This window comes from Pseudomonas sp. Q11 (assembly GCF_024494355.1).
GTDB lineage: Bacteria > Pseudomonadota > Gammaproteobacteria > Pseudomonadales > Pseudomonadaceae > Aquipseudomonas > Aquipseudomonas hefeiensis.
In genome coordinates this window covers 56932-114094 of sequence record NZ_JAKNQY010000018.1, presented here as the reverse complement: position 1 = coordinate 114094, position 57163 = coordinate 56932, and the positions used below count along the sequence as shown (strand labels likewise).

Sequence of the window (57163 nt, the reverse complement as noted above, 5' to 3'; positions counted from 1 at the left end):
TTTTGTGTGCGGTCGAAAAATAAAAGTGCGCTTCGCCTTGTTTTGCTCTGCCAACAGGCGTCATTAGATAATGACTATCGATATCCATGATTTAATGAATTTGGATACTGTCACTATCATGATCAATACTCCTTTTCAGCCGATTAGCCGGCAGTTCGAAGACCGACCTAGGAAGATTGAGCATGAGCCAGACCAAAACGCTTACGACCGCCAGCGGCGCTCCTGTCGCCGATAACCAGAACTCTCGCTCCGCCGGCCCACGTGGCCCGCTGTTGCTTGACGACTTCCACCTTATCGAGAAGCTCGCTCACTTCAATCGCGAGAACATTCCCGAGCGCCGTGTTCACGCCAAGGGATCGGGCGCTTATGGCACATTTACCGTAACCCGGGATATCACCCAGTACACCAGCGCCAAGCTGTTTGAGTCGGTCGGCAAGCAGACCCCAACGTTCCTGCGCTTTTCCACCGTGGGCGGTGAGCGTGGCTCTGCTGATACTGAGCGCGATCCACGTGGTTTCGCCCTGAAGTTCTACACCGAGGAAGGTAACTGGGACATCGTGGGTAACAACACCCCAGTGTTCTTCATCCGCGATCCGCTGAAATTCCCCGACTTCATCCACACCCAGAAACGTCTGCCCCAAAGCAATCTGAAAAGCGCCCAAATGATGTGGGATTTCTGGTCGCATTCGCCGGAAGCGTTGCACCAGGTCACCATCCTGTTCTCTGATCGTGGCATCCCCGATGGCTACCGTCACATGCACGGCTTTGGCAGTCACACCTACAGCCTGATCAGCGCCCAAGGTGAGCGTCACTGGGTGAAATGGCACTACAAGACCAAGCAAGGGATCAAGAACCTGGCGCCGGCTGAAGCTGCACGCCTGGCGGGTACCGACCCGGATTACGCTCAGCGTGATCTGTTCAATGCGATCGAGCGTGGTGACTTCCCTAAATGGAGCGTCTGCATCCAGATCATGACCGAGGCCCAAGCGGCGGCCCATTACGAGAACCCGTTCGACGTGACCAAGACCTGGTCGCAGAAGGAGTTTCCGTTGATCGAGGTCGGCGAGCTGGAACTCAACCGTAACCCGCTGAACTACTTCGCTGAGGTTGAGCAGGCGGCGTTCGGGCCGAGCAATATGGTTCCAGGGGTTGGCCTTTCGCCAGACCGCATGCTGCAAGGTCGTGTATTCGCCTACGCTGATGCGCACCGCTACCGTGTGGGCACCAATCACCAGCAATTGCCAGTCAACGCGCCGCGCAACCCGGTCAACACTTACCAGCGCGACGGTGCGATGGCGTTCGGCAGCAATGGTGGTGCCGCACCAAACTACGAGCCAAACAGCTACGCCGAGGCCCCCAAGCAGGCTCCGCGTTATGCAGAGCCGGCCCTGGCGCTCGGTGGTTCGGCAGACCGTTACGATCACCGCGAAGATACCGACTACTACAGTCACGCCGGTGCGCTGTTCCGCTTGATGAATGATGCGCAGAAAGCCCTGCTGATCAGCAACATCGCGGGTGCAATGGCCGGCGTATCGGCGGATGTCGTCGATCGTCAGTTGCGGCACTTCTTCAAGGCGGATGTCGCTTATGGTGAAGGCATTGCGAAAGCGTTGGGCGTACAGCTTAACTAAGTCTAAACGAGAAGCAGAACCGCCCTCAATTGGGCGGTTTTTGCGTTATTTAACCGGTTTTTCTCGGATTTTCTTCGCTTTTATTGCGATAGGCGAGTGACCTTGCGGTCAGCTTGGGTCAAACTAGAGCCTTCAAAGCTTGTGGAGATGTAGGGCGATGCAAGGTCACCCAGACGTAATCGATTACCTCAACACGCTGCTGACAGGTGAACTGGCAGCCCGTGATCAATATTTCATCCACTCGCGGATGTACGAGGACTGGGGTTTTACCGAGCTCTACGAACGTATCAACCATGAGATGGAAGAAGAGGCGCAGCACGCCGATGCGTTGATGCGTCGGATCCTGATGCTCGAAGGCACGCCACGCATGCGCCCGGATGATCTGGACATCGGCACCACGGTTCCAGACATGCTCGCTGCCGACCTGCGCCTGGAATACAAAGTCCGTGCCGCGCTGTGCAAGGGCATCGAGCTCTGCGAGCAGCACAACGATTACGTGTCCCGCGAGATCCTGCGCATCCAACTCGCCGACACCGAAGAAGACCATACCTACTGGCTCGAGAAGCAGTTGGGTTTGATCAAGTTGATCGGGTTGGAGAATTACCTGCAGTCGCAGTTCTGATGAGGTCATTGTGGGAGCAAGCTCGCTCCCACAGAAAAACAAAAAGCCCCTGTCATCAAACAAATGACAGGGGCTTTTTCGTGTCCGGTTACATCAATCCCGGTCACGCTCCAGCAACGGCTTGAGGTAGTAGCCAGTGTGCGACTGCTTCATCTCGGCCACTTCCTCTGGCGTACCCACCGCGATGATTTGACCGCCCTTGGAACCGCCTTCCGGCCCCAGGTCTACCAGCCAGTCCGCCGTCTTGATTACATCCAGGTTGTGCTCGATCACCACCACGGTGTTGCCGTGGTCGCGAAGACGATGCAGGACGTCGAGCAATTGCTGGATATCGGCGAAGTGCAGGCCCGTGGTCGGCTCGTCGAGGATGTACAGGGTCTTGCCGGTATCGCGCTTGGACAGCTCGCGAGACAGTTTGACCCGCTGGGCCTCACCGCCGGACAACGTCGTCGCCGATTGGCCAAGCTTGATGTACGACAGCCCCACATCCATCAGCGTCTGGAGCTTGCGCGCCAGCGCCGGCACTGCATCAAAGAACACCCGGGCCTCTTCGATGGTCATCTCGAGGGTTTCGTGGATATTCTTGCCCTTGTACTTGATCTCCAGGGTTTCGCGGTTGTAGCGCTTGCTCTTGCACACGTCGCACGGCACATAGATGTCCGGCAAGAAGTGCATTTCGACCTTGATCAGACCGTCGCCCTGGCAGGCTTCGCACCGTCCGCCCTTGACGTTGAACGAGAAGCGCCCCGGGCCATAGCCGCGTGAACGGGACTCCGGCACGCCGGCAAACAGTTCGCGGATCGGCGTGAACAGCCCGGTATAAGTCGCCGGGTTGGAACGCGGTGTGCGGCCGATGGGGCTCTGGTCGATGTCGACGACCTTGTCCAGATGCTCCAGGCCCTTGATGCTGTCGTGGGCAGCGGCTTCCAGGGTAGTGGCGCCGTTCAGGGCCGTGGCGCTGAGGGGGAACAGGGTGTTGTTGATCAGCGTCGATTTGCCGGAGCCGGACACGCCGGTCACGCAAGTCAGCAGGCCAATCGGGATGTCCAGGTCGACGTTGCGCAAGTTGTTGCCACGGGCGCCCTTGAGGCTCAGCGACAGCTTCTTGTTGCGCGGCGTACGTTTGGCTGGGACCTTGATCTTTACCCGGCCCGACAGGTATTTGCCGGTCAGGGAGTCGGGGTGTGCCATGACTTCGGCGGCCGTGCCCTGGGCGACGATATGTCCACCATGCACGCCTGCGCCGGGGCCGATGTCCACGACGTAATCCGCCAGGCGGATCGCGTCTTCGTCGTGCTCGACCACGATCACCGTGTTACCAATGTCCCGCAGGTGCTTCAGCGTCCCGAGCAGTCGGTCGTTGTCCCGCTGGTGCAGGCCAATGGACGGTTCATCGAGGATGTACATCACCCCGACCAGGCCGGCACCGATTTGGCTGGCCAGGCGAATACGCTGGGCTTCGCCACCAGAGAGGGTATCTGCGCTGCGATCGAGGGTCAGGTAGTCCAGTCCGACGTTCACCAGGAATTGCAGGCGTTCGCGGATTTCCTTGAGGATCTTGTCGGCAATTTCGCCCCGGCGCCCGGTGAGTTTCAAGCCGCCGAAGTAGTCGGTAGCGTCGCCAATCGGCAGATTGGTCACCGCTGGCAGGGTTTTCTCACCCACCCACACATGTCGCGCCTCTCGACGCAAACGGGTACCACGGCAGTCTGGGCAGGGCTGGGTGCTGAGGAACTTGGCCAGTTCTTCGCGCACGCTGGCCGATTCGGTCTCGCGATAGCGCCGCTCCAGGTTCGGCACGATGCCTTCGAACGGGTGGGAGCGTTTGACGATATCGCCACGGTCGTTCAGGTATTTGAAGTCGACACTTTGCGAACCGCTGCCGTGCAGGATGAATTTCTGCTTGTCGGCGGGCAGTTCGTTGAAGGGTTTGTCCAGGCTGAACTTGTAATGGGCCGCCAGCGACCCGAGCATCTGGAAGTAATAGACGTTGCGCCGATCCCAGCCGCGAATCGCGCCTTCGGCCAGGGTCAGTTCGCCATTGACCAGACGTTTGGTGTCGAAGAACTGCTTGACCCCCAGGCCATCGCAGGTCGGGCACGCGCCGGCCGGGTTGTTGAAGGAGAACAGCTTGGGTTCCAGCTCGCTGATGGCGTGGCCGCAGATCGGGCAGGCGAAGCGCGCCGAGAAGATGATTTCTTCGCCGGGCTCGTCGTCCATCGGCGCTACCAGGGCGATGCCGTCGGCCAGTTTCAGCGCCGTCTCGAAGGACTCGGCCAGCCGCTGCTGCAGGTCGGCCCGGACCTTGAAACGGTCGACCACTACATCGATCGAATGCTTTTTCTGTTTATCCAGCTTCGGCAGTTCGTCCAGCTCGCACAGCTTGCCGTTGACCCGTGCCCGAACAAAGCCTTGGGCGCGCAATTCTTCGAAGACCATCAGGTGTTCGCCCTTACGCTCGCGGATGACCGGCGCCAGCAGCATCAACTTGCTGCCTTCGGGCTGGGCCAGCACCAGATCGACCATCTGGCTGACGGTCTGCGCCTCCAGCGGGATGTCGTGGTCGGGGCACCGGGGAATACCGACTCGCGCATACAGCAGGCGCAGGTAATCGTAGATCTCGGTGATGGTGCCTACGGTTGAGCGCGGGTTGTGGGAGGTCGACTTCTGTTCGATGGAAATCGCCGGCGACAGGCCTTCGATGGTGTCGACGTCGGGTTTTTCCATCATCGACAGGAACTGCCGGGCGTAGGCCGACAGCGATTCGACATAGCGCCGCTGGCCTTCGGCGTACAGGGTGTCGAAGGCCAGGGATGATTTGCCGGATCCGGACAGGCCGGTGATGACGATCAGCTTGTCCCGTGGCAGGGTCAGGTCGATGTTCTTCAGGTTGTGGGTACGGGCCCCACGAATCAGGATCTTGTCCAAAGTGGCCTCGCTCGGCGGGCGTCGAAAACGTAGGAGTATACGGGCAAATACTGGATGGATGCACACTATTGAAAGTGAGTTTACAGTCATACATGAAGACTGCGCGGCAAACGGTCGCGATATACCCCCTCAATCGATGGGACTGGTAGAATCGCCGCCGGTTCACACGAGGTTTTTCCATGCACGATCCCCACAGCGAACGCATGAGCAGCGGCGAGACCCGCGCGGCAAGCGGTCTGGCTCTTGTGTTCGCCTTTCGTATGCTGGGCATGTTCATGGTGTTGCCGGTGCTGGCGACCTATGGGATGGATCTGGCAGGCGCGACCCCGGCCCTCATCGGGTTGGCGATTGGCGCGTACGGCCTGACCCAGGCGATTTTCCAGATCCCGTTCGGGGTCATTTCCGACCGCATCGGCCGGCGTCCCGTCATCTACCTGGGCTTGATTGTCTTCGCCCTGGGCAGTGTGCTGGCGGCCAATGCCGATTCGATCTGGGGCGTGATCGCCGGACGTATCCTGCAAGGCGCCGGGGCGATTTCCGCTGCCGTCATGGCTTTGCTGTCGGACCTGACCCGCGAACAACATCGGACCAAGGCCATGGCCATGATCGGCATGACGATCGGGCTGTCATTCGCCGTTGCCATGGTCGTCGGGCCGTTGCTGACCCGGGCTTTTGGCTTGTCGGGCCTGTTCCTGGTCACGGGGGCCATGGCGCTGGTGGGCATCCTGATCGTGGCGTTCATGGTGCCGCGCTCCACCGGGCCGTTGCAGCACCGCGAATCAGGGGTGGCCCGTCAGGCACTGATCCCGACGCTCAAGCACCCGGACCTGTTGCGCCTGGACCTGGGCATCTTCGTGCTCCATGCCATGTTGATGTCCAGCTTCGTTGCCTTGCCGCTGGCGCTGGTGGAGAAGGCCGGCTTGCCCAAGGAGCAGCACTGGTGGGTTTACCTGACTGCGCTGCTGATTTCGTTTTTCGCCATGATCCCGTTCATCATCTATGGCGAGAAGCGACGCAAAATGAAACGAGTTTTGCTCGGCGCCGTCGTGACGCTGATGCTCACTGAGCTATTCTTCTGGCAGTTCGGCGACAGCCTGCGGGCCCTGGTGATCGGCACAGTGGTGTTCTTCACCGCATTCAATCTGCTGGAGGCGTCGCTGCCGTCGCTGATCAGCAAGGTTTCACCGGCGGGCGGCAAGGGCACGGCGATGGGGGTTTACTCCACCAGCCAGTTCCTCGGCTCGGCGTTGGGCGGGATCCTCGGCGGCTGGCTGTTCCAGCATGGCGGTTTGTCGGTTGTGTTCCTGGGATGCGCCGCGCTGGCTGCACTTTGGCTAGCCTTTGCTGTTACCATGCGCGAACCTCCGTATGTGACGAGCCTGCGCTTGCCGTTGTCGCCCGAAGCCATCCGCGAAGCAGGCCTGACCGAGCGCCTTAAGGCCGTCGTTGGAGTAACCGATGCAGTGGTGGTCGCCGACGAAGCGGCCGTTTATATCAAACTGGACACCGAATTATTGGATCGCGCGACGCTCGAGCGCCTGGTGAACAACCCGGCCCCGACCACGTGCGAAGCCTAGGAGAACGTTATGGCCCGTGGGGTTAACAAAGTCATATTGGTCGGTACTTGCGGCCAGGATCCCGAAGTTCGCTACCTGCCCAATGGCAACGCTGTGACCAACCTGAGTCTGGCGACCAGCGAACAGTGGACCGACAAGCAGACTGGCCAGAAGGTCGAGAAGACCGAATGGCACCGCGTGTCGATGTTCGGCAAGGTGGCTGAAATCGCCGGTGAATACCTGCGCAAAGGTTCGCAGGTGTACATCGAAGGCAAGCTGCAGACCCGCGAGTGGGAAAAAGACGGCATCAAGCGCTACACCACCGAAATCGTGGTCGACATGCAAGGCACCATGCAACTGCTGGGCGGTCGTCCACAGGGTGACCAGCAGCAAGGTGGCAACAACTACCAGCAGTCGGCTCCGGCCCCGCGTCAGCAGGCGCCGCGTCCGCAGTCGGCGCCACAGCCACAACGTGAGCGCCCAGCGGCTCCGCAACAGGCCGCGCCGCAACCGGCTCCGGATTTCGACAGCTTTGATGACGATATTCCGTTCTAAAGCATCTGAAAGCTTCCAGCAGCGAGCTTCAAGCTAAAGACAAAACCGCGCTTCGATTTACGAAGCGCGGTTTTTTTTAGCCTGGAATTTGCCGCTTGCGGCATGACTCAGTGGCTGGCAGCCAAAAATTGTTCAGTGCTCACCACATTCGCATAGGCAAACCCCAGTGCCGACATGAAAGCTGCATGTACTTGAGCCGCCGGGACGACGAGCCCATTGAACTCCAGATCGCGGCTGGCACAAGCATCGTGAATCACCGTGACCTCGTAGCCCATGTCCGCCGCCGCCCGGGCGATCCCGTCGATGCACATGTGGCTCATGCTGCCGACGATCACCAAATGTTTAATGCCGTTGCGGTCAAGGATGGTTTGCAGTTCGGTTTCGCGAAACGAGTTGACGAAGTGTTTGAGCACCACCGGCTCGTCGGCGCGGTTAAGCACCTTGGGGTGCAATTGTGCGCCTTCGGAGCCTGGGGTGAAGAAGGGCGCGTCGTCGGAGGTGAATTCGTGGCGGATGTGCACCACGCTGTTCCCTGCCTGGCGAAAGGCATCGATCAACCGTGCGGCGTTATCGGCGGCGGCGTCGGCACCGACCAGCGGCCATTTGCCTTGGGGGAAGTAGTCGTTTTGGATATCGACTACGATGAGCGCTTGCTTGGACATGAGGGCTTCCTTGATCAGGTTGGGTAGGGCGCCAGTATTGGCTTTTACCGCCGGTTCGAGGATTGGCCGCAACGACAATAAGCGGGGGAAAACTGACAATGGCGCAGCAAAGGGCAATCGCCGAGCTTGGGGTGCTTATCTACCCCGGCGCGCAACTGGCGGCGGTGCATGGCTTGACCGATCTGTTCGCCGTGGCCCAGCGGATCGCGGCCGAGCACGCCAGCGCGCCGTTGCCGCGGCTGCGGGTCAGTCATTGGCAGACCGACAACGACGAGGCGCCACAGCGGGTCTTCGACAGCGAAACCGGCCCGTCGGGCCCTTTGCTGGCATTGCTGATTCCGCCGTCCATCGCCGGCTTCGATGAAGACCTGGCATCGCCAACGCTGATGGATTGGCTGCGTGCGCAGCATGCGAGCGGCACCGTGCTCGGCGGGGTGTGTGTTGGTTCGATTCTGTTGGCCGAAAGCGGCCTGCTCGATGGGCGCAGTGCCACGACCCACTGGACCTCGGCCAAGACCTTTGCCGCGCGTTATCCGAAGATCAAGCTCAACGCTGACAAGCCCATCGTCGACGATGGCGACTTGATTACCACGGCTGGGCTGATGGCCTGGTCGGAGCTGGGGCTACGGCTGGTGGACCGCCTGCTCGGACCCAGCATCGCCACGCGCACGGCGCAGTTTCTGGTAATCGAACACAGCGACAGCGCTAGCCAATGCGGCAGTAACTTTGCGCCCATCCTCGGACACGGCGACTCGGCCATACTCAAGGTCCAGCACTGGTTGCAAGGCAGCGGCGCGGTGGACGTTTCCCTCGGCGCCATGGCCGAACGGGCCGGGCTGGAGGAACGCACATTCCTGCGCAGGTTTCGCGCCGCCACCGGGCTCAAACCCACCGAATACTGCCAGCACCTGCGCGTCGGCAAGGCCCGGGAAATGCTGGAGTTCACCAATGGCACCATCGATCACATTGCCTGGACGGTGGGTTATCAGGACCCGGGGGCTTTTCGCGCGACGTTCAAGAAGATTACCGGGTTGGCGCCCAGTGATTATCGGGCGAGGTTTGGGGTAAGCCCGATGAATATTCCAAAGTAGTCATCAATCCCCTCGTCACACAGGCTGAGACCGGTGCAGTCGTCGTGCAATTTGCCGGATGTCCTCATGGTGTCGTGCAGAATGAAACAGGCCCGGTGCTATCAATTCTCCCCGAGACGCCCGTTTCGTTGCTCGTCCTGGCTCGCAACACCGTTGGCCTGATCTCTGCACCCCTTTACCTAAAGCCATCGAGCGCAGTTAAAAGGGCACCGCATGACGACGGTCAATCGCAACAAACTGGTAGTGGACCATTCGACCAACCCCCACGCACCGCTTCATGAAGTTGAAACCAATCGGGCGTTGGCCCGTTGGCTGGCGCAGATTCTGGGGCTTGAATACGGCGGCAGTTATGACGAACAGCACCATGGTGGGCATGATCTGTACGTGTTGCCCACGCAAACCGTAATAGGTGCCGAGGCAGCGCTGCGCCTGGGCGTCAAAGGACCGGAGGATTTATGGGGTGGTTACGTCGAGCATGATTTTATCTGCACCAAGGCAATCACCCACGGTCTGCTGAACAGGCATGCGGTGACGCCCGTGGGCTGGTCACCGCTGTTTGCCAAGTTGACCCGGGGTGCGGTACTCGATGGCGTGACGGTGTTTGCGCTTCAGGATGCGCGCCAGGCCGCCGAGCATCTGCTGTACACCGGAGCGATCCGCTTCAAGCCTATCCATGCCTGTGCCGGACGCGATCAGCGGGTGATCAAGAGTCTGGCGCAGTTCGATGAAATCGCCGCCGGCCCCGAGGCCCAAGCGGTGTTTCGCGACGGTGTGGTGCTTGAGCAGAATCTCGAACAGGTCAAGACCCAGAGCGTCGGCCAGAGCTTCATCAATGGCAAGATCTTGAGTTACTGCGGTGTGCAACATCTGACGCGGGACAGTGAAGGGCTGGAAGTTTACGGCGGCTCGGACCTGTTGGCGGTGCAGGGCGGCTATATTGAGTTGCTCAAACTTGAGTTGCCCGACGATGTGCGTGAGGCGGTGCGGTTGGCGCAGGTGTTTGACGATGCCGCCAATCAGGCATTTCCAAGATTTTTTGCCTCGCGACGCAATTACGACATAGCCCAGGGCATCGACGTCGGTGGTCAGCCTCGTGGCGGAGTGCTGGAGCAGTCATGGCGCATGGGCGGGGCCAGCAGTGCTGAGCTCGCAGCGTTACAGGCGTTCATTGAGGATCCTTCGTCCAGCGCGGTCCGTGTGTCCTCGGTGGAGACCTACACGGACCAGCCGCTGCCTCCCGGAGCCAAGGAGGTGTATCGCGGCCCGGCGCACAATGGAGACTTTCTTCTTAAATACGTAACGGTTCATTCCTATGACGGCTAGAAGCGAAACCATTCAGATCGAGATCGACGACGAACTCATGAACGGGACCTTCCTGAGTCCCAAGTCGAAGGTCCCGGGGGTGTTGTTCGTCCACGGTTGGGGCGGTAGCCAGGAACGGGACCTGGAGCGAGCCAAAGGCATCGCCGGCCTGGGCTGCGTCTGCCTGACCTTCGACTTGCGCGGGCATACCGGCGGAGCGGGCATTCCGTTATCCCGGGTAACTCGGGAAGATAACCTGCGGGATTTGCTCACCGCCTATGATCGGCTGCTCGCCCATCCAGCCTTGGATACCTCGGCGATCGCCGTGGTGGGCACCAGCTACGGCGGTTACCTGGCCGCGATCCTGACGTTGCTGCGGCCGGTGCGCTGGCTGGCACTGCGGGTGCCGGCGCTGTACCGCGACGAGCAATGGCACACGCCCAAGCGTGACCTGGACAAGACGGACCTGCTGGATTACCGCAGTACCCTGGTGCACGCCGACACCAACCGCGCCTTGCACGCATGTTCGCAGTTCACGGGTGATGTATTGCTGGTGGAGTCGGAGACTGACGACCATGTGCCCCATGCGACGATCATGAGCTACCGAGCGGCGTGCCAGCAGACCCATTCGCTGACGCACCGGATCATCGACGGCGCCGACCATGCCTTGAGCGACCCGGTATCCCAACAGGCTTACACCTCGATCCTGGTGGACTGGATCACCGAGATGGTGGTGGGCGAGCGGTTGAGCATTATTCAGTCGCGTTGATTGCGTTGGGTTCATGCGGGCCTTATCGCGAGCAGGCTCGCTCCCACAATTGATCTGCGGCGAACACAGACTTCCTGTCCACCAAAGACCTCCTGTGGGAGCGAGCCTGCTCGCGATGGGGCCCGCTCAGCCAACCTAGAACTCCGAACCCGTCACTTAGGCCCCGGCTTGACCCGCAACGCCTTGGCCTTCGCCTCGATCACCAGGTACATCACCACCGTGATCAACAACGGCAAGATGAAATAGATCGCCCGATAGGCAATCAGCCCCGCCAGCAGGCTGCCGCGAGAAACCTCGTGCTGCAGCAGCGCGATAAACACCGCCTCCAACACCCCCAACCCCGCCGGAATGTGCGTGATGACTCCGGCAATGCTGCTGATCATCAGCACCCCGAGCACCACCGGATAATCCAGCTTGCCCGGCAGCAGGGTGAAGATCACCGCCGCCATCAACGACCAGTTCAACGCCCCCAGCGCCAGTTGCAGCCCCGCCATGCGCAGCGACGGCAGGTTGATTTCCATGCCGCGGATCGTCCAGGCCCGACGCTTGGAGAACCTGCAGGCCACCAGGTAACCGGCACTGATGCACAACAGCAGCACGCCCACGCCTTGCAGCGCAGTGCTGCTCAGTTTCCAGCCCGGCGGCATCGTGACCAGGCCGCTGCTGAACACCACCCCCGCCAACGTCATATAGCCGAACCAGTTCGTGGCCAGGCTCAGGCCGAGAATTTTGGCGATGTTCCCGTTACTCACCCCCAGCCGCGAATACAGCCGGTAGCGCATGGCGATGCCGCCGACCCAGGCACTGAGGTTCAGATTGAAGGCGTAACTGATCACCCCCACCGGCAATATCTGCCGCCAGCCCAGTTTCTGCCGTATGTAGGTGCGGCCGATCAGGTCGAAGCAGGCGTAAGTGATGAAGCTGGTAACGGTCAGCGCAGCGGCGATGAGCAATGTGCGCAGTTTGAAGTCCGCCAGGGTGGCGAACACTTCGGCCCAGTCGATGCGCCGGGCCAGGGCCGTGAACAATACGATCAGCAGCAGGAAGAAGGCCAGGGTCAGTGGGCGTTTCCAGCGGCTCCAGCGTGATTTGGCTTTGCTGTGTTCGGCCGCGTGGGCATCACTGGGCGCCGTGTGCGCGTCAGAGTGGTTCATGGGGTTCGCTCCGAACCGCCGTGGGCGGCGAAAAAGGTTTCAGGCGCGGTTTATGGGCCGGCAGCCAGCCGGCCCAAGCCGGAAAGTGGCGCAGGAAGTGAAACACCATGAAACCGATGGTCATGCGCCACAGCAAGCCCCGAGGAGCCGGATTGGCCGGCATGGCAGTGCAATGGTTGCGGCTCAGATGATCGAGGCGCTCGAACAATTCACGGTTGAAGGCCCGGTCGCGGATCAGCACATTGGCTTCCAGGTTCAGGGACAGGCTCAGCGGGTCGAGGTTGCTTGAGCCCACAGTGCTCCAATCCTCATCCACCAGCGCGACTTTTCCGTGCAACGGCCGTTCGCAATACTCGTAGATCACCACGCCGGCCTTGAGCAGATAGTTGTAAAGCATCCGCGCCGCGAGCTTGGCGATCATCATGTCCGGCTGGCCCTGCAGGATCAGTCGTACTTCCACGCCGCGCCGCGCCGCATTGCGGATTTCGCGCAGCAGGCGGTAACCGGGAAAGAAATAAGCATTGGCAATGACCACGCGCCGCTGGGCACTGCGTAACACTTGCAGGTACACCTCTTCGATGTCGGTCTGATGCTCATGGTTGTCGCGATAGACCAGCCGCACCTGACCGTCATGATCGTTGAAGGCCAGCGCGTCGCGGCGGCTTCGGCGGCGTTGCCACCAAAATTTGGCCCGGCTGGGCCGACCGCTCTGCAACAGCGCAAAGTGATGGATATCCACCACCGCCGGGCCTTTGACCTCCACGGAGTAATCCTGCTTGGCCTCGGGACCGAAGTCGCCCAGATGGTCCGCGGAAAAATTGATCCCGCCGATAAACGCGATCACACCGTCCACCACCACGATCTTGCGATGCAGGCGCCGGAACCAATTGGTGCGGATCCCCAGGTGCCGGGGCGCGGGATCGAATATCTGCAAACGCACCCCGGCATCGCTCAACGTGGCCAGAAATTCCGGGGTCAGCTCACCGCAGCCAAAACCGTCCAGATTAACGGTGATACGCACGCCGCGCCTGGCCGCGTCCACCAACAGGTCCCGTAGCTCGATACCGACTTTGTCCTCGAACAGAATGAAGGTCTCAAGGAGGATTTCCTTTTCGGCCCGGCGTATGGCCTCGAAGACCCTGGGGAAATATTCCTCGCCGTTCTCCAAGAGAGTGACCCGGTTGTTGCCGTGCCAACCGTATTCGATGTCCACCAGCGCCGGATTGCGCTCCGTCGGCGGAATCTGCACCTGTTCCACCGTCGCCTTGTTCATTGTCGCGCTCATAATTCGATCTCCACCGAAAGCGGTGCATGGTCGGAAAGGTGCGACCAGGGGCGTACGTTCAATACCTTGGGATGACGGGCCTTGAGGTTGCGCACGTAGATGCGGTCCAGACGCAGGACTGGCAGGCGCGCTGGAAAACTGCGGGCCGGCTTGCCCCATTGCTCGGCGAACACCTCACGCAGACCGCTGGGTTCGAGCAGATCGCTGGCTTTGCCGCGCCAGTCATTGAAGTCCCCAGCGACGATGACCGGCGCCTCGGGCGGCAGTTCGCTCAAACGCTGGCAAAGCAGTTTCAATTGCTCGACACGATGCCCCTCGCGCAACCCCAGATGGACGCAAATGGCATGGATCTCCCGCCCGTCGCCGCCCGGCAGGCGCAGCACGCTGTGGAGCATGCCGCGGCTTTCATGGCCGCTGATGGACACGTCCAGATTGTCGTGGCGGATGATCTGGAATTTGGACAACAACGCGTTGCCGTGGTCGCCCGCCGGGTACACCGCGTTGCGCCCGTAGGCGAACTGCGGCCAGAGGCTGTCGGCGAGGAACTCGTATTGCGGCATGCTCGGCCAATTGGTGTAGCGCTGCGGATGATGCTCGTGGGTGCCGTGGACTTCCTGCAAGAACACCACGTCGGCGGACACACTGCGCACCGCCTCGCGCAATTCCGGCAGGATGAAGCGCCGGTTCAGGGCGGTGAAACCTTTATGGGTGTTGACCGTCAGGACGGTGAAGTGGCTGACCCGATCGATGTCTTGCAACTGATTGTGGGTCGGGTCGCGAGTCGTTTCGGTGGATTCCGGGATGCTCATGGCAATACCCCCTCGGCCGGGCACTTGCCGGGGGCGGTAGCGAGGTCCTTGTCCAGGTCGAAGTGCTCCAGCAGGTGACGCGCGTCATAGGGCGCACGGACTTTGATGTCGTTGTCGAAATAGCAGAACACCTCCCGGCTCTTGCGGGCGCGGGGTTTCTTTTTCGGATCGATCAAGTGGGCATCGCGCGGTTGCGTGCCGTGGCTCCAGGCCTCGATTCTTTCGCCCCAGCGCTTCAAGGCCGCATCGGTGTAACCGCTGGCGTACAGCTCCTCGGCACCGTGCAGGCGCAAGTACACGAAGTCGCTGGTGACGTCTTCGCGATAAGGCCATTTGCCCGCGGTGTCGGCGATCACCAGCGCCACGTCGTAGCGTTTGAGCAGGGTGATGAAGTGGGGATCGATGAAGCTTTCATGCCGGATCTCCACCGCGTGGCGCAGCGGCCGCTTCTTGTCGGTCTGGGTGCTGGCGTGACCGTTCAGGCGTGGCTCGTGCTCCCGGGCCAGGGCGGCGGCATCTTCGGTGTTATGGGGCAGCTGCTTGAGGAAGTCTTCGAACAGCTCAGGGTCGAATTTGAAACTCGGAGGAAACTGCCAGAGGATCGCCCCCAGTTTGTCCTTGAGCTCCAGCACCCCGGAGGCGAAGAAATTGGCCAACGGCTTGTGAATGTCCCGAAGACGCTTGATGTGGGTGATGAACCGCGGCGCCTTGACGCTGAAGACAAAGCCGGGCGGTGTCTCGGCATACCACTGGGCATACCGTTCGGGGCGTTGCAGGGCGTAGAACGATCCATTGATTTCGATGCTGTTGACCGCTCGCGAGGCGAATTGCAATTCCCGTTTCTGGGTCAGCCCCTTGGGGTAGAAATCCCCCCGCCAAGGCGTGTAACGCCAACCGGAAATGCCAATGTGGATCGCCGTCATGTGTCCCTCCCGTGCCAATGACCTCGTACCGCCTGTGTCTTTTGATGACTGTCGCGCGGGGTAGAAAGTTTCGATGGAGTTACCGGCGGTGAGGGGATGTGAGCGTTCCATGTTCTGCTTGCCCTACTCAATCACCCGTGGCGAGGGAGCTTGCTCCCGCTCGGCTGCGTAGCAGCCGTCGCTGTTGGGCTGATCTTTGAATCGAGCCGATCAGGATTTTGGGTCTGCTGCGCAGCCCAGCGGGAGCAAGCTCCCTCGCCACGGATTTTGTGGCGTTGGATCAAAGGTGTTGAATCAGCTTGTTCCTCACCTCAGCCATGCCATGCGCATCCAGCTCCAGCCACACATGCTGTTTGCCCGCGATCTGCGCCGCCGCCGGCAGGCCATCGCGATACACCAGCCGATTGCTCGCCAGTGCCGGCACTTTCGCGCCCGGTAACAAGGTGCCGGCCAGGTTCAGCGGGTCGACGCCGCACACCGCGACCAAGGCGCCGTCGCTGGGGCGGCGGCGCACTTCCCGTAGCAATGGAATGGCTTCGGGCAGGGCGAACTGCTCGCCTGCCAGGCCGCTGACAAAACGTCCGCCGCGAATCTCTCCCCGTGCCTCCAGGCGATGAAAAGTACGCAGTAACTCGCGCCAGCTCGGCAACCAATCCGCTTCCCGCTCCAGCAGGCGCCAAAACACCACGCCATAACGGCGCAACAAGGTCATCGCAATGTGTTCCAGGGTATCGGGCGATAGGGGCGCTGACCGGTTTCCTTCCTCAGGCGCTGGGGCGCTGCGGCGTAACAAGGCCCAGCGCCCGGCATCATCCATGCCGCCGACGAACGCCCCGCGCCCGCGCCGACTGCTGCGCGCCTGGCGTTTACTGGCAGGGGTGATCAGTGCGCGCAACCCGGCGAAGCTGTCGGCATTCACCCGCCCGGCGCCTACCAGTTCCTGTAACGCGATTTCCAGCTCGCTGCGCAGCAAGTGCGCCTCGTGCATCAGCTCATCGAAAAACAGCGCGCCGTGTTCGCTGAGGGCCTTATGGACTTTTTGCGTCTTGGGTGACAGCTCGCTGGGTGGGGTCTGTTCGGTCAGGCTGCTCCAAAGGGCGACCTGATTGCGCGGCAGCAACACAATCGGCGTGCTGCGCAAGGCGCTGGAAGAGAACGTCTGGCGAGCGCTCAGGCGAATCCACACCAGCTTGCCACTGCGGCACAGCTCATCGAGCCAGCTCGGGGAATAGTCTTTGATTCGCGCCGGCAACAGGTCGCTGTCCCACGCCGAGGCGGCGGCCGGATAGCCTTCGAACTGACTGATGATTGCCGGCAGCACCGCGCTGCCCCGACCCTGAGTGGACGGCGACAGATGCTGCCAGTCGAACAGGAATCGCATGAAATCCTGCAACATCACCGGCTCGATTTCCCGGCGCAGGCGCTTGACGGTGTAGCGGTGGATGCGCGCCAGCAAATGCCGCTCGCACCATTCTTCCTGTCCGCTGCCGGGGGTGAATCGGCCGCGCAGCACATAGCCTTGCTGTTCCAGTTGCGCCAGGGCTTGGGTAATTGTCGGGGTCGATAACCCCAGCGGATAGGCGATGGCCTTCAACGGCAGCGGACCGAAGGCGCTGAGCCGCGCGCGCAGTACCTCCACCACGGCTTCGTCGTGGTCCCAGGGCTCATCAAAACCGGCCAGCGGCGTCAGCGGCGGTCGCCATTGAGCCTGTGGATAAATGGCTTGCAGACACGTCAGTCGTTCCAGCGCCACCCACAGACCCCATTCGGCGCTGATCTGTACATGACTGGCGCGGCCGCGCTCGGCCAGGGCCTGCAGCCAGTCCAACCACGCCCCTTGAGCACTTGCCTCGCCGTCGGCGATGCAGGCCAGGCTCATCAGTGCCTCGTGCATTTCATCGAGGTTGGTGGGGGCCGGCCAGGCTTCGTCCCGGACCGCCTGGATGGCGTCGGCGTCGAGTGCGCCGAGGTCGTCGGTAGACTGCGGGTCGCTCCAGCGCCGGTTGATCACCGCTTGGGTGCGGCGTTCTTCCAGCGGGGCGTTGTCGAGAAAGGTGTAGGGCCGAGCGCTGAGGATTTCCGCCGCCAGCGGCGAGGGCGCAGGCAGGTCGCGGCTGATCAAGCGAACCTCGCCCGCTTCCATGCGCCGCAACAGCGTCAGCCAGCCTTCGCTGTCCATGGCTTCGTGCAGGCAGTCGTCGAGGGTCTGTTCCACCAGTGGGTGATCGGGGATTTCCCGTTCGCCGGCAAGGTTCTCCAGGCAGGCGATCTGGTCCGGGAATACGCTGGCGATCAAGTCTTCGCTTTTCATGCGCTGGATCTGCGGAGCGACTTTGCGCCCGCCCGAATAGCGCGGCAAGGCCAGGGCCACACCGGCATTCCAGCGCCAGCGCACGCCGAACAGCGGCGCATCCAGCACGGCCTGGATCAAGATCTGTTCGGCGCTGTGGCTATTGAGATAGCGCCAGACCTCGTCCAGCTCGAAGCTGTGGCTGGTGGACAGCGACAGCACGATGGCGTCTTCACTGGCGGCGGCCTGCAATTCGAAATTGAAGGTACGGCAGAACCGCTTGCGCAGGGCCAGGCCCCAGGCGCGGTTGATGCGGCTGCCGAACGGCGTATGGATGATCAGTTGCGTGCCGCCGGACTCGTCGAAAAACCGCTCCATCACCAACGTGTCCTGGGACGGCAGGGCGCCGAGGGCCAGGCGTGCCGGAGCCAGGTAATCCACCACTTGTTCGGCACTGGCCAGGTTCAGTTGCAAGGTGCCGGTCAGCCAGTCGAGGGTTGGTTGCAAGTTGCCCGGCGTGGCACCGAGCAGTTGGTCCAGTTGGGCCTGCAGGCGGGCGACCGCCTGGGACAGCTCGGCGCTGCGCCCGGGGGCTTCGCCAAGCCAGAACGGAATGGTCGGCGGCTGGCCCTGGGCGTCCTCGACCCGGACCCGACCGGTCTCGACGCGAATGATGCGGTAGGAGGTATTGCCCAGCTGGAACACGTCGCCGGCAATGCTCTCCACGGCGAAGTCTTCGTTGACGCTGCCGATGTTCAATCCCTGGGGTTCGAGCAGCACGCTGTAGTCAGCGTTGTCCGGAATGGTGCCGCCGCTGGTCACGGCGGTCAGCTTGCTGCCCCGGCGCCCGCGCAGGGTGCGGGTGACGGCGTCGCGATGCAGATACGCACTGCGAACGCCCTGACGGCCATTGAGGCCCTCGGCGAGCATTTGCAGCAATGCCTGATAGTGGCCGTCGTCCAGCTCGGCATAGGGGGCGGCACGGCGAAAGGTTTCCAGCAACGCCTGTTCCGTCCATTCCTGGCAACTGACCTCGGCGACGATCTGCTGGGCCAGTACATCCAGCGGCGCCTTGGGGATGTGCAGGATGTCCAGCTCGCCACGGCGCACGCAGTCGAGCAGGGCGGCGCATTCGATCAAGTCGTCGCGGGTGGTGGCGAACAGACGTCCCTTGGGCGTGCCGCCAACCTGATGGCCCGAGCGGCCGACCCGTTGCAAAAACGCCGAGATCGATCGCGGCGAGGCAATCTGGCACACCAGGTCGACGTCGCCGATATCGATGCCCAGTTCCAGGGACGCGGTGGCAATCAGCACCTGCAACTCGCCGCGCTTGAGCCGTTGCTCGGCGTCCAGGCGAAACTCCTTGGCGAGGCTGCCGTGGTGGGCGGCCACGGCATGCTTGCCCAGGCGTTCGCTCAAATGACGGCTGAGGCGTTCGGCCAGTCGCCGGGTGTTGACGAACACCAGCGTGGTGCGGTGTTCCCGGGCCAGGTCGGCGAGGCGGTTGTAGACCAGTTCCCACACGTCATTGGCCATCACCGCCGAGAGCGGCACTGGCGGCACTTCAATGTCCAAGTCCCGGGGGCGGGCATGGCCGATGTCGACGATTTCACAGCTGCGTCCCTGGCCAACGAGAAAGCGCGACACCGCTTCGATGGGTTTTTGCGTGGCGGACAGGCCGATGCGCATCAGCGGTTCGGCGCACAAGGCTTGCAGACGCTCCAGGCTCAAGGCCAGGTGACTGCCGCGTTTGCTGGCGGCGATGGCGTGGATTTCGTCGACAATCACGGTGCGGGTGCTGGCGAGCATCTGCCGGCCGGAATCGGAGCCGAGCAGCACGTAAAGCGATTCAGGCGTGGTCACCAGAATATGCGGCGCAGTCTTGCGCATCGCCGTACGGTCTTTTTGTGGTGTGTCGCCGGTGCGCACGGCGGTGGTGATGTGCAAGGGCGGCAAGCCCATTTGTCGCAGCTGTTCGGTGATGCCGGCCAGTGGGTTTTGCAGGTTGATCTGGATATCGTTACTCAGTGCCTTGAGCGGCGAGACGTAGACCACCAGGGTCTGGTCCGGCAGACCGCCCTGTTCCAGGCCCCGGTGTACCAGGTCATCAAGTACGGCAAGAAACGCCGTCAGGGTCTTGCCCGATCCCGTGGGTGCGGCCACCAGGGTCGAACGGCGCTGCCCGATCAACGGCCACGCCCGGGCCTGGGCGGCCGTGACCGCCGCGAATGTCTGGCTGAACCAGGCGCGAACGGCGGGATGAAAGCCTGCCATGGCGTGGTCGGCTGGGAAGGGCAGATTCATGTGGGCAGTTATGCGGGTGGGATGGGGAAGATGCAAGTACCTCTGAGCGATGCCTGGCCTGGGAGGACCTCATCGCGAGCAGGCTCGCTCCCACATTCGACCGCGGTCTTCCTGAAGAGACTCGCTCCATTGTGGGAGCGAGCCTGCTCGCGATAGGGCCTGTGAACCCTACACAATGCCGGATCTGCACTTTACGGATGACGGTTGCGCACTAAACCCGCAAAATGCAACGATTCCGACAACGCCTGCGGGCGTTGTCGACCTATTTCTTTTGCCAACAGACCGGGCCTGCTGACTTTATGCGAATGCGCCTTATGTTACTGGGCGGCGGAAATGCCCTTGGGCAGGCGCTGATTCGCCTTGGTGCGGAAGAAGACATCGGTTTTCTTGCCCCCCGCCCCCCCGAAGACGGCTGGGATGCCGCGAGCCTGACGCAGCTGCTGGACGACACTCGGCCGGACGCCTTGATCAACCTGGCGTACTACTTCGACTGGTTTCAGGCTGAAACCGTCAGCGAGCAGCGCCTGGCCAGCCAGGAGCGGGCCGTTGAGCGCCTGGCCGAGCTGTGCCAGCATCACAACATCATTTTGCTGCAACCGTCGAGCTATCGCGTATTCGACGGCTCCCGCGCCACGGCGTACAGCGAGAAGGATGAACCCGTGCCCCTGGGCCTGCGCGGCCAAGCGTTGTGGCGGATCGAGCAAAGCGTGCGCGCCACCTGCCCACAACATGTGCTGCTGCGTTTCGGCTGGCTGCTGGACGACAGCGCCGACGGCATCCTGGGCCGTTTCCTGGGCCGGGCCGAACAACCCGACGAGCTGCTGTTGGCCGACGACCGTCGAGGCAACCCAACGCCAGTGGACGACGCGGCGCGGGTGATCATCTCAGTGCTCAAGCAACTCGATTGCGCGGCACCGCTGTGGGGTACCTACCATTACGCCGGGCATGAGGCGACCACGCCGCTGGCGTTGGGTCAGGCGATCCTCACCGAAGCCCGGGCGCTGCATCCTCTGGCAATCGAATCGCCTACCCCCCAGGCACACGCCGCACGGCCGGACGCCACGGAAGAACCGCAGCACGCGGTGCTGGCCTGCAAGAAAATACTGCACACTTTCGGGATCAAGCCCCGCGCCTGGCGCGCTGCACTCCCGGGCTTACTGGATAGGTTTTATCGCCATGGCTGAAGGTCCTGTTTTAATCACCGGCGGTGCTGGTTTCATTGGTTCGCACCTGACCGACGCCTTGCTCGCCAAGGGGCATTCGGTCCGCATCCTCGATGACTTGTCCACCGGCAAGCGCAGTAACCTGCCGCTGGACAACCCTCTGGTTGAATTGATCGAAGGCGACGTGGCCAATGCGGCGCTGGTAGCCCGGGCCGTGGCCGGTTGCAGCGCTGTGGCGCACCTGGCAGCGGTGGCTTCGGTGCAAGCCTCGGTGGACGACCCGGTGCGTACGCACCAGAGCAATTTCATCGGCACTCTGAATGTCTGCGAAGCCATGCGCCAGGCGGGGGTGAAACGGGTGCTGTTCGCCTCCAGCGCAGCGGTCTACGGTAACAACGGCGAGGGTGAGTCCATCGACGAAGCCACGCCCAAGGCCCCGCTCACGCCGTATGCCTCGGACAAGCTGGCCAGCGAGTTCTATCTGGACTTCTACCGCCGCCAGCACGCGCTGGAGCCGGCGGTGTTCCGGTTCTTCAACATCTACGGCCCGCGCCAGGATCCATCGTCGCCCTATTCCGGAGTCATCAGCATTTTCAGCGAGCGGGCGCAGAAAGGCCTGCCAATCACTGTGTTCGGCGATGGCGAACAAACCCGGGATTTTGTCTACGTCGAAGACCTGGTGGGCCTGCTGGTGCAGGCCATCGAAACACCTGAAGTGCAAGTGGGCGCGGTGAACGTCGGCTGGAACCAGGCCACGACCCTCAAGCAATTGCTCCAGGCCTTGGCCGCGGTGGTGGGCGATCTGCCGCCGATCAGCTATGGCCCGGCGCGCTCTGGCGACATCCGCCATTCCCGGGCTGACAATCGTCGGTTGTTGGAGCGCTTCAGCTTGCCACAACAAACGCCGATGAGTGAGGGGTTGGCGCGCTTGTTGGGGCGCTGAATTTTCAGCCGCCACAAACCTGATGTGGGAGCGAGCCTGCTCGCGATAGCGGTAGGTCAGTCAACATGAATGCTGGCTGATCCAACGCCATCGCGAGCAGGCTCGCTCCCACAGGGATTTGCGTATCTTTAAATTTGCGTCAGAACTTGTAACCCAACCCCACCATGTAGATCCAAGGGTCCACATCGACATTCACCTTGGCCCGGGTTCCGCTGGCCACGGCGTTGTTGTCCACGTAGGCGGTGGTATCGATGTCGATGTAGCGAATCTGGCCGTTGACCATGATGTTGTCGGTCAGCATGTAGTCGGCGCCCACTTGCCACGCCATGCCCCAACTGTTGCTCGCCCGGAAGTTGCTGAAGCCGTTGGCGCTGGCTTCGCTGCCGACGTGTTCATCGTAGATCCAGGTGTAGTTGATGCCGGCACCGACGTAAGGCTGGAAGGCCGACTTGGCGTCGAGCGGGTAGTAGACCAGGCTCAGGGTCGGCGGCAGGTGCTTGAGGCTACCAAGCTTGTTGTTGGCCGCGCCCAGGGCGGTGCCTTTGATCTTCACATCGTGCTCGAATGGCGATGCCGCCAGCAGTTCGATGCCCAGGTTGTTGGTGATCATGTAGGCGAAGTTCAGGCCTAATTGTGTGTCGCTGCTCATGGTTGCCTTGCCGCCCAGGTCGGCGCCGGCCAGCGGGCCACGGTCGACCTTGACGCTGGAGCTGTCGGCTTCTGGATTGACGGTAATGGCGCCGGCGCGAACGATGATGTCGCCAGCCGTATGAGCCTGGGCGAGCGGAGAGGCGAGGGCAAGGGCGACGAGGGAAGCGCTGAGCAGAGACTTTTGCATGGGGGCTCCAGAGGGCATCTAAAATTGATGTCCCATGGTACGGAGCGCTCTAGGCCGGTCTTTTGACTCAGCTCAATGAGTCTGGGTCTATTAATTGACTCAGCTCAATAAAACGATGATGAGGAAATCTTGAGGGCCCCATCGCGAGCAGGCTCGCTCCCACAGTTGACCGAGTTTCTTCAGAAGGAATCCGGTCCAATGTGGGAGCGAGCCTGCTCGCGATAGCTATCTGATCAACAACACATTGCTAGCAGGCTCACTCCGGCAGCTCATACACATAAATTTTCTGCGCCTGCATCTGATACCCGGCATCGGCCAGTTCACTGGTGGACGGCTTGACCTGCATCGGCCCTTCGACCCAGTACGGCTGGTACAACTCGTCGAGCTTGACCCCGATTTCGCTTTGCACATGCACGATCTGATTCGACGGCGGTGGCGGTACATGGATGCAGGCGCCGAAATACGGCACCAGCAAAAAATCCGTGGTGCGGCCTTCCTCGCTGACTTCCAGCGGCACGATGTAACCCGGCAAACGAATCTGCTGGCCGTCGAGCTCCTTGACCACCGGCGCGTTGGGCAAATCCTGCTTGGCCGCCGGGGCCGCTTCGGCGGCCAGGGCATCACTCATCTGCGACAGGTCGTGCAGCGGCGTCATGTTGGGTACTTCCGGCGGTGCGTCCGGCGGGACCATTTCCGACCAGGCCAGGTCCCTCGGTTCAGCCGCCCACAGCGGCAGGGCGACCGTCATCAACAGCGCAAGCAAAGCGCGGGGCATCTTCAACGTCCTCATAAACGAATCGACAGGCCATCGGCCAACGATTGGCGATAAGCGCGCCAGGCCGGCACGCTGCCCATCAGCAGAGCAGCGACCAGAATGCCAGCCATCAGTGTCCATTCATATTCGCTTGGCCAGGCCAATGGCAGGTACAAGCCGTAGGCCGACTGAACATAACCCTGCGCGGCGGCGATGCCGATGTACAGCAAGGCCAGCCCGGCGACCACTCCGGCCAGCGCCAGGGCGAAGGCTTCGAGCACCAGCAGGGTTGCGATGTGCCACGGCCGCGCACCCACCGAACGCAGGATCGCCATCTCCCGACGCCGCTCGTTGAGGCTGGTGAGGATCGCCGTGAGCATGCCGATCAGACCGGTCAGCACCACGAACAGCGAAATCACGAACAGGGCTTTTTCCGCCGTGCCCATCAGGCTCCATAACTCTTGCAACGCCACGCCGGGCAGGATCGCCAGCAGCGGCTCGCCGCGGAACTCGTTGATCTGGCGCTGCAAGGCGAAGGTGGAAATCTTGCTGTTGAGGCCGAGCATGAACGCGGTGATTGCCTTGGGCGTCAGGTCCATGTTGCGGGCCTGGTCGGCGCTGATGCGACCCTTGCCCTGGGCCGGCACACCGTTTTTCCAGTCGATGTGGATCGCTTCCATGCCGCCGAGGCTGATGTGCAGCGTGCGGTCCACCGGGGTGCCGGTGCGCTTGAGAATACCGACCACGGTGAAGGGCTTGTCATCGTGCTTGACCAGGCTGACCACCGCCACGCCGTGGGCCAGCACCAGTTTGTCGCCCAGCTTGTAATGCAACGCCTCGGCCACTTCGGCGCCGAGCACCACTTCGAATGGATCGGTGGCGAAGGCCCGGCCTGCGGCCAGCGCCAGGTGTTGCCGACGACCGTATTGGTAATGCTCGAAGTAGGCCTCGGTGGTGCCCATCACGCGGTAACCGCGATGGGAATCGCCCAGGGACATGGGGATCGCCCACTTCACTTTCGGGTTGCTGGCGAACTGCTCGAAGCTGTCCCAGCGAATGTTGTTAGTGGCGTTGCCGATGCGAAACACCGAATACAGCAGCAGGTTCACCGAACCTGAGCGAGCACCGACGATCAGGTCGGTGCCGCTGATGGTGCTGGCGAAACTGGCCCGCGCCTCGGTGCGTACCCGCTCTACCGCCAGCAGCAGGCACACCGAAAGCGCGATGGCGAATGCGGTGAGGATCGCGGTGAAACGGCGGTTCGCCAGGCTGGCCATGGCAAGACGGAACAAATACATCTCAGACCTCGAGTGGCGTGGCGGCGCGATTGAGATCGGCCAGCGAGAGGTTGCGGTCGAACAGCGGCGCCAGGCTCTGGTCATGGCTGACGAACAGCAGGCTCGATCCGGCCTCGCGGCATTCAGCGAACAGCAGCCGCAGGAAGTTTTCCCGGGCATCGTAGTCCAGGGCCGAGGTGGGTTCATCGGCGATCACCAGTTCCGGTTGGCCGATCAACGCCCGGGCGGCAGCGACCCGTTGCTGCTGGCCGATGGACAGTGAGTCGGCGCGGCGCCCGAGCAGGTTCGTATCGGTCAAGCCCAGGTGTGCCAGCAGCGTGGCGGCGGCTTGATCGACGCTGCCGTGGCGCTGGATCGCCCGTTGTGCACGCAATTTTGAGAAGTGACAGGGCAGTTCAACGTTCTCGCGCACCGAGAGAAACGGCAGCAGGTTGAATTGCTGGAAGATGTAGCCGGTGTGGTCCACGCGAAAGCGGTCGCGGGCGCCGGCCCCCAGTTCAGTGAGTTCCTGGCCAAGCAGGCGAATGCTGCCACGATTCGGCGTCTGCACGCCGCCCAACAGCCCCAGCAACGTGGTCTTGCCACTGCCGCTTGGGCCTTTGAGAAACAGCGTCTCCCCAACCTCCAGGCGAAAGGCCGGGATATCCAGCAAGGGTGGATGCCCGGGCCAACTGAAGCCCAGTTCGGACAGTTCGATGAGTGCTTGAGTCATGTTTGCGGGTTCAAAAGATGAATACCTGTGGGATACCGGTGGGAGCAAAGCTTGCTCGCGATGAGGTCGTCACGTTCAACGTGGGTGTCGACAGTCGAACCGCCATCGCGAGCAAGCTTTGCTCCCGCCAGGTTTGCTCCCGCATGGGGTTTTACGGTCAATCAGAACTTCAGGGTGGGCGCCTTGGCCGTTACTTCCACGCCTTGCTGGCCGCTCGGGCTGATCAGTTGTACCTGAATTTTCTGGGTGGCCGGGAAGGTTTTGAACAGTGTCGTCAGGTCCAGGTTTTTCAACGCACCCGGGGCGGCGCAGGTGAACTGGTAGTGGGCATGGATTTCACTGTGCTCGCCATGGTGCTCGTCGCCATCGGCGTCATGGTCATCGTGGTCGGGTTTATCGCCAAACAACGGGCTTTCCAGTTCCTGCTGGGCCACGGTGCATTTGGCGGCGGCGGGCAGGTTGAACAGCGCCAGCGGCTTGTCCAGTTGCGCACGAACGGCGGCGACCTTGGCCTTGTCGACATCGCTGGTGGCGGCGTGTTCGAAGCCCACCAGGTTCATCGCCGGGCTTTCCAGTTCCAGTTCCAGGGTCTGGTTGTCCAGAGCGGCGTTCAGTCGACCGACGCCGTGTTCATGGGCGCCGAGGCTGCCATGCTCGTGATCATGATCGTGGTCATGCTCGGCGGCCGCATGGGCGACAGCCAAGGGCAGCAGGGCGAACGGCAAAGCAAGAAGCAGACGACGCATGACGAGTCTCCGAAAAGGTTATGTAATCTTATAACGAAAGTGCGGAGAGTTTGACTGGCTGCTTGGCGTCGCGCAAGGCCCATGGGAGCATGGGCACATGAAATTTTCAGGAGCACGGTGATGTTGCGGATACGCGGAACCGTCGGTGATTGGCCGGTGGACTTGTCGATCGACATGGATGAGGGCGACTGGGCGCAGCTCGGCGCGCAGTTGCAAACGGTCAAGCCCGATAACACGGCGACGCCTGCGACCAGGCCGGTCAATCAGGACGATGCCTTGTGGCAGATCGCCAGGGAGTTGCTGCGCAAGGCCGGGCAATTGAGTGGTCCGGATCTGCTGGAGCAGCTCGAAGGCCTGACCGGCAGCGCCCCGGCCGGCAAACGCCTGTTGGTGCGCTTGCGCCATAGCCCGGATGTCAAAGTCATCAGCGGCGGCGATACACCGCTCTACAGCTGGCACGAAACCGCGTAGGAGCTGCGTAGGAGCTGACGAGCGAAGCGAGGCTGCGATCTTTACCCTGACGCTTGAGTCTCGAGCGAAAGATCAAAAGATCGCAGCCTCGCTTCGCTCGGCAGCTCCTACAGGGAATCAATACAACGCCGCAAACAGCTTGCGGCGATAGGTCGTCACCAGCGGATGATCGTTGCCCAACAATTCGAACACTTGCAGCAAAGTCTTGTGGGGCAGGCCTTCGCTGTAGCTGCGGTTGCGGATGAACAGCTTGAGCAACGCATCGAGGGCCGGTTCGTACTGCTGGCGGGCCAATTGCTGGATTGCCAGTTGATACACCGCTTCGTCGTCCTGCGGATCTTTCGCCAGGCGGGCCTTGAGATCGGCGGCGTCCGGCAGATCCCTGGCCAGGCCGAGGAACTGGATCTGCGCCTTGGCACCGGCCAGCGCGGCCTTGTGCTCATCGCTTTTCACCGCGTCAAGCACGGTCTGAGCTTCAGTCAACTCGCCGCGTTCGGTCAGGCAGCGGGCATACAGGATCAAGGCCTTGGCGTTGGTATTGTCTTCCCCCAGCAGCGCAGTGAGCACCGCTTCGGCATCAGCAAAACGACCCTCGTCGAACAGCGCCTGGGCCTGTTCAAACGGGTCGGCGGCGGCCGGAGGCGGCATTTGCACATGGGGTTCGAGCATCGCCCGCACGGCGGACTCCGGTTGGGCCCCGGCGAAACCGTCGACGGGCTGACCGTCCTTGAACAGCACCACGGTAGGCAAGCTGCGAATGCCGAAGCGGGCGACGATGTCCTGCTCGATGTCGCAGTTGACCTTGGCCAGCAGCAGTTCGCCTTGATAGCTCTCGGCGATGCCCTGCAGCATCGGCATCAGCGCCTTGCACGGCGCGCACCACTCGGCCCAGAAATCCACCAGCACCGGTTTGTGAAAAGAGTTGGCGATCACCGACTGGTCGAAATCGGCGGTGGTGGCGTCGAAGATGTACGGGGTGTCCTGGGTCATGGGGAATCTCGTAGAACGCTTGAATGGAGCAACTATAAGGCTTGGTGGGGGGTGGCTGAAAGCGGGGGTGTGCGGTGCCTTATCGCGAGCAGGCTCGCTCCCACATGGGATTTGTGATGAGCACACATTTTGTATTCGACACAAAAGCCTGTGGGAGCGAGCCTGCTCGCGATGCTTTTAAAGCTCGCGCCGCGCGTGGTACAGGCTCACATGCCGAAACTCCTCGGGCTCGGCCAGATCCGGCAAGGTCATGGCCTCAAGCATTTCGATGCGCCGGTACAGCGGATGCTGGAAATCCCGCACCCGGGAGTCGGCCACCAGAGCCTCGCGGCCGCGACTGAGAAACTGGTCGAGCAACGGCAGGTTGGCGCGGTCGTAAAGCACATCCGCGACGAGGATCAGGTCGAAGCGATCGTCCTCGGCGAAAAAATCCTTCGAATACCCAAGCTCTACGTCATTGAGCAGCGCGTTGGCCTGGCACGCAGCAAGCGCCAGAGGATCCAGATCACAGACCACCACCTCAAGCGCTCCGGCCTTGAGCGCCGCGATACCCGCGACGCCGGAACCGGCGCCGAAGTCCAGCACCCGCTTGCCTTCGACCCAATGTGGCTGTTCGACCAGATAGCGCGCCATCGCCAGGCCGCTGGCCCAGCAAAAGCTCCAGTAAGGTGGCTCGTGGAGAATGCGCCGGGTTTCTTCCGGGCTGAAAGCGCGGTCCATGTTATCGCCGTCGATCAGCCACAATTTCAGGTCAGTGCCGGGCAGCGGGCAGGCCACCAAGTGCGCGTCTCCAAGCAACTGGCCCAACGCGTGTTGCAGGTCTTGCGGTGAACTCATGGCGCTTTGACAAATTGCAGCGAGCCTAGCGCCTGAGTGGTCGGCTGGCTGATGCGTTGCTCCGGCAAATGCAGGATCAACTGGCCCGACTGACTGGCGCGGCCGCGCAGTTCCACACGGGCGCCAACCGGGAAGGCTTCGGGGTTGAAGCGCAGGCGAAAGGGCAGGGCCTGGTTATTGCCGATCAGGCTGGAGCTGGCGAGCAACTGCTGCGGGCGGTCCTTGTCATCGATCACCAGCAGCGCCAGTTCGACCTCAGCCCCTGCCGGTATTCCCTGCAGAGTGCCGCTCAGTTCCCGCTGGTGCGCCGGCAGCGGACCCAGTTCGGCGGCCTGGCGGGCTTTTTCTTGGGCCTGTTTGGGCGCAGGGGGCTTTGCCGGGGCGGGGGCGTCGGGTTGGGGGGCGTCGCTGCTGCACGCCATCAGCAGGCTGAACAGACTGAGCAAAACGAGTGATCGTAGCGACATGTGTGGCTCCAGCAAGGTGAATTCCATGGATCTGACGGTAAGCCCGTCTGTATACCGTAAACCCTATGGCTTGTCTTGCCAGTGGGATGCGCTACCATGGCCCTCCCTTTTTTTGTTGCCTGCCACCATGCACTGTCCCTTCTGCGGTGCCAACGACACCAAGGTCATCGACTCGCGACTGGTCGCCGAGGGCGAACAGGTTCGCCGCCGGCGCGAATGCCTGGCCTGCGGCGAGCGTTTCACGACGTTCGAGACCGCTGAACTGGTGTTGCCGCGCCTGATCAAAACCGACGGCAGCCGTCAGCCGTTCGACGAAGAAAAACTGCGCGCGGGCATGCAGCGCGCCCTGGAAAAGCGCCCGGTGAGCGTCGAACGCCTGGAGGCGGCGCTGGTGCACATCAAGCACAAGCTGCGGGCCACTGGCGAACGCGAGGTTAAATCCCTGGTGGTCGGTGAACTGGTGATGGCCGAGCTGCAGAAGCTCGATGAAGTCGCCTACATCCGCTTCGCCTCGGTATACCGCCGTTTCCAGGATTTGAACGAATTTCGCGAAGAAATCGACCGCCTGGCCCGCGAACCGGTGAAACAATGACCTCCCCGGCGCAGCAGGCCGTCCTCGACGCCCAGTACATGGCCCGTGCCCTGGAACTGGCGCGGCGCGGTCACTACACCACGCACCCCAATCCCCGGGTAGGTTGCGTGATCGTGCGTGACGGTCAGATTGTTGGCGAAGGCTGGCACATTCGTGCCGGCGAACCCCATGCCGAAGTCCATGCCCTGCGCGCCGCCGGTGAACAGGCCAGGGGCGCCACGGCTTACGTGACCCTCGAGCCCTGCAGCCACCACGGGCGCACGCCGCCCTGTGCCGATGCGTTGATCAATGCCGGTGTGGCGCGGGTGGTGGCAGCGATGCAGGACCCGAACCCGGAAGTGGCCGGTCGCGGTTTGCAACGCTTGAGCCAGGCCGGGATCGCCACCCAAAGCGGTGTGCTGGAGGGCGAGGCGCGCCAGCTCAACCAGGGTTTCCTCAAGCGCATGGAGCACGGCTTGCCGTTCGTGCGGGTCAAGCTCGCCATGAGCCTCGATGGCCGCACCGCCATGGAAAGTGGTGAAAGCCAATGGATTACCGGTCCGGCCGCACGTTCGGCGGTGCAACGCCTGCGCGCCCAGGCCAGTGTGGTGCTGACCGGTGCCGATACGGTGCTGGCCGACAACGCCCGACTGACCGTACGCGCCGATGAACTCGGGCTGGATGCGCAGCAGACCGCGCTGATCATGAGTCGCCCGCCGTTGCGGGTACTGGTGGACGGTCGTCTGCGCGTGCCGTTGGACGCACCTTTCTTCAAGGCCGGCCCGGCGATGGTCGCTACCTGCATGGCGGTGGAAGAACAGTACGCCAATGGTCCCGAATGCATGATCGTGGCGGGCGACGATGGCCAGGTCGACTTGCGTCGCCTGCTGGTGGAACTGGCGGCCCGTGACGTCAATGAAGTGCTGGTGGAGGCCGGTCCGCGTCTGGCAGGGGCGTTCGCCCGGCAGGGGCTGGTGGATGAATTCCAGATTTTCATCGCCGGCAAGTTCCTCGGATCTTCCGCACGACCGCTACTGGACTGGCCGTTGGCGCAGATGAAAGATGCCCCGGAACTGAAAATCACCGAAATTCGCGCCGTGGGCGATGACTGGCGAGTCATTGCCATTCCCGTTTCCCCGGCCCGCGTATAATTCCCGGCTTTCGCTCAAGCGGCGGCCCGTTCTCGAGGAGGACTCCATGTTTACCGGCATCATCGAATCCATCGGCAGCATCCGTGCACTGACCCCCAAGGGCGGCGACGTGCGGGTCCATGTCGAAACCGGCAAGCTCGACCTGAGCGACGTCAAACTGGGCGACAGCATCGCGGTAAATGGCGTATGCCTGACCGCTGTCGAACTGCCGGGCAATGGTTTTCTGGCGGACGTCAGTCGCGAAACCCTCGACTGCACCGCCATGAACGATCTCAAGAGTGGCAGCCCGGTCAACCTGGAAAAAGCCCTGACCCCCACCACCCGCTTGGGCGGTCACCTGGTCAGCGGCCATGTCGATGGCGTTGGCGAAGTGGTTTCGCGCAGCGATAACGCCCGGGCCGTGGAGTTTCGCATCCGCGCCCCGAAGGAGCTGGCCAAGTACATCGCCCATAAAGGCTCGATCACCGTCGATGGCACCAGCCTGACGGTCAATGCGGTGGATGGCGCCGAGTTCCTGCTGACGATCATTCCGCACACCTTGAGCGAAACCATCATGGCCTCGTATCGGCCAGGTCGCCGGGTGAACCTGGAGGTTGACCTGCTGGCCCGTTACCTGGAACGCCTGCTGTTGGGCGACAAGGCAGCAACGCCTGCGGCCGGTAACATCACTGAAAGCTTTCTGGCCGCCAACGGCTACCTCAAATCCTGACCCAAGGGGGTGCCGCGTGGCGCTCAATAGCATCGAAGAACTGGTAGAAGACATCCGCCAAGGCAAGATGGTCATCCTCATGGATGACGAAGACCGCGAGAATGAAGGCGACCTGATCATGGCCGCCGAGTGCTGTAAGGCCGAGCACATCAACTTCATGGCCAAGCATGCCCGTGGCCTGATCTGTATGCCCATGACCCGTGAACGCTGCGAGCTTTTGAAGCTGCCGCTGATGGCGCCGCGCAATGGCTCCGGCTTTGGCACCAAGTTCACCGTGTCCATCGAGGCTGCCGAGGGCGTGACCACCGGTATCTCCGCTGCTGACCGTGCCCGCACCGTGCAGGCCGCCGCCGCGAAAGACGCCAAGGCCGAAGACATTGTCAGCCCCGGTCACATCTTCCCGCTGATGGCCCAGGCCGGCGGCACTCTGGCCCGTGCCGGCCACACCGAAGCAGCGTGCGACCTGGCGCGCATGGCCGGTTTCGAGGCCAGCGGCGTGATCTGCGAAGTCATGAACGACGACGGCACCATGTCCCGTCGCGCGGAACTCGAAGCCTTTGCCGCCGAACACAACATCAAGATCGGCACCATCGCCGACCTGATCCACTACCGGATGATCCACGAACGTACCGTTCAGCGGATTGCCGAGCAGCCGCTGGACAGCGAACTGGGCCAGTTCAACCTGGTAACCTACCGCGACTCGGTGGAAGGCGACGTGCACATGGCGTTGACCCTGGGTACCGTGTGCGCCGAAGAACCGACCCTGGTTCGCGTGCATAACATGGACCCGCTGCGCGACCTGCTGATGGTCAAGCAGCCCGGCCGCTGGAGCCTGCGGGCCGCCATGGCCGCGGTGGCCGAGGCCGGCAGCGGTGTGGTGCTGCTGCTCGGGCATCCGCTCGATGGCGACGTGCTGCTGGCGCACATCCGGGAAACCGGTGATAACACCGCCGTGAAAAAACCGACCACCTACAGCATCGTCGGCGCCGGTTCGCAGATCCTGCGGGACCTGGGCGTACGAAAAATGCGCCTGATGAGCGCACCGATGAAATTTAATGCGATATCCGGTTTCGACCTGGAAGTTGTAGAATACGTGCCCTCCGAATAATGGCCCGGGATTTCCGGCTCTGTATTCGCGGCTAATATCACTGAGGAGCGCGTATTCGAACGCGCTCTGGCTCTTTAAGAGATCTGACGAATGACCCTGAAGACCATCGAAGGTACCTTCATCGCCCCTCAAGGCCGCTACGCTCTGGTAGTGGGCCGTTTCAACAGCTTCGTGGTTGAGAGCCTGGTTGGCGGTGCGGTCGATGCCCTGGTTCGCCATGGCGTGAGCGAAAGCGACATCACCATCATCCGTGCGCCTGGCGCCTTCGAAATTCCGCTGGTTGCGCAGAAAGTCGCTCAAAAGGGCGAATATGCGGCGATCATCGCCCTGGGCGCGGTCATTCGTGGCGGTACTCCGCACTTCGAATACGTGGCCGGCGAATGCACCAAGGGCCTGGCCCAGGTGTCCATGGAGTTCGGCGTGCCGGTCGCCTTCGGCGTGCTGACCGTTGACTCCATCGAGCAAGCCATCGAACGCTCCGGCACCAAGGCCGGTAACAAAGGCGCCGAAGCGGCCCTGTCCGCCCTGGAAATGGTCAGCCTGCTGGCGCAGTTGGAGGCCAAGTGATTAGCGACGAAAGCGATCGTTTCAACCCGCGCGATCCCAAGCCAGCCGATGCCGGCAAGCCTTCGAAGAGCGTCAAGCGTCGCGAAGCCCGTCAGCTCGCCACCCAGGCGCTGTATCAATGGCACATGGCCAAGCAATCGCTGAACGAGATCGAAGCGCAGTTTCGGGTCGACAACGATTTCAGTGACGTTGATGGCGCGTACTTTCGCGAGATCCTGCACGGCGTCCCGGCCCACAAGACCGAGATCGACATTGCCCTGGCCCCTTGCCTGGACCTGACCATCGAAGAGCTGGACCCGGTTGAGCTGGCGGTGTTGCGCCTGTCCACCTGGGAGCTGATGCAGCGCGTCGACGTTCCGTACCGCGTAGTGATCAACGAAGGGATCGAACTGGCGAAAGTCTTCGGATCCACCGATGGGCACAAATTCGTCAACGGTGTACTCGACAAACTGGCCCCGCGTCTGCGTGAAGCTGAAGTGAAGGCGTTCAAGCGCTGATTGGCGCTTGCAGCGACTATGGGCGAATTTGAGCTGATCCGTCATTACTTTGCCGCCGCGTCTTGTGCGCAGGGCGGCGAGGGCGTTGCGCTCGGGATCGGCGATGACTGCGCCTTGCTGGCCGTTCCACCCGGGGAGCAATTGGCGGTGTCCACCGATACCCTTGTGGCCGGTGTGCATTTTCCAGACCCTTGCGACCCGTTCCTGCTCGGCCAGCGCTCGCTGGCCGTGGCGGTCAGTGACCTGGCCGCCATGGGCGCGACTCCTTTTGCATTTACCTTGGCCCTGACCTTGCCGACGGTGACCGCCGATTGGTTGCAAGCCTATGCCCGCGGTTTGAACCAGATGGCCCAGGTTTGCGATGTGGCTCTGGTGGGCGGTGACACTACGCGTGGGCCGTTGAGCATGACCCTGACCGTGTTCGGTCGCGTACCGTCCGGCCAGGCCCTGACTCGCAGCGGTGCGCAACCCGGTGATTGGTTATGTGTCGGCGGCGAGCTGGGCAATGCCGCTGGCGCATTGCCGCTCGTGCTGGGTCAGCGCACCGCCGAACCTGATATCGCCGAGCCGCTGCTGGCGCATTATTGGTCGCCACGCCCGCAGATCGACCTCGGTCTGGCGTTGCGGGGCAAGGCTGGCGCGGCGATGGATATCTCCGATGGCCTGCTGGCCGATTGCGGGCATATCGCCCTGGCCTCCGGTGTGGCGTTACACGTTGAACGCGACCGCCTGCCACTGTCCAAGGCTTTGGTAACGCTCCTGGGCGGCGCGAATGCTGCGCACGCCGCATTGAGCGGTGGTGACGATTACGTGCTGCTATTCACCTTGCCACCTGTCCCGCTGGTGGCGTTGCAGGCCGAGGGCTGGCCGATCCATGTGATCGGCCGCGTCGTGGCCGGGCGAGGTGTCGCGCTGCTCGACAGCGATGGGCACGACATCACCCCGCAAATCCGGGGCTATCAACATTTTCGGGAGACACCGTGACAGATCATCCCAACCAGGTCCCGGCAGAGTTCGTTCCGCCCTCGGTCTGGCGCAATCCCTGGCACTTCCTGGCGTTCGGCTTCGGTTCGGGCACTTTACCCAAAGCTCCGGGCACCTGGGGTTCGCTGGTTGCGCTACCCTTTATACCGTTGTGGCAAATGTTGCCGGACTGGGGCTACTGGCTGATGCTCGGCATCACCATGCTGTTCGGCTTCTGGCTGTGCGGCAAGGTGGCAGATGACCTGCGGGTGCACGATCATGAGGGTATTGTCTGGGACGAAATGGTCGGCATGTGGATCACCCTGTGGCTGGTGCCTGAAGGATGGTATTGGCTGTTGGCGGGTTTTCTGATGTTCCGCTTCTTCGATATCCTCAAGCCTTGGCCGATCCGCTGGATCGACCGCAAGGTGCATGGAGGCGTAGGCATCATGCTTGACGATGTATTGGCCGGGGTCTTCGCCTGGCTGGCTATGCAAGGATTGGTGTGGTGTTTCACCTGAGGGATTCAGGCATGGGCGCAAGCCGCGCACTCTTACTGTTGTTGTGTCTGGGGATCAGCTTTGGCGCGCGGGCGGCCGAGCCGTCGGCGCTGCCCGACAAGGTGCGCGCGGCCAGCGAGGAGTGGGCGGATTACTCCCAGGCTGATGGCAAGGGCATGGCGTGGGACATCTTGCGTGAAGTGTTCGAGCCCGCAGGCGTGAGGCTGGAAACCCGCAGTGTGCCGTACACCCGTTCAATCGGGCTGGTGCAGCGCGGTGAGGTCGATGTGCAGGTGGGTGCTTATCTCGATGAGTCGGAAGGGGTGCTTTATCCCCAATGGCACTACGATGTCGATCATATCTACGCTTTGGGGCTGGCCTCCAAACCGTCCCCTACATTGGCGACGGTCGGCAACTATCGGCTGGTGTGGATGCGTGGCTATGAATACGACAGCTACCTGCCAGGTATCCGCAGTTTCAACGAAATTCACCGCGCCGTGGGCATCTTGCCGATGCTGGTCCATGATCGGGCCGATTTTTATATCGATGCGTTGATGGAAATCGAGGACTTACTCGCCAAGTCCGAGAATCCCCAGCAATTCAAGCTTTCACCGTTGATCAACCTGCCGCTTTACCTGGGCTTTGCCGACACCGAAAACGGTCGAGTGCTACGGGACCTGTTTGACCGGCGCATGACGGAGCTGGTGAAGAACGGTCGACTGAAGCCGATTTTTGAACGCTGGAAACAACCCTATCCTTTCGACGAAAACGGCAAATCAATGAAGCCGTAATCAATCTTTTCGATGTTTATGGCCGATAATTCAGCCTGAGCGTCGGTCGGGACGTGCTGTTACAATGCTCGCCTCTGCGAATCTCCAGTAATAGATCAGGAGCACACCGGTGCCTGTCGTTTTTGTTGCCGCTTCCAAGCTGCCAACGCCCTTTGCGCAATTCACCATGCATGGTTTTCTCGATGAAGCCACCGGCCGCGAGCACGTCGTGCTGAGCCTGGGTGATTTCGCCGACGGTGCCCCGGTACTGGGCCGCCTGCACTCCGAATGCCTGACGGGCGATGCCTTGTTCAGCCAGCGCTGCGATTGCGGTTCGCAACTTGAGGCCGCGCTGCAGGCCATTGCCCGCGAAGGCCGTGGCGTGTTGCTTTACCTGCGCCAGGAAGGTCGCGGCATTGGCCTGTTGAACAAGATTCGCGCCTATGAGCTGCAAGATGGCGGCGCCGATACCGTGGAAGCCAACGAGCGCCTGGGGTTTGCCGCCGACCTGCGTGACTACAGCATCTGCCTGCCGATGCTCGAACATCTGGGCGTCAAGTCGTTGCGCTTGATGACCAACAACCCGCGCAAGGTCAAGGCGATGACCGAGATGGGCATCGTGGTGGCCGAGCGCGTGCCGCTGCACACCGGCCACAACCCCCACAACAAACTTTACCTGGCGACCAAGGCCAGCAAGCTTGACCACATGATGGGCAACGAGCATCAGGGCGAGGTAGACCGGGCGTGACGCGCGGTCAGGTCCGGCGGCGACTGTCCGTCAGTTGGTGGCAATACCTGGCGTTGGCCTTGCTGCCGCTGTTTGTGATCAATGCGGTATTTGGCCAGGGCGAAGCGATTCTGCCGGTGCTGGCGATGCCGCTGTTTATCGCTGGCGTGGCCTCGATGTTCGTCAGCCTGCGCTTCTTTGGCGCCTATAAAAACGCCTTGATCGCCACCCAAAAAGCCCTCGACACCCCCGAAGAGCCTCAAGCCTGGATCGCCCTGGCAACCCGGCGGCGCGCGGCCTTTCTCGCCGCCGGCCTGCCAGCCTGGATCGGTGCCCTGGCGGTATTCGTGGGGCTGGAGGCGGTGCCGTTGATGCTGCTGGCGTTGTCTACGGCGGTATTGTTCTACCTGTATCGCATCCCGCGTCAGCTCGGTTGATGATCCACTGGCTGGCGGTCCTGCTGTTGGCCGTCAGCGCCTCGACGATGGCGGCCCAGCGTGTGGTCAGCCTGGCTCCGTCCCTGTCTGAAATCGTGGTTGAGCTGGATTCCGCTGACCTGTTGGTGGGCGTGCTGGATGGCGGCGATCGGCCCTTGGCGTTGAAAGACCTGCCTTCTGTGGGCCGTTATGGGCAATTGGACATGGAGCGCTTGCTCAGTCTCAGGCCCGATCTGCTCCTGCTCTGGCCAGGCAGCGTCGGCAACGCCCAACGCCAGCAGCTCAAGGAATTGAAGATTCCTGTCTACGTCGCCGAGCCCCACGGTCTCGACCCACTCATCACCCAAATTGAAGACATCGCCACGCAACTCGGCCGCCCGGAGCGAGGCCAGCAGCGAGCGGCGCAGTTGCGCGGGCGCCTTGAGGCGTTGCGTGAGCGCTACCGGCGTGACACGCCGTTGCCGGTGTTCTATCAGGTCTGGGACCGGCCGCTGTATACCGTCGGCGGCGGGCAGATCATCAGCGATGCGCTGGCGGTTTGCGGGGTGCGTAATGTGTTTGCCGACCTCACCCTGCCGGCGCCGCAGGTGAGCGTTGAGTCAGTGTTGCAGCGCAATCCGCAGATCATCCTGGCCACCGACCAGGCCCAGCTCGATGCCTGGAAAGCCTGGCCGCAGCTGGCGGCGGTGGCGCAGGGACGGTTGTTGTTAGTCACTGACAAGGGGCTGGAGCGGCCCAGTGGACAAATGATCGAGGCGACGGCGCGGTTGTGCGGGTTGATTGCGCCAGACAGATAATCGCGGTGCTCCCAATCGCGAGCAGGCTCGCTCCCACAGGGATTTGTGGCGCCGCTGATTTTGTATTCACATTGGATCAAATTGTGGGAGCGAGCCTGCTCGCGATGAGGTCAGTCCCGGCACCACAAACTCTGGATCAGAGCGCCGGCGTCCAGGTCACCCCAAACAACCAGGCCCGACCTTCCTCACGATACCCATACTGCCCACCTTCATGGCTATACAGTGCCCGGCTGTAGCCCTTGTCCAGCAGGTTATCGACTTTCATCTCCAGCTTCACCTCGCGGTTCAACGCCCAACTGCCACGTAACCCGAGCAGGGCATAGCCGCCCAGTGCATTGCGGTTGTTCTCATCGTCGTAGCTGCTGCTCACGGCTTGCCAGGTGGCGCCCAGGCTCAAGCGGTCAAATTGGCGGTCCAGGTCCAGGCTCAAGGTCCGGCGGGCACGTCGGGCCAGGGTGTGGCCGCTGTCACGGTCCCGTGGGTCGATGATGGCCAGGCCCAAATTGCTCTGCCAGCCGAATAACTCCTGGCTCAGGGCTGCTTCGAAACCGTTGATTCGTGCCGAGGCAACGTTCTGTGGGCGTGATTGGCTGCCAAAGATGATCGCGTCTTCCAGGTCCGTGCGGTACAGCGAAGCTTCCAGGCGGGCGCTGTCGCTCAGTTGGCTGCGCCATTGCAGTTCGTAGCTTTTGGCGGTTTCCGGCGCAAGGTCCGGGTTACTGAAGTCCGGGTAGTACAGGTCGTTGAAGGTCGGTGCGCGGAAGCTTTCGCTGTAGGTCAGCAGCAGATCATTGTCCGGATTCACTGGCAGGGTGAGCGTGCCGCTCCAGCTATTCTGGGCACCGAACTGCTGGTTCTGGTCGCGCCGCACGCCCAATTCGGTGGAGAACGTTTCGCCCCGGAAACGATGCTGGATAAACGCCGCACGGTTCCAGCGGCTGTCTTCGTCATACGGCGTGCTGCTGTTGATCCGATCCTCATACCAATCACCACCGACGATCAGGCTGTGGCGATCGTCCAGCGTCACATCGTTCTGCCAGGTCAGCGAATCGCGGTAGGTGTTGAACACTTCCCGGACATCGCTGAGCTTGTCGAAGGTTTTTTCGCGGTTCTCGCTGTGGCCCAGTTCCAGACGCGATTTCCACGCGTCGTTGATGCGCCCATCGACATAAGTGCTGAAACTGCTCACCGCAAAATCACTGTAAGGCTGCTGGGGCAGCGACTCGAAGGTGTTCGGGTCGAAGCGGCCGAACGGGTTGTCGTATTCGCTTTTGCCGCGGTTATCCAGCAAGTTCAGGCCGACTTCAAGGTCATCGTTGAACCCATGACTCAGGCTCAGGCTCAAGGACTGGTTGCGGTTGGCATCAAGGTCCCGGTCGCTGGCGTAGGACTCATGGGTGCGATTGGTTCCGTCGCTTTCATCCAGGCTGGCGCCGAGGTTGAAGCGTGTCTGATCATCCCCGCCGGACAGCCCCAGGCTGCGCTCCCAGGTCCGGTGGCTGCCAAAACCCAGGTGCAAGCGCGGTTGCAGGCCTTGTGCGTTGCCGCGACGGGTGAAAATCTGGATCACTCCGCCCACCGCGTCGGCGCCGTAGATCACCGAGCGCGACCCGCGCAGCACTTCCACCCGTTCGATCTGGTTGATGTTCAGGCGTTGCAAGTTGCTGTCGCCGGAGGTGGAGTTGCCGATGCGCTGGCCGTCCACCAGCACCAGGCTCTGGGCCGATTTGGTGCCGCGAATGTAAATCCCCGGCAGGCTGCCACGCCCGCCCAGCGGCGCCACCTGCACCCCCGGCACACGGTTGAGCAGGTCGGTCACGCTGGCCGGTTGCAGGCGTTCGATGTCGTCACGGGTGAACACCGTGTTGGCGGCGCTGCTGTCATTGCGGGCCTCGACCTGACGGTTGGCGCTGATCACCACGTCGGGGAGCTTGAGGGCTTGGTCGCGTTCGAAGGTGTCGGCCAGCAGGTTGGTGGCCGGCAGTAGGGAAAGGCTGAGGGCGAGATGCGGTTTCATGGATGTTCCGAAAATATTTGGCTCCACGCCAAAACCAGTGTGGGAGCGAGCCTGCTCGCGATAGCGGTGTGTCAGTCAATGTCGATATCGACTGGTCTTACGCCATCGCGAGCAGGCTCGCTCCCACAAGGGATTTGTGCGGTCTGAGAATTACCGGCCCAACAGCTGCAACCGCTGGCGCACCGCCCCTTCGATCCCAGCCTCGTCCAGCCCGCATTCGGCTAGCATCTGCGCCGGTTTAGCGTGTTCGACGTAGATGTCCGGCAGGCCCAGGTGCAGCACCGACTTGAGGATGTTTTCCCGGGCCAGGAATTCGCTGACCGCCGCCCCGGCGCCGCCCATGATGGCGTTTTCCTCGATGGTCACCAGCAGTTCGTGACTGCCGGCCATCTCGCGCACCAGGGTTTCGTCCAGGGGTTTGACGAAACGCATGTCCACCACGGTGGCGTCCAGGGTTTCGGCGACCTTCAGGGCCTCGGCCAGTTGTACGCCAAACACCAGCAGGGCGGTCTGCTTGCCCCGGCGGCGGATCACGCCCTTGCCGATTTCGATCGGCTCAAGATCAGCTTCAATGGTCGCGTTCGGGCCGCTGCCGCGAGGGTAGCGCACCGCCGCCGGGCCATTGAACAGGTGCCCAGTGGTGAGCATTTTGCGCAACTCGTTTTCATCGCTTGGCGTCATCAGCAGCATGCCGGGGATGCAGCGCAGGAACGAAAGATCGAAGCTGCCGGCGTGGGTCGGGCCGTCTTCGCCCACCAAACCTGCGCGGTCGATGGCGAACAGCACATCGAGGTTTTGCACCGCGACGTCATGAACAAGCTGGTCGTAGCCGCGTTGCAGGAAGGTCGAATAAATCGCCACCACCGGTTTTGCGCCTTCGCACGCCATGCCGGCGGCGAGGGTGACGGCGTGCTGCTCGGCAATCGCCACGTCGAAGTAGCGCTGCGGGTAGCGTTCGCTGAAGGCCACCAGGTCCGAGCCTTCTTTCATCGCAGGGGTGATGCCCACCAGACGCGGGTCCGCGGCGGCCATGTCGCACAGCCATTGGCCGAACACAGCGGAATATTTGGGTCCGCTGGCCTTCTTCGGGGCGGCGGCCGGGGCATCCACCGGTTCGAGCTTGGTGATGGCGTGGTAACCGATCGGGTCGACTTCCGCGGGGGCGAAGCCTTTGCCTTTCTTGGTCACCACATGCAGGAACTGCGGGCCTTTGAGATCGCGCATGTTGCGCAGGGTCGCGATCAGCGTGGGCAGGTCATGGCCGTCGATGGGGCCGATGTAGTTCCAGCCCAGCTCTTCGAACAGCGTACCGGGCACCAGCATGCCCTTGGCGTATTCCTCGGTGCGGCGGGCGATTTCCCATGCGCCGGGCAGGCGCGAGAGCACCTTCTTGCTGCCTTCGCGCATGCTGGCGTAGGTGCGGCTGGAAAGAATCTTCGCCAGGTAGTTGGACAACCCACCGACGTTGCGCGAGATCGACATGTCGTTGTCGTTGAGGATCACCAGCATGTTGGCGTTGACTTCCGGCGCGTGGTTCAGCGCTTCGAAAGCCATGCCTGCCGTCAGTGCGCCATCGCCGATCACGGCAATCGCCTTGCGCTCGCTGTTTTGCAGACGGGCGGCAATTGCCATGCCCAGGGCGGCGCTGATGGAGGTGCTGGAATGGCCGACACCAAAAGTGTCGTATTCGCTCTCGGAGCGGCGCGGGAACGCTGCCACGCCGTCCTTCTGGCGCAGCGTGCCCATGCGCTCGCGACGGCCAGTGAGGATTTTATGCGGATAGGCCTGATGACCGACGTCCCACACCAGCCGGTCGTCCGGGGTGTCGAATACGTAATGCAGCGCGATCGTCAGCTCGATGACGCCAAGGCCGGCACCGAAGTGTCCGCCGGTCTGGCCGACTGTGTAGAGCAGCTCCAGGCGTAACTCATCGGCCAGGGTTTCCAGCTCGGCTTCACCCAGGCGACGCAAGCCGTCCGGCGTGTTGGCGCGGTCCAGCAGCGGCGTGGTCGGGCGTTTGCGGGGAATCTCTTGAAACGTCGTGGGCATCAGGCGAATCGTTATAGGTATAGAAAGAGGCGGCAGTTTACCTTATGCATCGCAAGCTGCCCACGCGTAGGCTGGAACTTGGCCGATACGCGGTCTGACCCCGTATCAGCTGCGGCGTTCGACGATATATCGCGCCAGCTCGCGCAACGGTTCGGCAGCCGCGTCAAAGGGTCGCAGCGCGCTCAGGGCCTGGTCGCGCAACTCCAGGGCATAGGCCTTGGCGGCGTCGAGACCGAGCAGGGCCGGGTAGGTCGGTTTGTCGCGAGCGATATCGGCGCCCTGGCGTTTGCCCAGGGTCTGGGTATCGCTTTCGACGTCGAGTATGTCGTCCTGCACCTGGAACGCCAGGCCAATGGCCCGGGCGTAGGTCTGCAAGGCTTGCAGCTGGTCAGGCGTGGCCCGGCCGCTGGCCAGGGCACCGAGTTTGACGCTGGCCTCGATCAAAGCACCGGTCTTGTGCCGATGCATGTATTCCAGCGCGCTCTGATCCAGCTTGAGGCCCACCGAACCGAGGTCGATGGCCTGGCCGCCGACCATCCCGGCCGGGCCTGCCGCCAGCGCCAGGGCGCTGACCATGTCCAGGCGAATCTGCGCCGGGCAATCGTTCAGCGCCGGCGCCAGCAGGGCGCTGAAGGCCAGGCTTTGCAAGCCGTCACCGGCCAGGATCGCGCAGGCTTCGTCGAATTTCTTGTGGGTGGTGGGTTGGCCGCGACGCAAATCGTCGTCGTCCATGGCCGGCAGATCATCATGGACCAGCGAATACGCGTGGATCAGCTCCACCGCACAGGCCGCGCCGTTGGCCTGTTCGGGCGCACCGCCCAAGGCCTCGCACGCAGCGTAGGCCAGCAGCGGACGCACGCGCTTGCCGCCGTTCATCACGCTGTAGCGCATGGCCTCGTACAAACGCGCCAACTCAGGGCTTGGGGCGGTGAACAGCGTATCCAGCGCCGCGTTGACCCGGGCCTGGCTGCCGGCCTGATAGGCGCCGATCATTCAGGCTGGTCCGCGTCGAAAGGCTCTTCGGTCAGCTCACCATCGCGTTCGAGCAGCAGTTGCACCTTTTGCTCGGCCTGGGCCAGCGCCGCCTGGCAGTCGCGAGTCAAGCCGATACCCTGCTCGAAGGCGGTCAGCGAGTCTTCCAGCGACAACTCGCCGTTCTCCAGCCGCTCGACCAGCGTTTGCAGGTCGGCCAGAGATTGTTCGAAGTCCAGTGCAGCTTTTTTGCGGGCCATGGCGGCGATTCCGGTTGACTGTTAAACGGGCGCGACACTAGCAGACATGGGGTATTGGGGCAAATCAGAGCAGGGCCCGCGCGGTTCGTGAGGCACTGCTTTTGGTAAGGGGCAAGCTCCTGTTGGACCTGTTGGACCTGTTGGACCTGTAGGAGCTGTCGAGTGCAACGAGGCTGCGATCTTCCCCTTGCCAATTGAATCTTGAGCGAAAGTTAAAAGATCGCAGGCTTCGCCAGCGCCAATAGAGCCAACGGGATTACCTCAGAAGTTACCTCAGTTTCCGTATTCGGCTCATTTCGTGAGCCGAATAACCATGCTAATCGGCTCACGCCCCCCTCAGTACGTGATTTCCCACACAGATTCGCGCGTTCCCTGATTGTGAATAATCCGCCGAATCGCTAACCTTCGCCGCATCTACGGGCCCCTTGTGGCGGGGCCTTCAGACGTAACCCGAATAATGACAGGCAGCGCCGAGGAAGGGCGCCGGGTTGCGTCATGCATGGCAGGAGGCATACATGCGTTTTCTTTCATTGTTGATCGTGCTGGCGGGCGCGCCACTGGCGTGGGCCGAGCCTGCTGCCGAGCTGTCGGAGCCCGTGGGCGGCTGGCGTTACAGCGGCTTGCTCGATCGCACTGAAAACCCGCGCGTGGCCTATCCCACGCCGCCCATCGACCGAGGCGTGCAGCGCAATCGCACGATTATCGAGGGCCGGCTCAAGGCCATGGGCACCGCCCGAGCGCCCCACAGCCTGGCGGTCAACGGCAATCCACTGAATCTTTATACCGACGATGAAGGGCGTTTCGCCCGGCCGTATGCCTTTGGCGCTGGCTCCAACAGCGTCGAAGTGCGCAGCTCCGCAGGTCAGTCCCTCAAGCGCGTGCAGTTCTATGAAGCCAACAATCAGCGAACTCCGGCGCAGATCCGCGTGGTGCTGGGCTGGGACGATCCCAAGGCCGAGCTGGACCTGCACATCGTCACCCCCGACGGCCAGCATGCGTTCTTCGGCCGGCCGGCGTTGAGCAACGGTGGCGGCCTCGACCCCGATGGCGTCGATGGGCCCGGTCCCGAGACGTTCACCATGACCGCGCCGATGCACGGTACCTACCTGGTCTACGTGAACTACTGGGGCAACTACGGCAACGGTGGCTACAACTTTGAAGAAACCAGCAACCAGAACGAGGTGATCACCTCGCAGATCAACCTGGTGCTCAACGAAAACACCGTCGATGAAAAACGCGAAACCTTTGTCGTGCCCCTGCGCGCCATCGGCGATCTGTTGCTGGTCAAGACGTTCAACTACTAAGTATCCGCTCCACGGATGAACAGGCCCTTGTGAATATGAGCGACAACACTGCTTCCCCGACCGCGCCGACTCCTGTCGCCAAACCTGTGCGCCGCTGGCCGGCGTTGCTGATCGGGCTATGCCTGGTGGCCGGTGTCGCCGCCGGACTGGGTTGGTTCATGACCAAGCCCAAGGCGCCGCCCATGGCACTGGCACTGGAAAAACTCGGCCTGAGCCGCCCCGACGGCCTGCTCGAGGCCCACTCCCTGAGCCAGTTGCCCAAGGACTTGCTGGCGGTGCCGTTCCTCAAGGCCACGCTCACCGAGGATTTCGTCTTCTATTACCAAACCCATGCCGACCGCCTCGGGCTGATCGGCAGCCTGCGACGGATCATCTACGAGCATGACCTCAAACTGCAGGACAGCCTGATCGAGCAGCTTTTTGACCAGCCGGCCGATGTAGCGCTATGGCGCGGCGCCGACGGGCGGCTCAGGGATTTTTTGCTGGTAATGGATCGTGGGGGCCTGGCCAAGGTCCTGGAGCCGTTGGCAAAAGTGGCGCTGGATGATTCACAGCTCAGCCAGCTCGGTGAGATGAAAGTGGCCGGCGACGTAGTGCCGGTCTATCAGCTCACCTATAACGCCAGCAAAGCCCTGGTATTCGCTTCCCATGGCGACAAACTCGTGGTGTTGTCCAATCCGACCAGGCTCTACGACCTGGGAAGTGGCCCCACCGACGAACCTGGCATGGTCTCGACCCAGGCCCTCGAAGCGCTGCTGGCCGGTGAAAAACTCTTCCCCGAAGCCTTCGGCCTGCTGCCCAAGGCGCCTGAGGTCAAGCAACGCATCTCGGTCAATGCCAGCGTGCTCGCCATGGGCTACCAGCGATTCATCCCGAACTTCGCCGGGTTGCGTTTCGACATGGACGACAACGGCTGGCACAGCTTCCTGGCCATGGACGAGCTGGAGAACCAACCAGACTTCGACTTCAAGCCCATCTGGCAAGCCATGCCCATGGGCGCCAGCGCCTGCGTCGCCTTGCCTCTGGCGGCCGAACAACAGAAGCCATTGCTGGTGAAACTCGGTGCCGACGACAACGCGGCCCAGGCCATGATCGAGCACATGGCCGGCGCGGCGGGGCTGTGCTGGTACGCCGATTCGCGGCTGTACACACCACTGCTGGTGGCGAACCTGAACGATGACGGTGGCAAGCTCGATGCCGACCTGGGCAACCTGTTCGGTTCGATGGTGGGCGCCTACGAAAACAACGTGGCCGAACATGCATTTCCCGTTGTTGAAACACAGGAAGGCCCGATGCACCGCTGGCAACGCCAGGTCAGCTCCAACTTCGGCCCTTACCCGGCCAAGGACGCCGCGCAGCCGGAGGCGATCACCGGCAAGGCGTTCATGCAAGTCAGCCTGGCGCGGCACGGTTCGACGCTGTTGTTTTCCCTCGATGACAAACTGCTGGACAAGGCCCTCGGCACCCTCGACAAACGCTTCCCGCCCATGGCCGACGTGGTGCCCAAGGACCTGCTGATGCCGGTCTACTTCGGTCCGGATGCCATGGCGCAACTGATGCAGCGCGAAACCCTCGACAGCTTGCCCCAGGACATGGAACCGGTGTTCTACAACGCCGCGCAAACCTACCTGATTCCGAAGCTGCGCACCCTCGGCGGCTACGGTAAATACGCCCTGACGTTGCCTGAAGGCAGCGAACCGGACGGCCACTGGCAGTGGTTGCCACTGGAATGGAAAGCACTGTGACCGGGTTGATCCGCCGCCCGGTATGGGTGTTGATGCTGGCGCTGCTGCTGGGCGGGCAGGCGTTTGCCGCTCAGACACCCTCGCTGGATGTGCAGCAATCGAAGGTCTTTCGCGCCTGGTTCGTGCGCATTGCCCAGGAACAACTGACCAAAGGCCCGAGCCCGCGCTGGTACCAGCAGGACTGCGCCGGGCTGGTGCGCTTTGCGGCCAATGAAGCGCTGAAGGTCCACGACCAGAAGTGGTTGCGCAGCAATGGCCTGTCCAATCGCTACCTGCCGCCAGAGCTTGAGCTGAGTGATGCCCAGCGACGTCTGGCCCAGCAATGGCAACAGGGCGGCGGCAAGGTCGGGCCCTACGTCAACGCCATCAAGCTGATCCAGTTCAACAGCCATCTGGTGAGCCGGGACGTCACCCAGGCACGTCCGGGCGACCTGATGTTTTTCGATCAGGGCGATGACCAGCACCTGATGATCTGGATGGGCCGCAATATCGCCTACCACACCGGCACCACCACCCCAACCGACAACGGCATGCGCTCGGCAAGCCTGCAGCAACTCATGAACTGGAAGGACACCCGATGGATACCCGACGCAGCCAACCCCAACTTCATCGGCGTCTATCGACTCAATTTTCTCTCCCAATGACCGGTGCCCACATGCTGCGCTTGTGTTCAAAATTGCCCCTGCTGTTGGCCCTGTTGCTGGCACCGATCGTTCACGCCGAAGACACCGTGGAGCCCAGCGGCTACACGCCGTTGGCCGGTGAAAGCTTCTTCCTGCTGGCCGACAGCAGTTTTGCCAGTGACGAGCAAGCCATGGTTCGCCTCGAAGCACCGGGTCGCGATTATCGGAAATTCCGCATGGAACCGTACGGCGGTGCCGATATCCGCGTTTATCGCATCGAAAAACCGCTGGATTTCCTCAAGCGTCAGAAGAACCTGCACCGGGTGGTCAGCGACGGCCAGTTCAAGGGCGAAGGGCTGTCGAACACCCTGGCGTACCTGTGGGACAACTGGTACCGCAAATCCCGTCGGGTGATGCAGCGGGCGTTTTCCTACGAGTCGCGTCAGCAAGTCACCGAACAAGTGCCGGAACTGAAAATGGGCAGCGCCATCGCCGCGCCGACGCCGTACGACGCGCAACCACAGTTCGCCTTGATTCCGGGTTTGCCGGTGGTCAGCCAGTTCCGTTATCCGCTCTGGCAGGCCAAGCCGATCCAGCCGCCAGCGGGGGTCAACCTGGCGGGTTCGTCGAGTGAGTTCGTCAGCGTCGCGCCAGGCAACGTCTACGTGCCGCTGGGCCAGTTGAAGCCGGGTCTGTACCTGGTAGAAGCGCTGATCGGTAAATACCGGGCCACCACCATGGTCTTTGTCTCCAACACCGTGGCGGTGAGCAAGATCGCCGGTGACGAGCTGCTGGTCTGGGCCGCGCGTAAACACGAAGGTCGTTCGGTGCCCAAGGTCAACGTACTGTGGACCGACGGCCTGGGTGTGATGAGCAGTGGTGCCACCGATGAAGACGGCTTGCTGCGCCTCAAGCACGTCAGCCCGGAGCGTTCGTTCGTCATCGGCGAGGACGAGGAAGGCGGGGTATTTGTCTCGGAAAACTTCTACTACGACAGCGAAATCTACGACACCAAGCTGTTCGCCTTCACCGACCGACCGCTGTATCGGCCGGGGGATTGGGTGTCGCTGAAAATCGTCGGCCGTGAATTCAAGAATGCCCGGGACTCGGTGCAGCCGACAGCCGCCGACGTCCATGTCAGCGTGCTGGATGCTACCGGCACCGCGTTGCAGACCCTGGCCCTGAAGCTCGATTCCAAGGCCGGTACCCAGGGCCGTTTCCAGCTGCCGGAAAACGCCGTGGCCGGTGGGTATGAGCTGCGCTTTAGCTACAAGGACCAGCTCTACAGCAGTGCCTTTCGCGTGGCCGAATACATCAAGCCGCACTTCGAGATCGCGCTGAACCTCGCCAAGCAGGATTACCGCACCGGCGAGCCGGTCAAGGGTGCTCTCGTGCTGCTCTACCCGGACGGTAAGCCGGTGGCCAACGCCAAGGTGAGCCTGAGCCTGCGGGCCCAGCAACTGTCGATGGTGGATAACGAGCTGCAATACCTGGGGCAATTCCCGGTGGAACTGACCAGCAGTGAAGTGACCACCGATGCCAAGGGCAACGCCAGTCTCGAGCTGCCGGCCGCCGACAAGCCGAGCCGCTATACACTCACTGTGTTTGCCAGCGATGGCGCGGCGTATCGGGTCAAGACCACCAAGGAAATTCTCATCGACCGTGGCGCGGCTAACTTTCGCCTGAGCGCGCCCCGGCGTTTCAGCGCCGCCGGCGAGGACGTCTCGTTCAGCTACACCAACGAGGGTGGCAACGCGCAAAGCAACGCCGTGACGCCGGGCAGCTACGCCTGGGTACGGCTGGAAGACCAGAGCACCGGCGAGGGCAAACTGACGGCCCAGGACAAGGGCTTCAGCCTGACGTTCGAGCGTCCGGGCACCTACAACCTGACCCTCAAGGACGATCACGGTCGGGTCATTGGCGCCACTGGCCATTCGGTAACCGGCGAAGGCATCAAGGCCGTGCCGGGCACCGTTGAGATCGTTCTCGACAAAGCCCAATACCAGGCTGGTGACGAAGCCCTGGCGCTGATCACCTTCCCGGAGCCGGTCAGCGATGCGCTGCTGTCTCTGGAGCGGGACAAGGTCGAGGCCACGGCGCTGCTGTCCAAGGGCGGCGACTGGCTGAAGATGGAAAAGCTCAGCGACACTCAATACCGCGCGCGAATTCCGGTGAAGGATGCCTTTGCGCCGAACCTGACCTTCTCGGTGCTGTACACCAAGGGCGGCCAGTACAGCTTCCAGAACGCCGGTATCAAGGTGGTCGCGCCGCAAATCGACGTCGCCATCGTCACTGACAAAGCGACTTATCGGCCTGGCGACACGGTGACCGTGGACCTGAGCACCCAGTTCGTCGGCAAGGCGATCCCGGCGCACCTGACCGTCAGTGTCGTGGATGAAATGATCTACGCCCTGCAACCGGAAGTGGCGCCGACCATCGATCAGTTTTTCTACCATCCGCGTCGCAACAACGTGCGCACCAGCGCCAGCCTGTCGTTCATCAGCTATGACGTGGCCCTGCCGGGGACCCCGGGGGCACCGGGCAAGGCCAACCGCAGCGAGCGCGGTGTCAAAGTGTTGGAGCGGCCTCGTCGTGAAGACGTCGACACTGCCGCGTGGCAACCGGAGCTGGTCACCGACGCCAACGGCAAGGCCCGCTTCACCTTCAAGATGCCGGACTCCCTGACCCGCTGGCGCATCACCGCCCGGGCCATTGCCGACGACGGCCAGGTGGGTCAGAAAAAGCAATTTATCGGTTCAGAGAAGCCGTTGTACCTGAAGTGGAGCGGCCCGACCCGGTTCCGCAGTGGCGACAAGCCGCAAATGGGCCTGTTCGCTTTCAGCCAGTCCGAGAAACCGCTGAAGGCCGAGTTGCTGATCCGTTACGCCGGTACTGAGCAACGCGTGGTGGCGGACCTGAAGCACGGCATCAACTATGTGGCGCTACCGTCTCTGGAGTTGAGCAACGGTGACTTGAACGTGCAGTTGCAGGTCAACGGCGAAACCCAGGACACCCTGGCCGTGCAACTCAATGCCATTGGCTACGGTTGGCAAGTCACCCAGAGCCAGCGCCTTGACGTGGCGAGCGGCGATACACCGCTGAGCCTGCCGCTTGATGCCAGCGATATCCGCCTGCGCCTGGACGACAGCCCGCAAGCGCTGTTCCGGTCGGCCCTGGATGATTTGTTGAGCTACCCCTACGGCGGCGTCGAGCAAACCGCCAGTCGTCTGCTGCCGTTGAGCATCGCCTACCCGACCCTGGCGACGAACCCGCAGATTCGTGATCGCTTGCGGCTGATCATGCAAAACAGTCGCCTGCGCCTGGTGCAAATGGCCGGGCCTGCGGCGAGCTTCACCTGGTGGGGCCAGGTTGGCGAACCGGATGCGTTCCTCACGGCCTACGCCTATTACGCTGACTGGCACGCCAGCAAAGCCCTGGACCTGAGCCTGCCGCCGGAACACTGGCAGCGGGTGCTGGAGGTCTACGCCAAGCAGGCCGGCGATACACCGTTGTTGCAGCGTGCGTTGATCCTGTCGTTCGCCAAACAGATGCAACTGCCGGTCAATACCTTGCTCAGCGGCTTGATGGACGACCTGGTGAAAGCCGGCGAGGGCAGCGCTTTGAGCGTGATGGACAGTGGCGAAGACAGTCTGGTCATGAGCGCGCCGGATTCGGCCCTGGGCCTGGCCAGCGCCCGCATGCTGACGGCGTCCCTCGCCAGGCAGATGAAGGTGCCGCTGCCGGAGGCCTTCAGTCGGCAACTGGACGCCGCGCAACAGCAACTGGACGTCAGCTCCCAGCCATTCGTCGAGGCCTTGAGCCTGTCGTTGCAAAGCTTCGATCAGGCGCGTGCCAAGGCATTACTCGAACGTCTGCTGCCGCAGCAATCCACCCTTGAACGGGCCCTGGCCTTGACCTGGTTGCAGGGCAGCATCGAACAGGCCGCGCCAGCGGTGGCACTGACCCCGGGCGAAGGCTGGAAGGCCCGGCAAGGCGCCACCGGTGAAACCTACTGGCAATGGCAGGGGGCGCAGCTACCGACCCTGCTGACCCTCAGCGGTGCCGAGGAGCGCCCGCTGCAAGCGGCACTGAGCTACCAGAGCCAGCAGGCGCCCGTGGCGCCGATGGCGGTGACCATCACCCGGCGCTTGTCCCGCCTGGTACCGGGCGACGAGGCCTTCACCTTCAAGCTCGAAGCCGTGGGCAGCAAGCCGCTGTCCAGCGACAGCCTTTATCTGGATGAAGTGATCATCAACAGCAAGGCCTCTACGCCGCTGCGCTACGGCATGCTCGAAGTGCCGCTGCCGCCGGGTGCCGATGTGGAGCGCACCACCTGGGGCATCCAGTTGCTGGGCAAGGCCGGCAGCGAGCCGACCTCCCTGGAGAAGGCGCGCTTCGAACCGGGGCAGATGGGTTACGCGGTGCCGCTGGACGCCCTCAGTGGCGAGCTGCGCCTGCGGCATCTGGTGCGCTTCTCCCAGAAGGGCCGGTTCACCTTGCCGCCGGTGCGCTTCACCCAGGTCTATGCGCCGCAGCATCAGGCTCGGGAACAGAAACCGGCGCTCGGTCAGGTCACGGTCAACTGACATGCGCTGGCCGCGGCTTGGGTGGTTGTTGTGCTTGATCCCTGCGCTGGCCGCAGCGCAGGAGGAGCCGTTGCGCCTGGCTTTCGACGGTCAGTTGCTGCGGGTGAGCCAGACCCAGGTGCTGGACCGTCAGCCCTTGTCCGATGCCGTGCAGGCGCCGCTGGGCAGTGTGTGGAAGCTGTTTGTCTACGCATGGCTGGTGGACACTGGCGCCCGCGAACCGGTTTATGAATGTCGCGGCCAGTCCAAAGAGGAGGTCTATTGTTGTAGCGCCGGGCAGAGCATCGGTCGCGATCAGGCGTTGGTGAAATCCTGCGGCCTGTATTTCGAGCCGCAGCGGCTGGGGCTTTCGGCCACCCACTGGCGCGATTACTGGCAGGCCCGCCAGGCGCCGTCGTGGCTGCTGGACCTGCCGAGCCTGCAACCGCAAAAACAGGTTCGCGTGGCTGAGCTGCTCAAGGCACTGGCGATGCTGCCGGCTCAGGATCAGGCCCGTCGGGTACTGCTGGACGTGGTGCTCAACGCGGCGGATGGGCGTCTTGTCGGTCAGTTGGGCAGTCGTCTGCGGGTCAAGACCTGGAGTTGGCTGGGTGAACAGGATCCTTCATCGCGCCAGGGCGGCTTCGCCGGTTGGCTAGCCGACGGCACGCCAGTGTGGGCCGGTGGACGTGGCACCAGCGAGCAGATATTGAAGGCATACGGTGAAGGGTTGGCTACGGCACTGCCGTCCCGTTGGCCGGCGGAAACGGGGCGATGCGTGGAAGTGAACCTGTTCGCCCGGTATCCCTTGCAACGGGTGATGGCGGGTGACCGGCCAGCCACGCCGGGCCCGTTGCTCGGCGATTACCGTGTCGAGTTCACCAATGGCAACCAACTGGATATCCACAGCGACGGCGAGCTGTTCCTGCTGCCCGGCAAGCTGGTCGCGCGACTGGATCGGGAAGAGTACGTCGCCCGGGTCCTGCAGCGCGAAGCCAAGGCTGAACCCGCCGAGGCGGCCAAGGCCCTGGCCGTGGCGATCCGTAGCTACCTGCTGCAAAACGCCCAGCGTAACGGCGATTGCCTGAGCATCGACGACAGCAGTCATCGCCAGCGCGTCGCCCCACGTCCGGCGACGCCGCAAACCCGTGCCATCGCCGCCTGGACCAGCGATCTGGTGCTGGCAGGCACCGACGTGACCTACCACTCTGACCAATCCGCCCCGGACAAACTGTCCTGGGCCCACGCCGTGGAACAAGCCAGCGCCGGCCAGCGCTACGACGCCATCCTGCTGCATGCCTACCCGCGCGCGAGCCTCAGTCGCTGGGACAATCCGGTGGCGTCCTGTGAGGCGCTGCCCGCTGCCCAGGACTGGCTGTTGAAACAGCGACGCGGCTGGCGTCCTCGGCTGGCAGGTGAAGTGGGTTACAACGAAATCAGCGCGTTCGCCGTCTGCCGTGTCGCCTTCGGCCGGCCCTATGTCGACCGCGAACGCCGGCGCATCTACGTGCGCGGTGTGCTGTCGCTGCAAGACCGCCTCGACCTGACCCACGAATACTTGCACCTGGCCTTTGAAGCCCACCCCAACGGCCAGGACGAAACCTACATCGAAGGGCTCGCCCGTCACCTCTTGCTGGAATAGACCATGACACTCCGTTATCCACAGGCCTTGCTGTTGTTCTGCGCTTTGGCCGTGTTGCCGCCAGCCATTGCGGGCGAGGGCATCAAGCTCGATACCCCGGTTGGCGGCTGGCGCAGCGGCGCGCCGGGAGGCGAAGGGGAGCACTTTCTCCAGACCGTCAACTACCCGGCTTCTTCGGTCAACACCCCCCAGGGCCAGGCCAATACCGCCCGCATCAGCGGCCAGATCAAAGGCGCCCCCAAGGACGGCAACGAGCCAGGCAAACTCGTCATCAACGGCGTGACCCTGCCACTGAAACTCGACCCGCAAGGGCGCTTCGACCGGCCGTTCTCGTTCTCCAACGGCAGCAACAGCGTCGAAGTGCGCAGCCCCGACGGCCAGCAACGCCACCGCACCCAGTTCCTTAACACCAGCGGCGGCGCCACCCCGGCCAAGCTGCGGGTCTTGCTGACTTGGGACAGCGACGGCACCGACCTGGACCTGCACCTCGTCACCCCGGACGGCGCCCACATCTGGTACGGCGACCGCGTCGTCCCCAACGGCGCCGCGCTCGACGTCGATGTCACCACCGGCTACGGCCCGGAAATCATCGCCATGCCCGCGCCGATCAAAGGCCAGTACCTGGTGTACGTGAACTACTACGGCGGCGGTTATCGCCGTGACGAGGACGGCGAGCAACAAGCGGCACAAGCCCTGACCACGGCGCAGATCACCGTCATCACCGAAGAGGGCACGCCAAGCGAGAAGATGGAAACCTTCGTGGTGCCGATGCGTACGGCGGGGGAGTTGATGTTGGTCAAGAGCTTCAGCTATCCATAAGGCGCCATCAGCAAGATGTCAACCTGGGGGCTGTGGGAGCGGGCTTGCTCGCGAAGACGACAGTACATTCAACATCAATGCAAACTGACCCGCCGCCTTCGCGAGCAAGCCCGCTCCCACATTGGATCTGTGGTGGACTGCGGATTTGTGAACACCCCAAAAAACTGTGGGGGTGAGCTTTGCTCCCACAGGGTTGATCAACATTTGTGACAATTAAAAAACCTCACGCGTGAGCTATTGAGGGCACCGGGTATTCCCTGTAGTGTTTCTCACGCGTGAGTTTTTTCGCAGTGAGGTCAGCACCATGAACAGCCGCTCTCCAACAGATCCTGCGGGGTCTGTTACCGATTCAGCGAGCCGCAAGGGAGAGCGCTCGAAACCGTCCGTGAAAAAACCATCCAGCTTTTATATGAAGCAGATGCGCGCGGGCTTGAGTGCCGCCGGGTATGTGAAACACGAAACTTGGGTGCTTCCCGAAAACCGGAGCCTGCTCAAGCAGATGGAGAAACAGCTACGCCAACCGATTCTGGCTGGCTCATTCATGTCGGAGAATTACATGAGCGCAGGTAATAACTGGAACATTGATCGCCTCTTCAGTGCCCTTCAGGCCCTCGACGAAGTGGTGGCGAACGACATCACGCTCTCCCTCGTTCAAGGCTCGGAGTCCAGCATCAAACTGGAAATGAACGATTTTGGCGGCTTGCCGATTTACATCGCCGTGGTGGGGGATCAGATCATCGTCGACACCGTGCTGGTGGATGTCGAGTCGATCAACGACGTCGCGGCCTTCAATGATGCCGTGCTGCGCAGCCGGGAAATGTTCCCGCTGTCCTCCATCGGTATCGAGTCCATGCCCAACGGGCAGATTGTCTACAACATGTTTGGCGCACTGAGTTCCGACTCCAGCCTGACCAACGTCGTGACCGAGGTCAAAACCCTCGTCGACAACGTCCAGCGCGCCAGCGAAGCCTTCGAACGTTTCTTCATCTAATTTTTCGGGAACAGGAAATATCCAATGACTCAGTCCATCTGGAGCAAATTGTTCACCGCGCTGCGTGGTGGTGCCAACGAAGTCGGCGAATCGATCGTCGATCAACAGGCCCTGCGCATCCTCGACCAGGAAATTCGCGATGCTGACAGCGCGCTGGCCAACGCCAAGCGTGAGCTGGTCACCATCATGGCCAAGCACAAACTGTCGACTGACCGCGTCAGCGAGTACAACGCCAAGATCCAGGACCTGGAGTCCAAGGCGCTGGCCGCCATCCAGGCCAACCGCGAAGACCTGGCCCTGGAAGTGGCCGAAGCCATTTCGACCCTGACCTCTGAACTGGACGCCGAGCAAAAGCACGCGACCGAGTTCGGTGGTTACGCTGAAAACATGCGCAAGGACATCGTCAAGGCCGAGAACCGCATCAAAAGCCTGCGTCAGCAAGTGGACATGGCCAAGGCCCGTGAGAGCGTGCAGAAAGCCCAGGTCAGTGCTTCGATTGCCAGCGGCGGCGCCAATGGCAAGCTGGAAACCGCCGTCGGTACGCTGAACCGCTTGCAGGCCAAGCAACAGCAACGTGCCGCTGAACTGCAAGCCCAGGACGAACTGGCCGAGGCTTCGACCGGCAACGACCTGGAGCGCAAACTGCGCGATGCAGGCATCACGCCGAACGAAGGCAGCGCCAATGCGATTCTGGAACGCCTGAAGAAAAAATCGGCGGAGTAATTGGTACGCGCACACCGAACCCGTGGCGAGGGAGCTTGCTCCCGCTGGGGCGCGAAGCGGCCCCAAAGAATGGGACTGCTGCGCAGTCCAGCGGGAGCAAGCTCCCTCGCCACAATGGTGCCCGGCACTCCATAGATTTAATTGTGGGGCAGGTACTTCTATCCAATCCCCACAGCGGGTTTAATGCTGCCCCGTAACCGCACTTACGCACTCAGACGCCAGGGCGATGACGTCGCCAGGAATGAACCCACGGAGTCAGGGACGAAATGTCGATTTTCCTTTTACTGCGAACCTACGCCTCGTCCTTCTTCCATCGGTTCGGCTGGGCGGGACTGGCGATTGCGATGGGCGTGCACCTGGCCATCGCCTGGATCGGCCTGGTGCTTCTGGGCGAACAACACCTCATCACCGCCGCCACGTTCATCTACTTCTATCTCACCACCACGCTCACCGTCGGTTATGGCGATCTGTTGCCACAGACATCCGCCGGGCGAATTTTCGTGGCGACCTGGATCATGCTCGGGGGCATTGCCCTGTTGACGACGGTCATCGGCAAAACCACCAGCAGCGTCATTGATGTATGGAGAAAAGGCATGAAGGGCAAAGGCGATTTCACCGGCAAGACTGGTCACACCGTTCTCATCGGCTGGGAGGGCGCCTCCAGCGAGCGGGTCATCGAGTTGCTCCTGCAGGACGAAACGTCCAATGACAACCTGATTGTCATCTGTGATTGCGAGCTTGAAGAAAACCCCATGCCCGGCAAGACGACTTTTATCAAAGGTGAAAGCCTGTCCTCTGTCGCGCTTTTGCAGCGCGCCGGCGTGCCGGGTGCCGAACGCGTCCTGGTGCGCACCCACTCAGACGATCTGACCCTGTCCACCGTGCTGGCGGTCAATCAACTGAACCCTGTCGGGCATGTGGTCGCTCATTTCAATGACAGTGAAGTGGCCGCGCTCGCCAGCGCCTACGCGCCCAGCCTGGAGTGCACCTCCAGCATGGCCATCGAGATGTTGGTGCGTGCTTCACAGGATCCAGGCTCGTCGGTGGTTATCAATGAATTGCTGTGCGTGGGCGAGGGCGCCACTCAGTACCTGATGAAGCTGCCCGAAGCGTTTGATGCCGCGTTCGGCGATCTGTATGTGCAGATGAAAGAGCACCACAACGCCATTCTCATCGGCTACCGTGCCAAAGGCGCCCGGCATCCTTCGATCAACCCGCCCTGCGACACGCGCGTCGGGGGCGGCGGCGACCTCTTCTATATCGCCTCCGCGCGTCTCAAGGAAATCTCCAATGGGCTGGTTTAAACGGTTGATGGGCATCGAGGCGCCGAACTCGGGCACAGACTCCAAATGGGTCGCTAACCCAAGCCCAGCCGCCGTCGGGCCGCTGGGCCTGGCATCCGGCAAAGAACTCAGGTTCGATAGCACGCTGAAGTTGTTGCTCGACGGCAACACTGGTGTGGTCATCCCGGATGCCCAGCAGATCTGGAGCACCGGTATCGTCGACCTCGGGCAATCGAACTGGCTGACGCGCTGTTACATGAACGACGAGGACTA

The 57163-nt window shown here is 62.2% G+C and carries 51 protein-coding genes (1 of these 51 cut by a window edge); 32 read left to right on the top strand and 19 right to left on the bottom strand.

Annotated features, from left to right (window positions below; all coding sequences use genetic code 11):
* Positions 1 to 182: 182 nt before the first annotated feature.
* The gene (locus MA884_RS19050) at positions 183 to 1631 is read left to right on the top strand and encodes a catalase (RefSeq protein ID WP_256231951.1); all 1449 of its coding nucleotides are present in this window, start codon (positions 183 to 185) and stop codon (positions 1629 to 1631) included.
* Between the two features lie 157 nt (positions 1632 to 1788).
* The gene (gene bfr, locus MA884_RS19045) at positions 1789 to 2253 is read left to right on the top strand and encodes a bacterioferritin (protein ID WP_256231950.1); all 465 of its coding nucleotides are present in this window, start codon (positions 1789 to 1791) and stop codon (positions 2251 to 2253) included.
* A gap of 93 nt (positions 2254 to 2346) precedes the next feature.
* Here bfr and uvrA read toward each other — a convergent pair whose 3' ends face one another.
* Positions 2347 to 5181, bottom strand: coding sequence for an excinuclease ABC subunit UvrA (gene uvrA, locus MA884_RS19040; protein ID WP_256231949.1), 2835 nt, complete (start codon positions 5179 to 5181; stop codon positions 2347 to 2349).
* 179 nt (positions 5182 to 5360) lie between these two features.
* Here uvrA and MA884_RS19035 point away from each other — a divergent pair, with 179 nt between their 5' ends.
* A complete protein-coding gene (locus MA884_RS19035; RefSeq protein WP_256231948.1) occupies positions 5361 to 6758 on the top strand; it encodes an MFS transporter in 1398 nt (465 codons plus the stop codon).
* A gap of 9 nt (positions 6759 to 6767) precedes the next feature.
* Entirely contained in the window at positions 6768 to 7292 is a 525-nt protein-coding gene (locus MA884_RS19030; RefSeq protein ID WP_186614519.1) for a single-stranded DNA-binding protein, read from the top strand.
* Between the two features lie 107 nt (positions 7293 to 7399).
* Here the strand turns inward: MA884_RS19030 and MA884_RS19025 are convergent, their stop codons facing one another.
* Entirely contained in the window at positions 7400 to 7954 is a 555-nt protein-coding gene (locus tag MA884_RS19025; protein WP_256231947.1) for a cysteine hydrolase family protein, read from the bottom strand.
* A gap of 98 nt (positions 7955 to 8052) precedes the next feature.
* Between MA884_RS19025 and MA884_RS19020 the strand changes: the two genes are divergently transcribed.
* The 3 genes from MA884_RS19020 (at position 8053) to MA884_RS19010 (ending at position 11116) form a co-directional block, all read left to right on the top strand.
* Positions 8053 to 9045, top strand: a complete 993-nt coding sequence (locus MA884_RS19020) for a GlxA family transcriptional regulator (RefSeq protein WP_256231946.1) — start codon at positions 8053 to 8055, stop codon at positions 9043 to 9045.
* 213 nt (positions 9046 to 9258) lie between these two features.
* On the top strand, positions 9259 to 10368 hold the full coding sequence (locus MA884_RS19015) for a DUF3182 family protein (RefSeq protein ID WP_256231945.1): 1110 nt from the start codon (positions 9259 to 9261) through the stop codon (positions 10366 to 10368).
* A complete protein-coding gene (locus tag MA884_RS19010; protein ID WP_256231944.1) occupies positions 10358 to 11116 on the top strand; it encodes a S9 family peptidase in 759 nt (252 codons plus the stop codon). The genes MA884_RS19015 and MA884_RS19010 overlap by 11 nt, the downstream gene beginning before the upstream one ends.
* Positions 11117 to 11268: 152 nt before the next feature.
* Here the strand turns inward: MA884_RS19010 and MA884_RS19005 are convergent, their stop codons facing one another.
* From MA884_RS19005 to MA884_RS18985, 5 genes are all read right to left on the bottom strand, one after another.
* Positions 11269 to 12270 carry a lysylphosphatidylglycerol synthase domain-containing protein gene (locus MA884_RS19005; RefSeq protein WP_256231942.1) on the bottom strand — a complete coding sequence of 334 codons (1002 nt, stop codon included), beginning with the start codon at positions 12268 to 12270 and terminating at the stop codon, positions 11269 to 11271.
* On the bottom strand, positions 12257 to 13555 hold the full coding sequence (gene clsB / locus MA884_RS19000) for a cardiolipin synthase ClsB (RefSeq protein ID WP_256231940.1): 1299 nt from the start codon (positions 13553 to 13555) through the stop codon (positions 12257 to 12259). The genes MA884_RS19005 and clsB overlap by 14 nt, the downstream gene beginning before the upstream one ends.
* Complete coding sequence (locus MA884_RS18995; protein WP_256231939.1) at positions 13552 to 14364, bottom strand: endonuclease/exonuclease/phosphatase family protein; 813 nt, start codon at positions 14362 to 14364, stop codon at positions 13552 to 13554. Before MA884_RS18995 ends, clsB begins: the two co-directional genes overlap by 4 nt.
* The gene (locus MA884_RS18990) at positions 14361 to 15287 is read right to left on the bottom strand and encodes a DUF72 domain-containing protein (RefSeq protein ID WP_256231938.1); all 927 of its coding nucleotides are present in this window, start codon (positions 15285 to 15287) and stop codon (positions 14361 to 14363) included. Before MA884_RS18990 ends, MA884_RS18995 begins: the two co-directional genes overlap by 4 nt.
* Positions 15288 to 15567: 280 nt before the next feature.
* Positions 15568 to 19881 carry a DEAD/DEAH box helicase gene (locus MA884_RS18985; protein ID WP_256231937.1) on the bottom strand — a complete coding sequence of 1438 codons (4314 nt, stop codon included), beginning with the start codon at positions 19879 to 19881 and terminating at the stop codon, positions 15568 to 15570.
* Positions 19882 to 20180: 299 nt separating this feature from the next.
* Here MA884_RS18985 and MA884_RS18980 point away from each other — a divergent pair, with 299 nt between their 5' ends.
* On the top strand, positions 20181 to 21065 hold the full coding sequence (locus MA884_RS18980) for a sugar nucleotide-binding protein (protein ID WP_256231936.1): 885 nt from the start codon (positions 20181 to 20183) through the stop codon (positions 21063 to 21065).
* Complete coding sequence (locus MA884_RS18975) at positions 21058 to 21987, top strand: NAD-dependent epimerase/dehydratase family protein (protein ID WP_256231935.1); 930 nt, start codon at positions 21058 to 21060, stop codon at positions 21985 to 21987. Before MA884_RS18980 ends, MA884_RS18975 begins: the two co-directional genes overlap by 8 nt.
* Positions 21988 to 22126: 139 nt before the next feature.
* On the opposite strand, the gene MA884_RS18970 is transcribed toward MA884_RS18975, so the two are convergent.
* From MA884_RS18970 to MA884_RS18950, 5 genes are all read right to left on the bottom strand, one after another.
* Positions 22127 to 22825 (bottom strand): OmpW family protein, encoded by a 699-nt coding sequence (locus tag MA884_RS18970; RefSeq protein ID WP_256231934.1) that lies wholly within the window; start codon positions 22823 to 22825, stop codon positions 22127 to 22129.
* 256 nt (positions 22826 to 23081) lie between these two features.
* Positions 23082 to 23600 carry a DUF3299 domain-containing protein gene (locus MA884_RS18965; RefSeq protein ID WP_256231933.1) on the bottom strand — a complete coding sequence of 173 codons (519 nt, stop codon included), beginning with the start codon at positions 23598 to 23600 and terminating at the stop codon, positions 23082 to 23084.
* An 11-nt stretch (positions 23601 to 23611) separates the two neighbouring features.
* On the bottom strand, positions 23612 to 24877 hold the full coding sequence (locus MA884_RS18960; protein ID WP_256231932.1) for an ABC transporter permease: 1266 nt from the start codon (positions 24875 to 24877) through the stop codon (positions 23612 to 23614).
* 1 nt (position 24878) lies between these two features.
* Positions 24879 to 25589 carry an ABC transporter ATP-binding protein gene (locus MA884_RS18955; protein WP_256231931.1) on the bottom strand — a complete coding sequence of 237 codons (711 nt, stop codon included), beginning with the start codon at positions 25587 to 25589 and terminating at the stop codon, positions 24879 to 24881.
* A 161-nt stretch (positions 25590 to 25750) separates the two neighbouring features.
* Positions 25751 to 26335 (bottom strand): DUF2796 domain-containing protein, encoded by a 585-nt coding sequence (locus MA884_RS18950; RefSeq protein ID WP_256231930.1) that lies wholly within the window; start codon positions 26333 to 26335, stop codon positions 25751 to 25753.
* Between the two features lie 120 nt (positions 26336 to 26455).
* Here MA884_RS18950 and MA884_RS18945 point away from each other — a divergent pair, with 120 nt between their 5' ends.
* Positions 26456 to 26806 carry a hypothetical protein gene (locus MA884_RS18945; RefSeq protein WP_256231929.1) on the top strand — a complete coding sequence of 117 codons (351 nt, stop codon included), beginning with the start codon at positions 26456 to 26458 and terminating at the stop codon, positions 26804 to 26806.
* Between the two features lie 117 nt (positions 26807 to 26923).
* Here the strand turns inward: MA884_RS18945 and trxA are convergent, their stop codons facing one another.
* From trxA to MA884_RS18930, 3 genes are all read right to left on the bottom strand, one after another.
* Entirely contained in the window at positions 26924 to 27796 is an 873-nt protein-coding gene (gene trxA, locus MA884_RS18940) for a thioredoxin (RefSeq protein WP_256231928.1), read from the bottom strand.
* A gap of 177 nt (positions 27797 to 27973) precedes the next feature.
* Positions 27974 to 28633 (bottom strand): methyltransferase, encoded by a 660-nt coding sequence (locus MA884_RS18935; protein WP_256231927.1) that lies wholly within the window; start codon positions 28631 to 28633, stop codon positions 27974 to 27976.
* Positions 28630 to 29100 (bottom strand): YbaY family lipoprotein, encoded by a 471-nt coding sequence (locus MA884_RS18930; RefSeq protein WP_256231926.1) that lies wholly within the window; start codon positions 29098 to 29100, stop codon positions 28630 to 28632. The genes MA884_RS18935 and MA884_RS18930 overlap by 4 nt, the downstream gene beginning before the upstream one ends.
* A gap of 127 nt (positions 29101 to 29227) precedes the next feature.
* Between MA884_RS18930 and nrdR the strand changes: the two genes are divergently transcribed.
* From nrdR to MA884_RS18870, 12 genes are all read left to right on the top strand, one after another.
* Positions 29228 to 29692, top strand: coding sequence for a transcriptional regulator NrdR (nrdR, locus tag MA884_RS18925; RefSeq protein WP_163006734.1), 465 nt, complete (start codon positions 29228 to 29230; stop codon positions 29690 to 29692).
* Positions 29689 to 30822, top strand: a complete 1134-nt coding sequence (ribD, locus tag MA884_RS18920) for a bifunctional diaminohydroxyphosphoribosylaminopyrimidine deaminase/5-amino-6-(5-phosphoribosylamino)uracil reductase RibD (RefSeq protein WP_256231925.1) — start codon at positions 29689 to 29691, stop codon at positions 30820 to 30822. Before nrdR ends, ribD begins: the two co-directional genes overlap by 4 nt.
* A gap of 46 nt (positions 30823 to 30868) precedes the next feature.
* Positions 30869 to 31531: a riboflavin synthase gene (locus tag MA884_RS18915; RefSeq protein ID WP_092394789.1), complete on the top strand. Its 663-nt coding sequence runs from the start codon at positions 30869 to 30871 to the stop codon at positions 31529 to 31531.
* 16 nt (positions 31532 to 31547) lie between these two features.
* Positions 31548 to 32639 carry a bifunctional 3,4-dihydroxy-2-butanone-4-phosphate synthase/GTP cyclohydrolase II gene (gene ribBA / locus MA884_RS18910; protein WP_256231924.1) on the top strand — a complete coding sequence of 364 codons (1092 nt, stop codon included), beginning with the start codon at positions 31548 to 31550 and terminating at the stop codon, positions 32637 to 32639.
* A gap of 90 nt (positions 32640 to 32729) precedes the next feature.
* On the top strand, positions 32730 to 33206 hold the full coding sequence (gene ribE, locus MA884_RS18905) for a 6,7-dimethyl-8-ribityllumazine synthase (RefSeq protein WP_047229743.1): 477 nt from the start codon (positions 32730 to 32732) through the stop codon (positions 33204 to 33206).
* Positions 33203 to 33703, top strand: a complete 501-nt coding sequence (gene nusB, locus MA884_RS18900) for a transcription antitermination factor NusB (protein WP_047229742.1) — start codon at positions 33203 to 33205, stop codon at positions 33701 to 33703. The genes ribE and nusB overlap by 4 nt, the downstream gene beginning before the upstream one ends.
* 18 nt (positions 33704 to 33721) lie before the next feature.
* Positions 33722 to 34687 (top strand): thiamine-phosphate kinase, encoded by a 966-nt coding sequence (thiL, locus tag MA884_RS18895; RefSeq protein WP_256231923.1) that lies wholly within the window; start codon positions 33722 to 33724, stop codon positions 34685 to 34687.
* Positions 34684 to 35187, top strand: a complete 504-nt coding sequence (locus MA884_RS18890) for a phosphatidylglycerophosphatase A (RefSeq protein WP_092394784.1) — start codon at positions 34684 to 34686, stop codon at positions 35185 to 35187. The genes thiL and MA884_RS18890 overlap by 4 nt, the downstream gene beginning before the upstream one ends.
* Positions 35188 to 35198: 11 nt before the next feature.
* On the top strand, positions 35199 to 35957 hold the full coding sequence (locus MA884_RS18885) for an ABC transporter substrate-binding protein (RefSeq protein WP_256231922.1): 759 nt from the start codon (positions 35199 to 35201) through the stop codon (positions 35955 to 35957).
* Between the two features lie 109 nt (positions 35958 to 36066).
* Positions 36067 to 36684: a GTP cyclohydrolase II gene (gene ribA / locus MA884_RS18880; RefSeq protein ID WP_256231921.1), complete on the top strand. Its 618-nt coding sequence runs from the start codon at positions 36067 to 36069 to the stop codon at positions 36682 to 36684.
* Entirely contained in the window at positions 36681 to 37100 is a 420-nt protein-coding gene (locus tag MA884_RS18875; protein ID WP_256231920.1) for an MFS transporter, read from the top strand. Before ribA ends, MA884_RS18875 begins: the two co-directional genes overlap by 4 nt.
* Positions 37100 to 37897: a cobalamin-binding protein gene (locus MA884_RS18870; RefSeq protein WP_256231919.1), complete on the top strand. Its 798-nt coding sequence runs from the start codon at positions 37100 to 37102 to the stop codon at positions 37895 to 37897. Before MA884_RS18875 ends, MA884_RS18870 begins: the two co-directional genes overlap by 1 nt.
* A 136-nt stretch (positions 37898 to 38033) precedes the next feature.
* Here the strand turns inward: MA884_RS18870 and MA884_RS18865 are convergent, their stop codons facing one another.
* The 4 genes from MA884_RS18865 to MA884_RS18850 all read right to left on the bottom strand — a co-directional run bounded on the left by MA884_RS18865 (position 38034) and on the right by MA884_RS18850 (position 43195).
* Entirely contained in the window at positions 38034 to 39914 is a 1881-nt protein-coding gene (locus tag MA884_RS18865) for a TonB-dependent receptor domain-containing protein (protein WP_256231918.1), read from the bottom strand.
* Between the two features lie 150 nt (positions 39915 to 40064).
* Positions 40065 to 41963 (bottom strand): 1-deoxy-D-xylulose-5-phosphate synthase, encoded by a 1899-nt coding sequence (gene dxs, locus MA884_RS18860; RefSeq protein ID WP_256231917.1) that lies wholly within the window; start codon positions 41961 to 41963, stop codon positions 40065 to 40067.
* Positions 41964 to 42068: 105 nt separating this feature from the next.
* Positions 42069 to 42956 (bottom strand): (2E,6E)-farnesyl diphosphate synthase, encoded by an 888-nt coding sequence (gene ispA / locus MA884_RS18855; protein WP_256231916.1) that lies wholly within the window; start codon positions 42954 to 42956, stop codon positions 42069 to 42071.
* Positions 42953 to 43195, bottom strand: coding sequence for an exodeoxyribonuclease VII small subunit (locus MA884_RS18850; RefSeq protein WP_047229733.1), 243 nt, complete (start codon positions 43193 to 43195; stop codon positions 42953 to 42955). Before MA884_RS18850 ends, ispA begins: the two co-directional genes overlap by 4 nt.
* Positions 43196 to 43710: 515 nt before the next feature.
* Between MA884_RS18850 and MA884_RS18845 the strand changes: the two genes are divergently transcribed.
* From MA884_RS18845 to MA884_RS18800, 10 genes are all read left to right on the top strand, one after another.
* Positions 43711 to 44499, top strand: coding sequence for a YfaP family protein (locus MA884_RS18845; RefSeq protein WP_256231915.1), 789 nt, complete (start codon positions 43711 to 43713; stop codon positions 44497 to 44499).
* Positions 44500 to 44534: 35 nt separating this feature from the next.
* Entirely contained in the window at positions 44535 to 46244 is a 1710-nt protein-coding gene (locus MA884_RS18840; protein ID WP_256231914.1) for a DUF2138 domain-containing protein, read from the top strand.
* Positions 46229 to 46888, top strand: a complete 660-nt coding sequence (locus MA884_RS18835; RefSeq protein WP_371134789.1) for a DUF1175 domain-containing protein — start codon at positions 46229 to 46231, stop codon at positions 46886 to 46888. The genes MA884_RS18840 and MA884_RS18835 overlap by 16 nt, the downstream gene beginning before the upstream one ends.
* The gene (locus MA884_RS18830) at positions 46885 to 51453 is read left to right on the top strand and encodes an alpha-2-macroglobulin (protein ID WP_256231954.1); all 4569 of its coding nucleotides are present in this window, start codon (positions 46885 to 46887) and stop codon (positions 51451 to 51453) included. The genes MA884_RS18835 and MA884_RS18830 overlap by 4 nt, the downstream gene beginning before the upstream one ends.
* A gap of 1 nt (position 51454) precedes the next feature.
* Complete coding sequence (locus tag MA884_RS18825) at positions 51455 to 53074, top strand: DUF2300 domain-containing protein (protein ID WP_256231913.1); 1620 nt, start codon at positions 51455 to 51457, stop codon at positions 53072 to 53074.
* Positions 53075 to 53077: 3 nt separating this feature from the next.
* A complete protein-coding gene (locus MA884_RS18820) occupies positions 53078 to 53893 on the top strand; it encodes a YfaP family protein (RefSeq protein WP_256231912.1) in 816 nt (271 codons plus the stop codon).
* Positions 53894 to 54302: 409 nt separating this feature from the next.
* Positions 54303 to 54884, top strand: a complete 582-nt coding sequence (locus MA884_RS18815) for a YjfI family protein (protein ID WP_092394936.1) — start codon at positions 54303 to 54305, stop codon at positions 54882 to 54884.
* Positions 54885 to 54908: 24 nt separating this feature from the next.
* Positions 54909 to 55607 carry a PspA/IM30 family protein gene (locus MA884_RS18810; protein ID WP_047229446.1) on the top strand — a complete coding sequence of 233 codons (699 nt, stop codon included), beginning with the start codon at positions 54909 to 54911 and terminating at the stop codon, positions 55605 to 55607.
* 266 nt (positions 55608 to 55873) lie between these two features.
* Positions 55874 to 56911 carry an ion channel gene (locus MA884_RS18805; RefSeq protein WP_256231911.1) on the top strand — a complete coding sequence of 346 codons (1038 nt, stop codon included), beginning with the start codon at positions 55874 to 55876 and terminating at the stop codon, positions 56909 to 56911.
* Positions 56898 to 57163: the 5' portion of a DUF2491 family protein gene (locus MA884_RS18800; RefSeq protein WP_256231910.1), read on the top strand. It continues 409 nt past the right edge of the window; 266 of the gene's 675 nt are visible here — the first part of the coding sequence; it begins with the start codon at positions 56898 to 56900; its stop codon lies beyond the right edge, outside the window. The genes MA884_RS18805 and MA884_RS18800 overlap by 14 nt, the downstream gene beginning before the upstream one ends.

Excerpts from the sequence above, each read along its gene's own strand:
- MA884_RS18960 (WP_256231932.1), bottom strand. The coding sequence starts at position 24,877 with ATGTATTTGTTCCGTCTTGCCATGGCCAGCCTGGCGAACCGCCGTTTC.
- dxs (WP_256231917.1), bottom strand. The coding sequence starts at position 41,963 with ATGCCCACGACGTTTCAAGAGATTCCCCGCAAACGCCCGACCACGCCG.
- MA884_RS18845 (WP_256231915.1), top strand. The coding sequence starts at position 43,711 with ATGCGTTTTCTTTCATTGTTGATCGTGCTGGCGGGCGCGCCACTGGCG.
- MA884_RS18935 (WP_256231927.1), bottom strand. The coding sequence starts at position 28,633 with ATGAGTTCACCGCAAGACCTGCAACACGCGTTGGGCCAGTTGCTTGGA.
- MA884_RS19025 (WP_256231947.1), bottom strand. The coding sequence starts at position 7,954 with ATGTCCAAGCAAGCGCTCATCGTAGTCGATATCCAAAACGACTACTTC.
- MA884_RS18840 (WP_256231914.1), top strand. The coding sequence starts at position 44,535 with ATGAGCGACAACACTGCTTCCCCGACCGCGCCGACTCCTGTCGCCAAA.
- MA884_RS19010 (WP_256231944.1), top strand. The coding sequence starts at position 10,358 with ATGACGGCTAGAAGCGAAACCATTCAGATCGAGATCGACGACGAACTC.
- MA884_RS18915 (WP_092394789.1), top strand. The coding sequence starts at position 30,869 with ATGTTTACCGGCATCATCGAATCCATCGGCAGCATCCGTGCACTGACC.
- MA884_RS18965 (WP_256231933.1), bottom strand. The coding sequence starts at position 23,600 with ATGCCCCGCGCTTTGCTTGCGCTGTTGATGACGGTCGCCCTGCCGCTG.
- ribE (WP_047229743.1), top strand. The coding sequence starts at position 32,730 with ATGACCCTGAAGACCATCGAAGGTACCTTCATCGCCCCTCAAGGCCGC.
- MA884_RS18930 (WP_256231926.1), bottom strand. The coding sequence starts at position 29,100 with ATGTCGCTACGATCACTCGTTTTGCTCAGTCTGTTCAGCCTGCTGATG.
- MA884_RS18885 (WP_256231922.1), top strand. The coding sequence starts at position 35,199 with ATGGGCGCAAGCCGCGCACTCTTACTGTTGTTGTGTCTGGGGATCAGC.
- clsB (WP_256231940.1), bottom strand. The coding sequence starts at position 13,555 with ATGAGCGCGACAATGAACAAGGCGACGGTGGAACAGGTGCAGATTCCG.
- MA884_RS19015 (WP_256231945.1), top strand. The coding sequence starts at position 9,259 with ATGACGACGGTCAATCGCAACAAACTGGTAGTGGACCATTCGACCAAC.
- MA884_RS18870 (WP_256231919.1), top strand. The coding sequence starts at position 37,100 with ATGATCCACTGGCTGGCGGTCCTGCTGTTGGCCGTCAGCGCCTCGACG.
- MA884_RS18955 (WP_256231931.1), bottom strand. The coding sequence starts at position 25,589 with ATGACTCAAGCACTCATCGAACTGTCCGAACTGGGCTTCAGTTGGCCC.
- MA884_RS18810 (WP_047229446.1), top strand. The coding sequence starts at position 54,909 with ATGACTCAGTCCATCTGGAGCAAATTGTTCACCGCGCTGCGTGGTGGT.
- nrdR (WP_163006734.1), top strand. The coding sequence starts at position 29,228 with ATGCACTGTCCCTTCTGCGGTGCCAACGACACCAAGGTCATCGACTCG.
- MA884_RS18950 (WP_256231930.1), bottom strand. The coding sequence starts at position 26,335 with ATGCGTCGTCTGCTTCTTGCTTTGCCGTTCGCCCTGCTGCCCTTGGCT.
- MA884_RS18815 (WP_092394936.1), top strand. The coding sequence starts at position 54,303 with ATGAAGCAGATGCGCGCGGGCTTGAGTGCCGCCGGGTATGTGAAACAC.
- MA884_RS18990 (WP_256231938.1), bottom strand. The coding sequence starts at position 15,287 with ATGACGGCGATCCACATTGGCATTTCCGGTTGGCGTTACACGCCTTGG.
- thiL (WP_256231923.1), top strand. The coding sequence starts at position 33,722 with ATGGGCGAATTTGAGCTGATCCGTCATTACTTTGCCGCCGCGTCTTGT.
- MA884_RS18970 (WP_256231934.1), bottom strand. The coding sequence starts at position 22,825 with ATGCAAAAGTCTCTGCTCAGCGCTTCCCTCGTCGCCCTTGCCCTCGCC.
- MA884_RS18980 (WP_256231936.1), top strand. The coding sequence starts at position 20,181 with ATGCGAATGCGCCTTATGTTACTGGGCGGCGGAAATGCCCTTGGGCAG.
- MA884_RS19005 (WP_256231942.1), bottom strand. The coding sequence starts at position 12,270 with ATGAACCACTCTGACGCGCACACGGCGCCCAGTGATGCCCACGCGGCC.
- MA884_RS18835 (WP_371134789.1), top strand. The coding sequence starts at position 46,229 with ATGGAAAGCACTGTGACCGGGTTGATCCGCCGCCCGGTATGGGTGTTG.
- MA884_RS18995 (WP_256231939.1), bottom strand. The coding sequence starts at position 14,364 with ATGAGCATCCCGGAATCCACCGAAACGACTCGCGACCCGACCCACAAT.
- MA884_RS19035 (WP_256231948.1), top strand. The coding sequence starts at position 5,361 with ATGCACGATCCCCACAGCGAACGCATGAGCAGCGGCGAGACCCGCGCG.
- ribD (WP_256231925.1), top strand. The coding sequence starts at position 29,689 with ATGACCTCCCCGGCGCAGCAGGCCGTCCTCGACGCCCAGTACATGGCC.
- MA884_RS19020 (WP_256231946.1), top strand. The coding sequence starts at position 8,053 with ATGGCGCAGCAAAGGGCAATCGCCGAGCTTGGGGTGCTTATCTACCCC.
- MA884_RS18825 (WP_256231913.1), top strand. The coding sequence starts at position 51,455 with ATGCGCTGGCCGCGGCTTGGGTGGTTGTTGTGCTTGATCCCTGCGCTG.
- MA884_RS19030 (WP_186614519.1), top strand. The coding sequence starts at position 6,768 with ATGGCCCGTGGGGTTAACAAAGTCATATTGGTCGGTACTTGCGGCCAG.
- MA884_RS18850 (WP_047229733.1), bottom strand. The coding sequence starts at position 43,195 with ATGGCCCGCAAAAAAGCTGCACTGGACTTCGAACAATCTCTGGCCGAC.
- MA884_RS18985 (WP_256231937.1), bottom strand. The coding sequence starts at position 19,881 with ATGAATCTGCCCTTCCCAGCCGACCACGCCATGGCAGGCTTTCATCCC.
- MA884_RS19050 (WP_256231951.1), top strand. The coding sequence starts at position 183 with ATGAGCCAGACCAAAACGCTTACGACCGCCAGCGGCGCTCCTGTCGCC.
- MA884_RS18830 (WP_256231954.1), top strand. The coding sequence starts at position 46,885 with ATGACCGGTGCCCACATGCTGCGCTTGTGTTCAAAATTGCCCCTGCTG.
- MA884_RS18975 (WP_256231935.1), top strand. The coding sequence starts at position 21,058 with ATGGCTGAAGGTCCTGTTTTAATCACCGGCGGTGCTGGTTTCATTGGT.
- MA884_RS18820 (WP_256231912.1), top strand. The coding sequence starts at position 53,078 with ATGACACTCCGTTATCCACAGGCCTTGCTGTTGTTCTGCGCTTTGGCC.
- trxA (WP_256231928.1), bottom strand. The coding sequence starts at position 27,796 with ATGACCCAGGACACCCCGTACATCTTCGACGCCACCACCGCCGATTTC.
- bfr (WP_256231950.1), top strand. The coding sequence starts at position 1,789 with ATGCAAGGTCACCCAGACGTAATCGATTACCTCAACACGCTGCTGACA.
- MA884_RS18805 (WP_256231911.1), top strand. The coding sequence starts at position 55,874 with ATGTCGATTTTCCTTTTACTGCGAACCTACGCCTCGTCCTTCTTCCAT.
- MA884_RS18945 (WP_256231929.1), top strand. The coding sequence starts at position 26,456 with ATGTTGCGGATACGCGGAACCGTCGGTGATTGGCCGGTGGACTTGTCG.
- ispA (WP_256231916.1), bottom strand. The coding sequence starts at position 42,956 with ATGATCGGCGCCTATCAGGCCGGCAGCCAGGCCCGGGTCAACGCGGCG.
- MA884_RS18865 (WP_256231918.1), bottom strand. The coding sequence starts at position 39,914 with ATGAAACCGCATCTCGCCCTCAGCCTTTCCCTACTGCCGGCCACCAAC.